Source organism: Agrobacterium sp. 33MFTa1.1, from assembly GCF_004328495.1.
GTDB classification, from domain to species: Bacteria; Pseudomonadota; Alphaproteobacteria; order Rhizobiales; family Rhizobiaceae; genus Agrobacterium; species Agrobacterium pusense.
This window is the reverse complement of sequence record NZ_CP036358.1, coordinates 2,517,501-2,575,171: the sequence shown is the minus strand read 5'-3', so window position 1 is coordinate 2,575,171 and position 57,671 is coordinate 2,517,501. Positions and strand designations below refer to the sequence as shown.

Here is a 57,671-nt window from a genome sequence, read left to right as displayed (position 1 = left end):
TTGCGGCGTGCCGGTCATGAAAATGATGCCTTCGGGATCCGACACAAGAATACGGTTTTCGCCATCGCCGAACGAGGCCTCTATGCCTTCGATGTCGACCTTGAAGACGATGACGCCCTTTATTTCCGCATTGAAGAGAATAGGCGCGGAGAAATAATATCCGCGCTTGTGCGAGGTCGTGCCGAGCGCGAAGAACCGCGACTGCAGGCCCTTCGCCGCATCCTGAAAATAGGGACGGTAGCTGAAATTCTCACCGACGAAGCTTGTCGGACCATCATAGTTGCTGGCCGCGATTGTCTCGCCATCCAGCGTAATGATGTAGATATCGGAGGATTCCAGCAGGGTGTTGATGGATTTGAGGTAGACATTGGCGCGCTGTCGCAGGGCTTCATCCTTGGGATGTGCGACCAGCTCCTCAATGTCATCATGATCTGCAATCAAGGCAGGCAGCGGCTCGTAACGGTTCAACAGCCCGCCAAGGGCGGAGACGGCAAGCCGGAGCGTCGTGCGCCCCTGCTCGGACATTTCACCGAAATAGCTTTCTGCAATGACGCCGCTTCCTTTTGTCACGGCGCCGTAACCGAGGCCAAGACCGAGCATCATCAACAAAATCCAGCGATATTTCACCGAAACTCCCCTCACGCGGCAGGCATCTAACCCGCTCTCCCGAAGCGAGTGTAGGAGGAGTGACGAGATTTTCCAAGTGAGCGCTGGACACCGTGAGAGATCGCTAAAAACAAAAAACCGGCCACGAGGGCCGGTTTTTGCAAAGTCACGTCGGAAAATCTTATGCGCTTTCCTTCGGCGTCAGAACCTGACGGCCGCGATACATACCGGTCTTCAGATCGATATGGTGCGGACGGCGCAGTTCGCCGGAGTTCTTGTCTTCAACATAGGTCGCAGACTTGAGACCGTCAGCCGAGCGGCGCATGCCACGCTTGGACGGGCTTGTTTTTCTTTTTGGTACAGCCATTTTTGTTACTCCACTTAAGCGGCGAAACAACGGAACCGGCCAGAACCAAAGGCCGAATGTCGGATGTCTCGATATCGGAAATTTGGCGCGCTTATACATGCCCAAACGGGCTTTGACCAGCCCTGACGCGCATTTTTTCCGATTCGGCAAAAACCATGCGGCAAACTGCCCTTAGGCAATGCCAATCATGCTTCACCTTCTATCGAAAACAACCAGCTCCTTGAAGTGGTTCATATCCCTGAATTCACAGAAAGCCGGCGGACGCATCTCCATAACTGGCGCCGCGGCACGCAGCTTTTCCAGTTCCTCGTCAAGCATCGCCTGCCAGCGCGGCAGGCACTCAGGCTTGAACCAGCTGATGATGTAGGACAGGGTGATGTGAAACTCGTAGCTGTCATGGTCAGGACGGCGATATCCGAAGAAATCGGCGAATGCATCCCGCCACAGGGCCACAATGCGATCATCCTCGGGCGTGGCTCCCGTCAGGACCAGACCTACCGGCCGCAAACCGGTGACTTGCATGTTGAATCCCGGCAGCGCCGGAAAAGCAGAAAGGCGGTCGCGATAATAGTCCGTCATCGTGTCGATCGGTGTATCAAGCGGCATTGTCTGCGGCCAATAGGGCAGAGCACGCCGAAACTCGATGATGCCCTGAAACACCGTCATGTGCAGGCTGGAAGCCGGTGTGAAAGCAAGCTGGGATGCCTCCGGCATATCCAGGAAGCGCTGACGCGTCGCAATGATCGCGTTTTCGGTCTGCGAGCCCCCAACAAGATGGCAGACGACCGTATTGCCCGGCTCAGGCAGAAACTCACCATTCTCATTAAAGCGGCTGCCGAGATGGCGCGGCGGCTGATCATGACAGGCAGCAGAAATATAGCCGAGATCTTTCGAGACGAGCGGGGCGTGCATGGGAAACTCCTCGTGAAGCGTTTCCTCTAATCCGTGCACGCGACACAGCAATGACATGGACCGGCCAAAAGCCGGTCAATGCGCCTCGTCCCAGTTGTCAGCCGCGCGGGCATCCACCTGCAATGGCACCTTCATGGAGATTGCCGGCATGGCCGCATTTTCCATGACAGAGACGACGACGGGCAGAGTTTTCTCGATTTCCGCTTCATCGACCTCGAAGATGAGTTCGTCATGCACCTGCAACAGCATGCGGGCGGACAGGTTTTCAGCCTCCAGCGCCGGTTCGATACGGACCATGGCGCGCCGTATGATATCCGCCGCGGAGCCCTGGATCGGCGCGTTAATGGCGGCGCGCTCGTTGAAGGCTTTCACGGAAGGGTTGGACGAGCGGATTTCCGGATAATGGGCGCGGCGGCCGAAAATCGTCTCGACATAACCGTTCTCACGGGCGAAAGCCTTTGTCGCCTCCATGTAGTCGCGGATGCCGGGAAAACGCTCGAAATATTTCTTGATATATTCGCCGGCTTCAGACCGGGCGATACCGAGCTGGTTGGCGAGACCGAAAGCCGAAATACCGTAGATAATGCCGAAATTGATGGCCTTGGCGCGGCGGCGCACTTCCGAGGGCATGCCTTCGACAGGCACACCAAACATTTCCGAAGCCGTCATGGCATGAATGTCGATGCCGTTTTCGAAGGCGTTGCGAAGCTGCGGAATATCGGCGACATGGGCCAGCACGCGCAGTTCGATCTGGCTGTAGTCGGCGGAAAGAAGCTTGTGGCCGGGCGTCGAGATGAAAGCCGTGCGGATTTTTCGCCCTTCCGCCGTGCGGACGGGGATGTTCTGAAGGTTCGGTTCCGAGGACGACAGACGGCCTGTTGTGGTGGAGGCCAGCGCATAGGATGTATGCACACGTTTCGTCTCCGGGTGGATATATCCCGGCAGTGCATCCGTATAGGTGGATTTCAGCTTCGTCAGCTGCCGCCAGTCGACGATCTTGCGGGGCAGTTCAATACCTTCAGCCGCCAAATCCTCCAGCACCTGTGCCGAAGTCGACCATTGGCCGGTCTTGGTCTTGGAGCCGCCCGGCAGGCCCATCTTGCCGAACAGGATGTCGCCGAGCTGCTTTGGCGAGCCGATGTTGAAACGCTCGCCGGCCAGCTCGTAGATTTCCTCTTCAAACGCTGCCGCCTTCTGGGCGAGTTCGCCGGAAAGACGTGAGAGGATTTGCCGGTCGACGGTGATGCCACGCTCCTCCATATGCGCCAGAACAGGCACAAGCGGACGTTCCAGCCGCTCGTAAACCTTGGTCAGCCGTTCTGAAACAAGCCGCGGCTTCAGCGCCATCCACAGCCGCAAGGTGACGTCAGCGTCCTCCGCTGCATATGCCGTCGCCTTGTCGATGTCGACAAAATCGAAGGTAACGCTCGACTTGCCCGATCCCGCCACGTCCTTATAGGGGATCGGCGTATGGCCGAGCCAACGTTCGGACAGCGAATCCATGCCGTGCGTCGCTTTGCCAGCCTCAAGCACATAGGAGATCAGCATCGTATCGTCGAAACTCTGCATGACGACGCCATGGCGTTTCATGAGCAGATAGTCATATTTGAGATTTTGCGCGACCTTCAGCACGGCCTCGTCTTCAAGCAAGTCCTTGAGACGGACCAGTGCTTCGTCAAAGGGCACCTGGCCTTCGGCGAGCCTGATACCATCGCTGAATAGATCGCCGCCGGAGCCAGTCTTGTGCGTCAAGGGAATGTAGGCGGCGCGTATATCGCTGCCCGAGGCATCCTTGCCATTATCGGCGATTGCCAGCGAAAACCCGACGAGTTCCGCCTGCATCGGATCAAGCGATGTCGTTTCCGTATCGAAGGCGACGACCCCCGTTTCCCGCGCCGCCGCAACCCAGAGGTCCAGCGTCGCAAGATCCCTGATCGTCGTGTAGGCGCTCGTGTCGATCTTGGCGGCGGCAAAAAGCGTCTGGCGGGCGGTGGCAAGATCAGCCGGCGCGCTGCCCTCCCCGGCACCTTTCCGCGCCGGAATAGCGGGCGAAACCGCAGTGCCCGTTACGCCAGCAGCCGCTTCGCCCACAGCCGGAGCGGCCGTCGCATCGAGATCGGGACCATGGGCGTCAGCGCCCCACTGAACCGGCACATTGGCGGACTCAATGGCGGAAGCATCGGTCTCTGTCGCTTCGGCAACCCGCCGCGTCAGCGTGGTGAATTCCATCGCCTTCAGGAAGGCAATGAGTTTCGGGCCGTTCTGAGGTTCCAGCACCAGTGCTTCAAGCGGCTGATCCAGCGGCACGTCGGTCCTCAGTGCCACGAGCTGTCTGGAAATACGAGCAAGTTCCGCATTGGCGATGATATTTTCCCGACGCTTCTGCTGCTTGATCTCACCTGCACGGGCGAGCAGCGTATCGAGATCGCCGTATTCTTCCAGCAATTGCGCGGCCGTCTTTGGACCGATGCCGGGGATGCCCGGAACATTGTCGGTCGAATCGCCGGTCATCGCCTGCAGGTCGATCATCTTTTCGGGACCCACGCCCCATTTCTCTATGACATCAGGGATGCCGATCTGCTTGTCCTTCATCGCATCGTACATGTGGACATTGGCAGTGACGAGCTGCATCAGATCCTTGTCGGAGGAGATGATGGTGACATCGGCCCCAATGGCCTCCGCCTGCCGGGCATAGGTGGCGATGATATCGTCCGCCTCGAAGCCTTCCGTCTCGATGCAGGGAAGGTTGAAGGCGCGCGTCGCCTCCCGTATCAGCCCGAATTGCGGCACCAGATCTTCCGGCGGCGCCGTGCGATTGGCTTTATAGAGATCATAAAGCTCATTGCGGAATGTCTTTGATGAATAATCGAAAATTACCGCAAAATGCGTGGGCGTCACGCCGACATCGGTGTTGCGCGCATCCTTCAGGAGCTTCCACAACATGTTGCAGAAGCCGGAAACGGCGTTGACCGGCAGCCCGTCCGACTTGCGGTTCAGCGGCGGGATGGCATGGAAGGCCCGGAAAATGAAACCGGACCCGTCAACGAGGAAGAGATGATCGCCTTTTTTCATGGGTAGCATGGATAGCGCGGGGGCGTTTTAACGTCTACCGAAACTTCGCAGAACACACGGTAAAGAGCCGGAACCGAGGTGGTGAAAAAAGCGCGTCGCATTTCACCCGAACGTTACCGATTTGTAATCCATCTTTCCCTTGAAAAGCCGCATTTGCAGACACATTTCTTAGAGGACGGCGCCTGATCACGCCGTAGTCTGATAGCTGGCTCGTCCCCCGCCGCGTCAGACCGGACAAAGGCCTTTCCCCCTCTCCGGGCCTTTGTCCTCCAATATGACCGCCATGGCCGTCCCCTCCAGGCCATGGCGGTTTTATTTTGCGCCTGTTACCGGCTGGCAAAAACATATCGTGCGATATATATCGCACTATTGAATTGCCGGCGCCGTCTGGCCAAACTGTCTGAGGGACGGAGGAATGGGATTTTCCCGGGATGAATCGGCCATCTATCTCGCCGCCAAAATGGCGCGGGAGTTCACTATGGCGCTGCAGAAAAGAGCCGCCGCATTGGGCTTCTCTCCCGGCCAATTCCCCATTCTCATCGAGCTCTGGCATGAAGAAGGGCTGACGCAAAGGCAGTTGCTCGACAGAATCGATGTCGAACAGGCAACGCTTGCTAACACGCTCTCACGCATGGAGCGCGACGGGCTGATCGTGCGAAAGACGCATCCCGGTGACCGCCGCGCTCAGATCATCAAATTGACGCAGCGCGGCAGGGACCTGGAAGCGAATGCCATTGCCGCTTCTGAGGCCACCGAAGACATGTTGCTTGCGGATTTCCGGCGTTTTGAACGCCAGCTTCTGCTGGAATATATGCGTCGCGCCATCGAGAGCGCAAAAAAAGCAAAATAGCGCTTCCAACTCGAAACCGCTTCGCAGTTTTCCTGAACTGCTCTATCGTTCCCACGGCCGCGCGTTTGCCGATTCACGACACGCCGGCCCTTGTTTCCCGCGATGCGCGATGCCCGGATGTTTCGTCTTATCGCCGGGTCACGACAGACATGACAGGATCAGCGATGACAGACGTTTCCCCCATTCTTTCCACTGCCGATGACAATCTCACCTCCAGCCTCGAGCGACTGTTCGAACTCGTTCGCATTCCGTCGATTTCCACGGACCCCGCTTACAAGGCCGAGTGCCGCAAGGCGGCGGAATGGCTCGTGAGAACGCTTTCAGCGCTCGGCTTTACCGCCTCCGTTCGCGATACAGCCGGTCACCCCATGGTGGTGGCGCATCACGATGCGGCCAATGAAGACGCCCCACATGTGCTTTTCTACGGCCATTATGATGTACAGCCGGTCGATCCGCTCGATCTCTGGGAAAACGATCCTTTCGAACCCGCCGTCAAGGATATCGGCGCAGGCCGTCAGGTGATTACAGGACGCGGTACGGCGGATGACAAGGGCCAGCTGATGACCTTCGTGGAGGCCTGCCGCGCCTACAAGGCCGTGAATGGCGGCCTGCCGGTGCGCGTCACCATTCTTTTTGAAGGTGAAGAAGAATCCGGTTCGCCCTCGCTGAAGCCGTTCCTCGAAGCGAATGCGGAAGAGCTGAAGGCGGATTATGCGCTGGTCTGCGATACCGGCATGTGGGACCGGGATACGCCCGCCATTGCCGCGGCGCTGCGTGGTCTGGTCGGCGAAGAAATCGTCATCACCGCCGCCGATCGCGATCTGCATTCGGGTCTTTTCGGTGGCGCCGCCGCAAATCCCATCCACATCCTGACCGACATTCTCTCTGGCCTGCATGACGAGACCGGCCGCGTGACGCTCGACGGCTTCTATGACGGCGTGGAAGAAACGCCCGCCAATATCAAGGCTGCCTGGGAAACGCTGGGCCGCACCGCAGAAACCTTCCTCGGTGAAGTGGGCCTTTCGGTTCCCTCGGGTGAAAAGGGCCGCTCCGTGCTGGAACAGACCTGGGCGCGGCCGACAGCGGAGGTCAACGGCATCATAGGCGGGTACACCGGTGATGGCTTCAAGACCGTTATTGCAGCAAAAGCTTCCGCCAAGGTGTCGTTCCGCCTTGTCGGCGAACAGAACCCCGCCGCCATTCGCGAAAACTTCCGGGCCTATGTACGCTCGAAAATTCCGGCTGATTGCTCCGTGGAATTCCACGAGCATGGCGCATCGCCGGCGATCCAGCTTTCATACGATTCACCCGTCCTGACCAAGGCGAAGAACGCCCTTTCGGAAGAGTGGCCCAAACCGGCCGTCGTGATCGGCATGGGCGGCTCTATCCCGATCGTGGGCGATTTCCAGAAGATGCTCGGCATGGATTCGCTGCTCGTCGGTTTCGGCTTGACGGACGATCGCATTCATTCGCCGAATGAAAAATACGACCTGCAGTCCTTCCACAAGGGCATTCGCTCCTGGATCCGCATTCTCGACGCACTGGCCGCGAAATAAAAAAGAGGAGGCGCCACTGGTCGGGCGCCTCCGCTCACTCCAAAAACAAAAAGGCCGGGCAAGCCCGACCTTTCCATCCGTTTTCCGTCAATGCCAGTACATCCGTGGTCAAAGCGGTTCAACGGTCTGATGTTTCAGAGCGCGTCGATTTCCGACGCTGCTTTCACAATCAGGATCATCTGTTTTGGTTAATCTTTGGTTAACGCAACAACAGCGGCATCTTAAGACGCCCCTGACAGTTTTCATCTGAAACACTGTTGAACCCTATATCGGTATACGTACCGCCGTTTTCAAGACCCCGCCCGCCGGACTTCCTTCCAAAGAAAAAGGCCGGAAAAATCCGGCCTTTCAGTTCATGCAAGAAACCCTTTCGGGCCTGTTGCGTATCAGGCAGCGACGAGGTTGCCTGCGGACATCTTGCCAGAGCGGCGGTCCTGCATCAGCTCGTAAGAAAGCTTCTGGCCGTCGTTGAGGGCGGTCAGACCTGCGCGCTCAACAGCCGAGATGTGAACGAAAACGTCCTGCGAACCGTCGTCCGGCTGAATGAAGCCGTAGCCCTTGGTTGCGTTGAACCACTTTACTGTACCAGTCGCCATAACGATTTCCTTCCGTTGGCAATTGTATTTGCGCTGCGAGCAGCGCGGTCTTGGGGTCGAATTTGAAGGAAAAGATCGTCGTGAGCGTCTGGAAAGACGCCGAAGCTCTGGTCGTCAAACAAATATCGATGGCGAAGTACCTAGGTTGGAAGGGGCTGAAAGTCAAGTTTCTTTGAACGAAACTATCGCATCAGGGGTCCGCCAGGGCTCGAAAAAGGAAGCGCCAAATAGCAAAAACCCGGCGCGGGAGGAGGTGCGCCGGGTTCTTGAAACTGACTGACAATTGGGAGGAGGAGTATTGCCAGTCCAATCGGGCGACGCTGGGAGGAGGAGTGCGTCGCTTCGATGTTTTGAACATACAACATCGCCGCTCAAAAAACAGACATTCTATCGCAGCGCAGCATTGCGATTATTGCATAGCTTAAGCGTGACATCTTGAACAACCATTTCTAACCGCCTAACAAATACGCATGTCTATTCAATCCGTCAGAGCATTTTTTGCCGAAAAATCACCCGAGGTGACGATCATTGAAACGGAAGCCAGTTCGGCAACCGTTGCGCTCGCCGCTGAAGCACATGGCGTCGAGCCAGACCAGATCGCCAAAACGATCTGCCTCAAGGCGGGCGATGCCATTCTGCTCGTTGTCACCGCGGGTACGAAACGCCTCGACAACAGGAAATTCCGTGATCATTTCGGAACGAAACCGCGCATGCTGGGGGCGGACGAGGTGGTTGCGGTGACCAGCCATCCTGTCGGCGGCGTATGCCCCTTCGGCTTGCCGTCGCCTTTGCCGGTGTTTTGCGACATATCGCTGAGAGATTATCTTGAAGTGGTTCCGGCAGCCGGCGCTACCAATGCAGCGGTGCGGATTTCTCCCCATGTGATGGCCGAACTGACTAAAGCTGAATGGGTCGACGTCTGCCAATGACGCCGATTTGATCCGGCCTGGGCTTAACCCCGCCTTAAATTGCCGCATTTAAACTCTTCATCCTGGATTAAGGATCGCGCAGGCATAGACGCCTGAGGCCGACAAGGCACAGGCGGTCCCGCAAAAGGAGCGATTTCGGCTGGATGGCAGGCAAGGGTAAATCACGCGAACGGGTAGAACCCTCCTTCGGGGATTTCCACGAGTCCGGTGACGATCTGCGTCTTGACGCCAGCGAGCGCATCAGCGGCACTGCAAAACAGTCGCCGAAGAAACCGAAACAGGCTTCACGCCGACCCAAGACGAAAAACGAAAAGCGCGCCCGCGGCACAGGTCGGGGGGCGACGGGTTTCATCCGGTCCCTCGTCTATTGGTGCATCGTGCTGGGCATTTGGGGCGGTATCGGGATTGCCGGACTTGTGCTTTATTATGGCGCGCGCATGCCGAGTGCCAGCAGCTGGTCCATTCCAGAACGTCCGCCGAATGTGAAGATCGTTTCCGTGAATGGCAGCGTGCTTGCAAACCGCGGCACGACCGGCGGCGAGGCGCTCGCGCTGGAAGACATGTCGCCCTATATTCCACAGGCTGTGATGGCGATTGAGGACCGGCGGTTTTATTCCCATTTCGGGGTCGATCCGCTTGGTCTCGGACGTGCCATCGTCACGAATGTGCTGACGGGGCGAACCGTGCAGGGCGGCTCGACACTGACGCAACAGCTGGCGAAAAACCTTTTCCTCTCGCCGGACAGGACCCTGGAACGCAAGGTTCAGGAAGTGCTGCTGTCCTTCTGGCTGGAGCACAAGTTCACCAAGGATCAGATCCTGGCGATGTACCTCAATCGCGTCTATTTCGGATCCAACGCCTATGGCGTCGAGGCGGCCTCGCGGCGCTACTTCAACAAATCCGCCCGCGACGTCAATCTGGGCGAAGCGGCAATGCTCGCCGGGCTTCTCAAAGCGCCCTCGCGCCTTTCGCCGGCACGGGACCCACAGGCAGCGGAAGAACGGGCGCAGGTCGTGCTGCAATCCATGCGCGACGTCGGTTTCATTACCGATGATGAGATCAAGACCGCCATGTCGCAGCCGCCGACCAAAGCGAAACGCTTCTGGTCCGGTGCCGAACATTACGCCGCCGACATGGTGCTGGAAGAGGTGCGCGGCCTGGTTGGCGAGGTCAAGCAGGATATCGTCGTCGATACGACAATCGATCCCGATCTCGAGCGCGATGCCGAAAAGGCGCTGACCCACGTGCTGCAGGGCGACGGCAAAAAACAGGGCGCCTCCCAGGCGGCACTGGTTTCCATCGACGGTACGGGGGCGATCAGGGCCGTGGTGGGCGGTGCGGATTATGCCGAAAGCCAGTTTAACCGCGCTGCCAAGGCAAAACGGCAACCCGGCTCGGCATTTAAGCCCTTCGTCTACGTCGCCGCTCTCGAATCCGGGCTTACGCCCTATACCATTCGTAATGATGGGCCTGTTCGTATCGGCAACTGGACTCCGGAAAATTATGAGAAGAAATTTCGCGGCGAAGTGACACTGGCCACGGCGCTGGCCAACTCCCTGAACACCATCGCCGCCCAGCTGGTGATGGAGGTCGGTCCCGAGCGGGTGACACAGGTGGCGCATCGCATGGGCATCGAATCGGAGCTGCAGAATAATGCCTCCATCGCGCTCGGCACTTCGGAAGTGTCGCTGATGGAACTGACAGCTTCTTATGCTCCCTTCATGAATGGCGGCTATAAAGCCACGCCGCACATCGTGAAGCGTATCACCGATGCCGATGGCAAGGTGCTTTATGAAAACAAATATGACAATCCGCCACGGGTGCTGAGCGAAGAAATTGCCGCCACGATGAACGGCATGCTGTCGCGCGTCATCACCGAAGGTACCGGCAAGGCCGCGCGCCTGCAGGGCTGGCAGGCAGCGGGGAAATCCGGCACCACTCAGTCTTTTCGTGATGCGCTCTTTGTTGGCTATACGAGCAATCTGACGACCGGCGTCTGGTTTGGAAACGACGACGGCACCTCCATGAAAAAGGTCACGGGCGGCGGCCTTCCTGCAAGGGCGTGGAAAGAGTTCATGACCGCGGCTCATTCCGGTCTTTCGCCTTCGCCCCTCTTCGGTCTTGGTGCAGGCGGCGTGCCGCCGCTCATGGATATGCAGCAACCGGCGCCGGAAAATGCGCCCTCCTCCATTGGCGACATCATTTCCAACGCGCTGGGCGGCGGAACGACTGATAATCGCGCCTATCCCGCGGCGCCGGCATCACCCACACCGAATCAGCCAGATGGGCAGTCGGGAGGGCTGACGCCGCCGGCTAATATTCCTTCGCGGGATATCGAACCCCGTTATTCCGCCGGCAACGGCCCTGTGCCGCCGGCCGATATTGGCGGTGAAGCGCCTGACGCGTCGGGACCGAAACAAACCACCCTGCTCGACATTCTGATGGGTCGCTGACAGGTTTTTAAATCGTCGCCAAGTCCCGGGAACGAAGGACGAAGCGACCGAGGTCCACGTCCTCACCCCTTTCGTTTCACGCTTTTCGGTGGCCGAACCGGCCGCCGCCCCATCCACGGCGGCGAATCAGCGCCTGAAGCGCAACACCTGCGTGCATACGTTAACTTTAGATTGATATTTGCCCAGACACGGCTACATTTCGGATGACTTTTTAGGGTAAATGAATTATTAATCGTTCATATAAATTAAATTTCTTCTATCAAAATAAGTTTTTCAGGATCCTATATTATGTTGGGTACTAAAGGCTCATCCCATGCCGTTTTTTTCGGCGATCCCTATTCCTCGGCCATCACTTTCGAGACACCGGAAACGCAGCCCTGCATTTTTGAGAAACGGGTATCTCCACTACAACGCGGCCAGTTCGCGCTCAAAAGAACGATGGACATTGCGGGGGCGTCCATCGCCCTCGTCGCACTGGCTCCCGTCCTGCTGGCGGTGGCAGCGCTCGTCAAACTCGACAGCCGCGGGCCGGTCCTGTTCTCGCAGGTCCGCTGGGGCATGAATGGACGGAAGATTCGCGTCTATAAATTTCGCTCAATGAGAACAGACATGTGCGACGCCACCGGCGTGGCGCAAACAGTGAAGAATGACCCGAGAATAACCCGCATCGGCGCCATTCTCCGGCGCACGAATATTGATGAGCTGCCACAGCTCATCAATGTGCTCAAGGGTGACATGTCGCTGGTCGGACCGCGCTGCCATGCCATCGGCATGCTGGCGGCCGGCCGTCTCTACGAGGAGCTGGTTCCGCACTATCACCTGCGGCACCGGATGCGGCCAGGCATCACGGGACTTGCCCAGATGCGGGGCCTGCGCGGGCCGACGGATCGCAGCGACAAGGCAAGGGCACGCATCGTATCCGATCTTTATTATGTCGAAAATTTTTCGGTCTGGCTGGATGTCAGGATCATGGTCGGAACGGTGATTTCCGAGTTGCGGGGCGGCAAGGGCTTCTGATCTTCAAGAGGCAAGGCAAGATTGCGAAAAGAAAAGCCCGGCATCTCTGCCGGGCTTTTCTCATGAACTGTCGTCACCTTTAATTTGTCGGCGCGGGAGCTGCAGCCGGATCCGGCAGCGGCGCCGGGTTCGCAGACAGCGTGCGGAGATAGGCAATAAGATCTGCTCTTTCCGTTTCTTTCTTCACACCCGCAAAGCCCATGGCCGTGCCTGGAACGTGCTTTTTCGGGGCTTCGAGAAAATAGTTGAGATGATCGTAATCCCAGTGCTCGGCTCCACCCTTGGAGAAATCCTTCATCGCTGCGGAGTAGCTGAAACCTTCGTGGCTGGCGATCGGCCGGTTGACGACATCGAAGAGATTGGGGCCGACCTTGTTTGCACCACCACTCTCTCCGGTATGACAGCTCGTACATTTCTTGAAGACCGCTTCGCCCTTGGCGGCGTCCGCGCTGGCGAGCAACTGTGCGATCGGGGTGGCCGCAGCCGCCGCTTCTCCGCCGCCCGTTCCGCCGCTGCTTTCTTCCGCGACGATGGCGTAACCTTCCTTTTCGGGCGCGGGCGCATGGAAAATGCCCTCGGACGCAATCGACACCGACATCAGGACGAATACTGTACCCAGAAACGCCCCAACGCCCATATTAACATAAGAATTCATCTAAACGCGCTCCCTCGCATCCGCTCGATATAACGGGCATCTTGAAATTGCTCGAAAGCTATGGCTTTTGCACAGCCTGCGCAACTTGAATAATGCTCCCCACACCGTGACGTTTTGACACTTTTCGGGCGGGATTTGAAGGGTGTCGGATGAATAATCGGGATTTCGAGAAAGCTGTCGTCCTCATACCGGCGCGAATGGCCTCCACGCGCCTGCCCGGCAAGCCGCTTGCCGACATTGGTGGCAAGCCGATGATCGTGCAGGTTGCGCAGCGGGCACGTGAGGCCGGCGCGGAGCGAATCGTCGTCGCGGTCGATGACGAACAGGTATTTTCGGCGGTTCAAAATGCCGGTTTCGACGTGATGATGACGCGTGACGACCATCAATCCGGTTCGGATCGCATTTTCGAAGCGCTGCAGAAGGCCGACCCCTATGGCAAGGCGGAATATGTCATCAATGTTCAGGGCGACCTTCCAACCATCGAGGCGGAAACTATACGTGCCTCGTTGCGCCCGCTGGAGAACGCCGCCGTCGACATTGCGACACTGACGGTCGAAATCACCGACGAGGAAGAAAAAACCAATCCGAACGTAGTGAAAGTTGTGGGCAGCCCACTTTCCGAAACACGTCTGCGCGCGCTTTATTTCACCCGCACCACCGCGCCTTACGGCGAGGGGCCGCTTTATCATCATATCGGGCTCTACACCTATCGCCGTGCTGCGCTCGAGACATTCGTGAGTCTACCGCCCTCACCGCTGGAAAAGCGCGAGCGGCTGGAGCAGCTGCGTGCTCTCGAAGCGGGCATGCGCATTGATGCCGAGATCGTCCGCTCCGTGCCGCTCGGTGTCGATACGCCGCACGATCTCGAAAAAGCCCGCAAAATTCTTGCAAGCAGAACCCTTTAACGGACAGTCCCATGAGCTTGATCACCAATCGCATTGCCTTTCAGGGCGAATTCGGCGCGAACTCCGACATGGCCTGCCGCGACATGTTTCCGAACATGGAACCATTGCCGTGTCCGACATTCGAGGATGCGTTCAACGCCATTGAAAACGGCGAAGCCGATCTCGGCATGATCCCGATCGAAAACACTCTGGCCGGCCGCGTGGCGGATATTCATCACCTGCTGCCGGAATCGCGCCTGCATATCATCGGCGAATATTTCATGCCGATCCGCTTTCAGCTGATGGTGATGCCGGGCGTGAAAAAGGACGAAATCCGCACCGTCCACAGCCACATCCACGCACTTGGCCAGTGCCGCAAGATCATTCGTTCCAACGGCTGGAAACCCGTCATCGCCGGCGATACGGCAGGATCGGCAAGGCTCGTTTCCGAAACGGGCGACCGCAGCATGGCGGCGCTTGCGCCGCGTCTTGCCGCCAGCCTTTACGGTCTCGATATTCTCGCCGAGAATGTCGAGGATTCGGAAAACAACGTCACGCGCTTCGTAGTGCTTTCCCGCGATGAAAACTGGGCCAAGCGCCAGTCGAGCGAAGAAATCGTCGTCACGACTTTCGTTTTCAACGTCCGCAACATTCCCGCGGCACTCTACAAGGCCATGGGTGGCTTTGCGACGAACGGCATCAATATGACGAAGCTCGAAAGCTACCAGCTCGGCGGCAAATTCGTGGCGACGCAATTTTATGCCGACATTGAAGGCCATCCCGATGACGAACCCGTGCGGCATGCTCTGGACGAGCTGCGCTTCTTCTCTGAAAAAGTCCGCATTCTCGGCGTCTACAAGGGCCATGCGATGCGCGGCAAGCTCAACCAGAGCTGAGCCTGCCGCAATCTCCTACCTTGGCCATTCCACCCAGTCGCGCATCAGGCGATGCGCGATGGCTCCCATGGGCGGCGCAGAAAGACCTTCGCCCGCCGGGGCCTCCAGCATCTTTGCCACCTCTTCCCGCGTGAACCAGCGGCAATCCTCAAGCTCGACCTCATCGCGTGCGATCTCAAAAGACAACGCCTCGGCATAACAGCCGATCATCAGCGTATGCGGCATCGGCCAAGGCTGGGAGGCGTGATAACGGACGCGGCCGATTTCGACGCCGGATTCCTCGTGCGTTTCACGGCGAACAGCCTGTTCGATGGTCTCACCCGGTTCCACAAAACCGGCGAGGCACGAATACATGCCCGGCGCAAAATGCGCTCCGCGGCCAAGCAGGCACAGATCGCGCTCGATATCGATCGTCATCATGATGACGACGGGATCAGTGCGTGGAAAAATAGTGTGGCTGCAGGCGGCGCAGATGCGCTTGTAGCCGCCGATTCGCAGCTCCATGGCCCCACCGCATTTCCCGCAAAAGCGGTTGTCGGCGTTCCAATGTGTGAGGCTGACGGCCTGGGCGACCTCACTCAGCAATTCCTCTTCCAGCAGGTGATCGCGATACAGCGTGCGGGCATCGGCAAGCTTGTAGTGGCTCGCCAGCTGGTCTTCGGCCACGGCAACCGGAACGGCGATTCGCGGTTCGCCGGTCTCCCGATATCCAAGCAGGACGGCATTGTCGAAATCCGGCTGCAACTCGGCCAGCTCATAGGCGGAAAACAGGGGGTCGATGACCTGTTCGTCATGCTTCAGGACAAGCCGGCTGCCCGAAAAGGCAAAAATATGGGTGCCGTCGACTTTCAGGGCATCGGCAACGCATTCCTCCGTCCGCTTTTCCGCGAAACGGTCGAGGGCATTTTTGGAAAAAGCCGTCAGCAGACTTGCTTCGGGATGGGGGGCAGTGGTTTCAAAAATTTTCATGGAAATCATCAGAGTGCGCCGGAGATTTTTTTCATCAAAGTTTCCTTTTCGCCCGCGGCATAAGGCACGGGCGTCCCGTGACCCCAGATGGGGCCGGGCCAGCAGGTGTCGCCTTCATTGCGGGCGATAATATGGACATGCAGTTGCCGGACGATGTTGCCCAGAGCGCCCACATTGATCTTGGTGGCCGCGGTAATTTCTTTCAAGGCGGACGCGACAAGATTGGTCTCGAATGTCAGCACGGCCTGATCAAGCGGAGTAAGATCGAACAGCTCGCTGACGCCCTCTCGCTGCGGCACCAGCACCAGCCATGGCCAGCGGCTGTCATTTTGCAAACGCAGTTCACATAGCCCCAAACGCGTCACGAGCACGCTATCGCGCGCCAGTCTTTCGTCCAGCTGGAATGTCTCCAAGGTGTCCTCCATGTTTGTTTTCATTGTGATAGCAGTTTTTTGAATGCTTGGCTTGCATTTGCTGTCGATATTGCCGATATGTGGCCCCGGGAGGTTGGTGGTGGACGAGCCACTCGCCAACCGGGTCAGGTCCGGAAGGAAGCAGCCCTAACGAGCCCGGCACGGGTCGCCGTGCCAGCCTCCCACCTTTTAAAAGACGTGCTCAGCTTTCGCCGGGCCAGTTCAGCGCCCCAAGACAAACTGGCAAAACAAACTGGCGAGGCGATGAACGACAGCGTACCCACCACATCAAGCGAATCCCAGGTCGGGACCGGCTATCGGGTACTGGCGCGCAAATATCGCCCGAAGGATTTTTCCGATCTGATGGTCGGACAGGAGCCGATGGTCCGCACGCTGACAAACGCGTTCGAGACCGGACGTATTGCGCAGGCCTATATGCTGACCGGCGTCCGCGGCGTGGGCAAAACGACCACGGCCCGCATTCTCGCCCGAGCGCTGAATTACAAAACCGACACCATCGACAAGCCGACCATCGATCTGCGCATTCCCGGTGAACATTGTCAGGCGATCATGGAAGGTCGCCATGTCGACGTGATCGAGATGGATGCCGCCTCCCATACCGGCATCGACGATATTCGCGAAATCATCGAACAGGTGCGTTATCGCCCTGTCTCGGCGCGTTATAAGGTCTATATCATCGACGAAGTGCACATGCTGTCGACGCAGGCTTTCAACGGCCTGCTCAAGACGCTGGAAGAGCCGCCGGAGCATGTGAAGTTCATCTTCGCCACAACGGAAATCCGCAAGGTTCCCATCACGGTTCTGTCACGATGCCAGCGTTTCGACCTGCGCCGCATCAGCGCCGCCGATCTCGTCGGCCTTTTTACCGCCATCGCCGGCAAGGAAGGTTTCGAAGCCGAACCGCAGGCGCTTTCGATGATCGCCCGCGCGGCGGAAGGGTCTGCCCGTGACGGCCTGTCGCTGCTCGATCAGGCAATCGCCCATGGTGGTGGCCGGGTGGAAGCTGAAGCGGTACGCGGCATGCTCGGTCTTGCCGACCGGGCCCGCATCGTCGATCTCTTCCAGCATGTCGTCAAAGGCGATGTCGCGGCCGCTCTGTCGGAATTCAACGGTCAATATGAGGCGGGCGCGAACCCGGTTGTGGTCCTTAACGATCTCGCCGATTTCACCCATCTCGTGACCCGCATGAAATATGTGCCGGATGCAGCGGAAGATCCCTCGCTTTCTGAAATAGAACGCGTGCGCGGTGCGGAATTTGCCGACACGATTGCGGTCACCGCGCTTTCGCGCATCTGGCAGATGTTGCTGAAGGGCATACCGGAAACGGAAAACGCCTCGCGCCCGGCCGGTGCTGCCGAAATGGTTCTCATCCGGCTGGCGCACGCTGCCAATCTTCCCGCACCCGAAGATGCTGCCCGGCGCTTGCTGGAGCTTTCGAACGGTGACGGGGGTTACGCCAATGGCGGACCTTCCGGCGGCGGCAATGGCGGCGGTGCGCGCGCCTATTCGTCAGCACAGACCGTGGCCGCGGGACGACCTGTCGATCTTCCCACCCAGCGCCAGGCAACACCACAGACCTCCGCCATACTGCGCGCCATTCCAGATAGCCGCCCGCAGGAGATGCAGGTCGCAGCACCGAAAACGGAGGAGCGGCCGGAGCCGAAAGTTCCCGTCAATTCCGTGCAGGATATTGCCGATCTGTGTCAGAAGAACCGCGATCCCGTCATGCGGGCGAAAGTGCGCAACTTCGTACGGCTCGTACGGCTGGAGCCCGGCCGGCTCGATATGCGCCTCGGGGAAGGTGCCCCCGGCTCCCTGCCCGGCGAACTTGGCGTCAAGCTCAAGGAATGGACTGGCATCCACTGGATCATCAGCCTCAGCAAGGAGCAGGGGGAACCGACCCTTGTCGAGGCTGAGGGCAACGCACGGGACGCGCGTCTTGTCGATGCACGCCAGGACCCTGATGTGGCTGCCATCCTGGCGCAGTTTCCCGGCGCAAAAATTACCGACGTGCGCATCCGCGCCGCCGTACAGGATGAGGCTGAAGACATCGCGTCGCCATCGGTTGCCGAATCGAGTGAAGGCGACATCCTTCCCGGCGACGACATCGAGTTTTAAACAAAAAGAACAGGAGATTGGCACATGCGTGACATCATGGGCATGATGGGCAAGGTCAAGGAAATGCAGGCCAAGATGGAGAAGGTGCAGGAAGAAATCGCTGCGCTCGAAATCGAGGGGCGTGCTGGCGGCGGTCTGGTAACCGTCATTCTGAACGGCAAGGGCGAAATGCGCGGCCTGAAAATCGATCCCTCGCTGTTGAAGGAAGACGAGGTGGAAATCCTTGAGGACCTGATCGTCGCAGCGCATAAGGACGCCAAGCAGAAAGGCGAAGCGCAGGCGCAGGAAAAGATGGCTGGGCTGACCGCCGGCCTGCCGCTGCCGCCCGGCATGAAGCTGCCGTTCTGATATAACCGATCTAAAGAGAGGGCGAAGCGCATGGAGCGGGCGCCCTCCTTGTCCCATGGCCGGCTTCAAGCTTCCAGCATCGCGCGAAACCGGCTCGCCAGCGGCGTTTCCAGAAAGGCCCGGCGTTCGGCTGCGTTGAGCTGCATGGGGCGAAAGCGCTGCAGAATGGTCGGTATTGGCAGCTTCAATCCTCGATAGGGTTTGAACACGATATCCTCCCCGGCAGCCAACATGCCGCCTTTCAGCACCCGGCAGTAGAACCCCGGTTGGCCCGCCCGACGGAAACGCAGTGCGAAATCGGGATCGCCGATGCGAACCGACAGTGTGGCGCAGGGAATGCGGGCGGCGGTCACTTCCAGCTCAACGTCATTTGCCGAGAACCTGTCGCCAACGTGGAGTTTTGCGCTGTCGACACCATCAAGAACGAGGTTCTCACCAAAAAACCCGGGTTCGACCGCAAAGCCCAGAGAGCGGGACCAGAAGTCGAGATCGGCGGAGCCCATGACGTAAATCGCCTGATCCGGCCCGCCGTGATGTTTGCGATTGCAGACGGCGTCACTGACGATGCCTTCCGCATCGACCATGACGGGACCCTGCACGGCGTGTTTGAAGATGCCCGTCTTCGAGGTCTTTCCCGGCAGCCTTTTCGCCTCGCCCCGGCACACCGCCCTGATTTTCATGGACAACCCTTTGCGCTTCATGATTCCCGTTTCCCGATTTATGCAGTAGAAAGCGCTCATGGCAAAACGAGTCACCGGCCCCGAAATCGAAAAACTGATCCAGCTCCTGGCAAAAGTGCCGGGGCTTGGGCCCCGCTCGGCGCGGCGGGCAGCACTGCATCTCATCAAGAAGAAGGAACAGCTTCTCGGGCCGCTGGGCCATGCCATGGGCGAGGCCTATGACAAGGTGAAGATCTGCTCCTGCTGCGGCAACGTCGATACGATAGACCCCTGCACCGTCTGCGCCGACGACCGGCGCGACCAGTCGGTCATCATCGTGGTGGAAGATGTGTCTGATCTCTGGGCGCTGGAGCGGACGGGTGCGATGAACACCGCCTATCACGTGCTGGGGGGCACGCTGTCGCCGCTCGACGGGGTCGGGCCCGAGGACCTGAACATCAAGGGCCTGATCGACCGTGTGAGCGCCGGCGGCATTCGCGAGCTCATCATCGCCGTCAATGCGACGGTGGAAGGGCAGGCAACCGCCCATTACATCACCGACCGCCTCTCCGGTCTCGACATCAAGATCACCCGGCTTGCGCATGGCGTGCCGGTGGGCGGTGAACTCGATTATCTCGACGAGGGCACTTTGACGGCCGCGCTTCGGGCGCGAACGACAATCTGAAGTCCCCCCTCCCTCCCCGTCATTCAAAGAGGAGACCGAATGCGAAACCGTTTTGCCCCGAAGGCACTGGCTGCCCTTCTTTCCTTTTTTTCAGCAACGACGGCGTTGGCGCAATCGGCACCGACAGGAGCAGCGGCAGCCCGATATGATGCCGAATTTAATGCCTGGCTGAAAAAGGAAATCTGGCCGGAAGCCCGCAAGGCCGGCATTTCACAAAGGACGCTTGAGGCCACGCTCAGCGGTCTCTCCATCAGCTGGAACCTGCCCGATCTCGTCATTCCCGGCCAGAAGCCGCCAAAGGAGCAGAGCCAGAGCCAGGCGGAATTTTCCTCGCCCGGCGCCTATTTCTCGGAAAAGCGGCTGCAGGGTCTTGCCGCCACCGGGCGTTCGCTTGCTTCCACCCACGCGGCGACGCTGCGCCGGATAGAGGCGAAATACGGTGTGCCGGGTGATATCGTCGTTGCGATCTGGGGCCGCGAATCCGGTTTCGGCCGAGCCAAGCTGCCGCATTCCGTCGTCGATGTGCTGGCCACAAAAGCCTATATGTCTACCCGCAAGGAGATGTTTCGCGTCGAGTTGATCGATGCGCTGAAGATCGTCGAGAGTGGCGATATCGCGGCCTCTCGCATGATGGGCTCCTGGGCCGGTGCGCTCGGCCAGCCGCAATTCATGCCGTCGAGCTATCTGAAATATGCCGTGGACTTTGATGGCGACGGCCACCGTGACATCTGGAACTCCGTGCCGGACGCGTTGGCATCCATAGCTAACTATCTTTCTCAGCGCGGCTGGCAACGTAATCGCGACTGGGGTTTCGAAGTCTCGATCCCCGCCAATGTTTCCTGCGCGCAGGAAGGGCCTGATCTCGCACGACCTGTGGCGGACTGGGCGAAAATGGGCATCACACGTATTTCCGGAAAAGCCTTCCCGGCCAATGACCTCTCTGCCGATGGCATGATGCTGGTCCCGGCTGGGCGACACGGGCCGGAATTTGTGGTGACGCCGAATTTCTACGTCATCAAGGAATATAATAATTCCGATCTCTATGCGCTTTTCATCGGCAATCTCGCTGACCGCATCGCCCACGGGGCGGGGCCGTTCAAGGGGGAATGGGGCAATGTCGGATCGATGCTGCGCTCGGATGTTTTAGCGATGCAGAAGGCGTTGGTCGCCAAGGGCTACGATGTCGGCAAGGCAGATGGCCTCGCCGGTTTCAAGACGCGCCGCTCGCTTGGGGACTGGCAGTCGAAAAACGGGCTCGCTCCAACCTGCTTTCCCGATGCGACGTTGAAGGCGAAGCTGAAGTAGCGTTGCTGGCAACGTGTGAAAACCTCTCCTCCGTCATGCTCGGGCCTGTCCCGAGCATCTGCAACCGATTGATTTAATGATAGGTGTTTGGATCCTCGGGACAGGCCCGAGGATGACGGGGAGAGTGTGGGAAGGGCATCGCCACTCACTTACCCATCGTCTCTCAATGCTGATCGGTATGAGGCTTGTGAAAGATATCGTCGGTTGGCGGGATGGTCTGACGTTCGATCATCCGGTGCACCCGTGGCCGCGTCTTGCCGCGGTGAAGCTCCAGCAGCCGGTCCCAGGCCTCTGCATCTGCCTGGGTGCGGCGGTGATTATGGCGGACATATTCCACCCAGGTCGGCACGTGGTAGCTTTCCGTCCAGATGTCGGGGTTTTCGAGATCCCGCATCAGGTTCCAGTTGCGCGCGCCGTCACGAATGCGAATGCGGCGGCGCTCGGCCATCAGCGGCAGGAATTCGCCGAGATCCTCGTCATGGATTTCATAATCGATGAGGATGGCGATGGGGCCGCTGCGCGGCTTGATGTCCAGTCTCAGCGGCGGCTCCACGAAACGGTTGAGCGGATCGAGATTGAGCGAGGCGAAGGCTGGCATGGCGAGTTTGAGGCCGACGACGACACCGAGCAGCATCAGTGCGCAGGAACAGAGCAGCGAATAGGAAATGCCGTAATCTTCCGCCAGCTCACCCCACAGCCAGCTGCCGACCGCAATGCCGCCGAAGGTGAGCGTCTGGTAAAGCGAGAGCGCCCTGCCAACCACCCATCGCGGGGTGGAGAGCTGGACAATGGTATTGAAGAGCGACAGTGCCAGCACCCAGCAGGCGCCGGCAACGGTCAGCACCAGTGACGTGATGATCGCGCTCGTGCTCACCGCCGTTACGCCGGCGCTGAAGGCGAAGCCTAGAAATGCGACGCGCACGATCCATTCGCTGGACAGCACCTCGCGCAATCTCGCGCTGATCAGCGCGCCGCCGATGGCGCCGACGCCGAAGGCACCCAGCATGACGCCATAGGTCAGCGGGCCGCCCTCCACCAGGTCGCGGGCGACGATGGGCATCAAGGCGAGGATGGCGCTGGCGGAAAGGCCGAAAAGGAAGCCGCGCACCAGCACCTTGCCGATATTGGGCGACATCGCCACATAACGCATGCCGGCCGAAATGGCGGCCAGAAGCTGCTCCCGCGGCAGGGTCGAGGCATATTTGGGCGGCTGCCAGCGAAACAGGGCGTAGATCAGCGTGAAATAGCTCAGCGCATTCACGAAAAATGCGGCGGCCGCACCGGCGGCGGCGACGATGATACCGCCGATGGCCGGGCCGACACTGCGGGTAATATTGAAGCCGACACTGTTCAGCGTGACGGCGGCAGGCAAATCCTCGCGCGGCACCATTTCACCGACGGAGGCCTGCCAGGACGGATTGTTGAGGGCCGTGCCACAGCCGATCATAAAGGTAAAGAAAAGCAGCAGCCAGGGCGTGAGCCAGCCGGACCAGGCAAAAACGGTAAGCAGCACGGACGCCGTCAGCATCAGCAGCTGCGCCGAAATCATGATGCGGCGGCGGTCGAAACTATCGGCCAGCGCGCCTGAAATCAGCGAGAACAGCATGATAGGCAAAGAGGTGGAGGCCTGCACCAGCGCGATCATGTTTTCCGAACTGGAGAGCGACGTCATCATCCATGCGGCGCCCACCGCCTGGATCAGTCCGCCGAAATTTGAGGCAAGGCTCGCGATCCAGATTCGTCTGTAAGTCAAATGCCTTAAAGGCGCGAGTGGCGATTTACGGTCAGGCACGCTCTGTCCACTTGATGCAACTGCGATTTATCAAACGGCAACTATAGACAGTGCCGAAAATCATGCCAGCCTTTCCCGCACGGGAAGGGTGAAAATATGGCCGAGGGCGCAGCGGAAGCGAGTCTCCCCGCGAAAACCTTGCAATCCTGCACCGATGGGTCTATATGACCACTGAAATTCTTGATCGCTTGATGAAGAGTGGGGCCGCAAGGCTCCGCTCTTTTTCGTTAGGCGAACCGGAAACAGAGGGCTGAAAGCCCGGCGACAATCCAAAACCGGAAGGCCAGATGGCAGACACCGCACACGAACCGCGACTTATAACCGAAACCGGCATCGACCAGCGTATTGCCGAGATCATCGAACCCGTTCTGACGGGTATGGGCTATGTTCTGGTGCGCGTGCGGCTTTCCAATCAGAACGGCATGACGCTGCAGGTGATGGCGGAACGGGAAGACGGCACGATGACCGTTGAGGACTGTGAAGCCATTTCCATGGCCATTTCACCGGTTCTTGATGTGGAAGATCCGGTCGATAAAGCGTATCATCTTGAAGTTTCCTCGCCCGGCATCGACCGGCCGATGGTTCGCAAATCGGATTTCACCCGTTGGCAGGGCCATCTGGTGAAGGTCGAAACCTCCATTCTGGTCGAGAACCGCAAGCGGTTTCGCGGCAAGATCGTTGAGGTTGATGCTGACGGTTTCAAGCTGGAACGCGACCAGATCGCTTATGGCGAAGAGCCGACAGTCGTTATTCCGTTCACTGCGCTTTCCGATGCGAAGCTCATTCTGACGGACGACCTTATTCGTGATGCGCTGCGGGCAGACAAGGCGGCCAAGGCCGCTGCCGCAAACCAGAACGACGAAAACGAAGCAGACGAAGACTAATTCCAACGTAAAGCCCGGAAAACGGGCGATCCCCGCAATTATGCGACTTACGGAGATAAAAAAATGGCAGTGAGTGCTAACCGGCTTGAGCTTCTGCAGATCGCCGATGCTGTGGCGCGCGAAAAGGTCATCGACCGCGAAATCGTGCTTGCCGCAATGGCCGACGCTATCCAGAAAGCCGCCCGCTCGCGCTATGGTTCGGAAACCAATATCCGCGCCGACATCAACTCCAAGACCGGCGAAATCCGCCTGCAGCGTCTTCTGGAAGTTGTCGAAGCGGCTGAGGACTATTCGACCCAGATCCCGCTGGAGCTTGCCCGCGACCGCAACCCGGACGCCAAGCTCGGCGACTTCATTGCCGATCCGCTGCCACCGATGGATTTCGGCCGTATCGCTGCCCAGTCCGCCAAGCAGGTCATCGTGCAGAAGGTGCGCGAGGCCGAGCGTGACCGCCAGTATGACGAGTTCAAGGACCGTATCGGCGAAATCGTCAACGGCACCGTCAAGCGCGTCGAATACGGCAACGTCATCGTCGATCTCGGCCGTGGCGAAGGCATTATCCGTCGTGACGAGATGATCCCGCGCGAAAACATGCGCTACGGCGATCGCGTACGCGCCTACGTCTACGACGTTCGCCGCGAACAGCGTGGCCCGCAGATTTTCCTGTCGCGTACCCATCCGCAGTTCATGGTGAAGCTCTTCACCATGGAAGTGCCTGAGATCTACGACGGCATCATCCAGATCAAGTCGGTTGCCCGTGATCCTGGCTCACGCGCCAAGATTGCCGTCATCTCGAACGATAGCTCGATCGACCCGGTCGGCGCCTGCGTCGGTATGCGCGGTTCGCGCGTTCAGGCCGTCGTCGGCGAACTCCAGGGTGAAAAGATCGACATCATTCCGTGGAGCCAGGAGCCGGCGTCGTTCATCGTCAACGCCCTGCAGCCGGCGGAAGTCGCCAAGGTCGTTCTGGATGAAGAGTCCGAGCGTATCGAAGTGGTCGTTCCCGACGAGCAGCTGTCGCTCGCCATCGGCCGCCGCGGTCAGAACGTGCGTCTGGCATCGCAGCTGACCGGCTGGGACATCGACATCATGACCGAGCAGGAAGAATCCGAGCGCCGTCAGAAGGAATTCAACGAGCGTACGGCCCTGTTCATGGAAGCGCTCGACGTCGACGAAATGGTCGGCCAGGTTCTGGCTTCGGAAGGCTTCGCGCAGGTTGAAGAACTGGCTTATGTGGATCTCGACGAAATCTCCTCGATCGATGGCTTCGACGAAGACACCGCCGATGAAATCCAGACCCGCGCCCGCGAATATCTGGAACGCCTGGAAGCCGAAATGGACGCCAAGCGCAAGGAACTCGGCGTTTCCGACGAATTGCGCCAGATCGACGGCCTGACCTCGCAGATGATGGTTGCGCTCGGCGAAGACGGCATCAAGACCATCGAAGACTTTGCCGGCTGCGCAGCGGACGATCTCGTTGGCTGGAGCGAGCGCAAGGACGGCGAGACGAAGAAGTTCGAAGGCATCTTCTCCAAGCTCGATGTTTCGCGCGTCGAGGCCGAGAACATGGTGGTGCAGGCTCGCCTTCTGGCAGGCTGGATCACCGCCGAAGAGCTCGCTTCCGAACAGGAAGCCGATGCGGAAGCTGCCGAGGAGGCGGATACCGCCGAGCAGGAATGACATCGCAGGCGCATGAGCCGGACGAGCTGCCCGAGACTGACGATGACGGGCGGATCAAAGGCGACGTCAATGGACGTATGTGCATTGTGACACGGCAGAGCGGATCGCCAGATGAGCTGATCCGCTTCGTCGCAGGCCCGGACGGCGACGTCGTTCCGGACCTGAAACGCCAATTGCCGGGACGCGGCTGCTGGGTGACACCCGAGCGCGCCCTGATCGAGAAAGCCATCGCGAAGAAGCTCTTCGCGCGGGCTCTGAAACGTGACGTCAAGGCCGGGCCTGAGCTTCTCGCTCTTCTCGACCGTCTGATGGCGCAGCATGTGGCTGGCATGATGAACATGGCGCGCAAGGCGGGCCAGTTCATCAGCGGCGCGACGAAGGTCGATGCTGCCGTCCGGTCCGGGAACGCGATCGCCGTGTTTCACGCGACCGACGCTGCGGCCGATGGCGTCAGAAAACTGGACCAGGCCCGCAAGGCCTGGGCACTCGGCAGCGATGCCGGCAATGAAATTCCGTCCTTCCGGCTCTTTAGCGAAGCCGAAATGGACGAGTTGATGGGCCAGAATGCTTTTATCCATGCCTGCGCGCTTGCAGGGCAGGCGGGTGAGGGTGTAGTGAAGCGCGCAACGATGCTTGAGCAGTACCGCAATGGCGGTCGGGCTCATGCGGAACGCGACGCTGCCCGGACAGAACAATGACGCGGTTGCCCGATATGAACGGTCGCCGCGTTCCGATGCAGCAATTGAACGACGAGACCTGATGAACGTCATCCGGTTCTCGTCCGAAGGAACGGGAACGGAATGACCGACAACAACGACGACAAGACACTCAACGCGCCTGCCAAGAAGACTCTTACCCTGAAGCCGGGCGGGATGAATCAGGGCACCGTGCGGCAGGATATGGGTCGAGGTCGCACCAACGCGGTTGTCGTGGAAACACGCAAGCGCCGCCCCATGCGTCCCGAAGACGAGAAGCAGGTACATTCGGCTGCGGCCCCCGCTCCGAAGCCGGCGGCTCCCGCCGCAGCAGCGCCGCGTCCACAGGCTCCGCAGCCACGCATCCACCAGCCCAGCAACCAGCAGCAGCGTCCGGGTTCTTCCCCTTCGCAGCAGCAGCGTCCCGGCTCGTCTGCGCCCCAGCAGCGCCAGCCGGAGCGTCCGCGCGGCAATGTTCTGCATGACCTTTCCGCCGGTGAAATGGAAGCCCGTCGCCGCGCACTGATGGAAGCGCAGGCCCGTGACGTCATTGAAGCCAAGCAGCGCGCCGAAGAAGAGGCTCGCCGCAAGGTGGAAGAAGAACGCCGCATTGCCGCGGAAAAGGAAGAGGCCGCCCGCCGCGCCGCCGAGGAGGCTGAAGCAGCAAAGCTCGCGGCAAGCCAGCCGGCCGCGGAAGCGAAATCCGAACCGGCCGCTGAGAAGCCGGTTTCTGCCGCTCAGCCGGCGCCCCGCGCCGAGGCTCGTCCTCAGCCCGCCGCTGCCCCTGCCCGCCCGGCCACCGAAACCGCCGCTCCGCGCGGTCGCCGCACTGACGGCGACGAGGAGGACGATCGCGGTGCACGCCGTGGTAACCTGCCAGTCCGTGGCAAGGTTGCAGCGCCGGCGCCGGCCAAGCCGGCTGCACGCCTGAAGACAGAAGAAGAACGCCGCCGTGGCAAGCTGACCGTTACCTCGTCCAACCTGGATGAAGACGGTACGCCGCGTGGCCGCTCCATGGCATCCATGCGCCGCCGGCAGGAAAAGTTCCGCCGCAGCCAGATGCAGGAGACCCGTGAAAAGGTAATGCGCGAAGTGATCCTGCCGGAAACCATCACCATTCAGGAACTGTCGCAGCGCATGTCGGAACGTGCCGTCGACGTCATCAAGTTCCTGATGAAGGAAGGCCAGATGATGAAGCCGGGCGACGTGATCGACGCCGATCTGGCGGAACTGATTGCGGTCGAATTCGGCCACACCGTCAAGCGCGTTTCCGAATCCGACGTGGAAGAAGGCATCTTCAACCAGGCGGACGACGAAGGCGAAATGCTGCCGCGTCCGCCCGTCGTGACGATCATGGGTCACGTCGACCACGGCAAGACCTCGCTTCTCGACGCCATCCGTCAGGCGAACGTTGTTGCCGGCGAAGCCGGTGGCATCACCCAGCATATCGGCGCCTATCAGGTCGAGAAGAACGGTCAGAAGATCACCTTCATCGACACCCCCGGCCACGCCGCCTTCACCGCCATGCGTGCCCGTGGTGCGCAGGCGACGGATATCGCCGTTCTGGTGGTTGCCGCAGACGACAGCGTGATGCCGCAGACGATCGAGTCCATCAACCACGCCAAGGCGGCGGGTGTTCCGATCGTCGTTGCGATCAACAAGATCGACAAGCACGAGGCCAACCCTGAAAAGGTTCGCCAGCAGCTTTTGCAGCACGAAGTCTTCGTGGAATCGATGGGCGGTGAAGTTCTTGACGTCGAAGTTTCGGCCAAGAACAAGCTCAACCTCGACAAGCTGCTTGAAGCGATCCTGCTGCAGGCCGAAATCCTTGACCTCAAGGCGGACCCGAACCGCACGGCGGAAGGTACGGTCATCGAAGCCGAGCTCGACCGCGGCCGCGGCGCCGTTGCCACGGTTCTGGTTCAGAAGGGCACGCTGAAGCCCGGCCAGATCATCGTTGCCGGTGATCAGTGGGGCCGTGTGCGCGCGCTCGTCAACGACAAGGGCGAACATGTCAAGGAAGCCGGTCCGGCCATGCCGGTCGAGATTCTCGGTCTTTCCGGGACGCCGTCGGCCGGTGACCGTTTCGCGGTTGTCGAAAATGAAAGCCGTGCTCGCGAGATTTCCGAGTACCGCCAGCGTCTGGCACGCGACAAGGCTGTCGCACGTCAGACCGGCCAGCGCGGTTCGCTGGAACAGATGATGAGCCAGTTGCAGACGTCGGGAATGAAGGAATTCCCGCTGGTCATCAAGGCAGACGTGCAGGGTTCGGTCGAAGCCATTATCGCTTCGCTCGACAAGCTCGGCACCGACGAAGTCCGCGCTCGTATCGTTCATTCGGGTGCTGGTGCCATCACGGAATCGGATATCTCGCTTGCCGAGGCCTCCAACGCCGCAATCATCGGCTTCAACGTTCGCGCCAATGCACAGGCACGTACGGCTTCCGAACGCGCCGGTATCGAGATCCGCTACTACAACATCATCTACGATCTGGTGGATGACGTGAAGGCGGCGATGTCGGGTCTGCTTTCGCCGGAACGTCGCGAGACCTTCCTCGGCAATGCCGAAATCCTCGAGGTGTTCAACATCACCAAGGTCGGCAAGGTCGCGGGTTGCCGTGTCGTCGAAGGCAAGGTGGAACGTGGCGCGGGTGTTCGTCTGGTTCGCGACAACGTCGTCATCCACGAAGGCAAGCTCAAGACTCTCAAGCGCTTCAAGGACGAAGTCAACGAAGTGCCTGTTGGTCAGGAATGCGGTATGGCCTTCGAAAACTACGAAGACATCCGCGCCGGCGACACCATCGAGTGCTTCCGCGTCGAACACATCACGAGAACGCTCTAAAGCATTTCCAGGAAAAGTGGACCCCCGGTTTTCCGTCCGGAAATGCGATAGAACAAAGAGCGTTCTCGCCGCAAAACAGGACTTTACTGTCGGGCGCCGGCTTACCGGCGCTCGCTCCGTTTGAGGCATAACCCATGGCAAAAGCTACATCATCGGCCCCTTCCCAACGCATGCTGCGCGTCGGCGAACAGGTGCGCGCCGCCCTGACCCAGATTCTCCAGCGCGGTGAAGTCCGCGACGATCTGATCGAAAGCACCGTCATTTCCATTTCGGAAGTGCGCATGTCTCCCGATCTCAAGATCGCGACAGCTTACGTGACGCCGCTCGGCGTTGCCGACCACACCGATATCATCACGGCACTCAACCGCCATGCCAAGTTCATGCGCGGCCGCCTCGGCCCGCAGCTCCGGCAGATGAAATACATGCCGGAACTGCGTTTCCGCGACGATACGAGTTTCGACAATTATCAGAAGATCGACGCGCTTCTACGCTCGCCCGAAGTGCAGCGCGATCTTGGACCTTCAAACGAAAAAGACGACGAACAGAACTGAAGCATGTCCAAACCACGCAAACAGCAGAACCGCAAACCCAAGGGCCGTCCGATTTCCGGTTGGCTGATCCTCGACAAGCCGCTCGATTTCGGCTCTACCGAGGCCGTCTCCAAGATCAAGTGGCTGTTCAATGCCCAGAAGGCAGGCCATGCCGGCACGCTTGATCCGCTGGCCTCCGGCATGTTGCCGATCGCGCTTGGTGACGCCACCAAGACCGTGCCTTACGTCATGGACGGCCGGAAAATCTACGAATTCACAGTGACCTGGGGCGAGCAGCGCACGACCGACGATCTGGAAGGCGAAGTGGTCGAATCTTCCGATCAGCGCCCGGACGAGCAGGCGATCCGCGATCTTCTGCCCAATTATACCGGCGTGATCATGCAGACCCCGCCGCAATTCTCCGCTATCAAGATCGCCGGTGAACGCGCTTATGATCTGGCACGTGACGGCGAGACCGTGGAAATTCCCGCACGCGAGGTGGAAATCCATCGCTTGACGTTGCTGGCCTGCCCGGATGCCGATACGGCCCATTTCGAAGTGGAATGTGGCAAAGGCACTTATGTGCGGGCGCTTGCGCGTGACATGGGCCGCGATCTCGGCTGTTTCGGCCATATCTCGGAACTGCGCCGCACCATGGTCGCTCCATTCGGTGAAGACATGATGGTGCCGCTCGAAACGCTCACCGCGCTGGAAGCCGTTGAAGACCGCGACGAGCGGCTGGAAGCGCTGGACGCCTATCTGATCGACACGGCCGAAGCGCTTTCCGCCCTTCCCCGCCTTATTATCAACGACGACCAGGCGCACCGGCTGAAGATGGGCAACCCTATCCTGCTGCGCGGGCGCGATGCGCCGGCCAGCCATCCGGAAGCCTACGCTACGGCGCATGGCAAGCTGGTCGCCATTGGCGAAATCGGCGAAGGCGAGTTTCGCCCGAAGAGGGTTTTCGGCTGAGTCGGACCGTCCCGCGTTTGCTGACGCGTGGCGGAGCGCTGTCAATCGCCTCTTTCCATTGCACCCGGAATAGTTTATAGGCAGCGCCAGCTTGGGCTTTGCCTTCGCTTTTCATGGCCAGAGCTGGACGACATCCCGGCTCTAGGCGTCCCGTTTTCCTTAAAACTGAAAGGATCGTCCGATGTCGATTACTGCAGAGCGTAAAGCCGCCCTCATCAAGGAATATGCAACGAAGGAAGGCGACACCGGTTCGCCGGAAGTTCAGGTCGCAATCCTTACCGAGCGGATCAACAACCTGACCGGTCACTTCAAGGATCACAAGAAGGACAACCACTCGCGTCGTGGCCTTCTGACCCTGGTTTCGAGCCGTCGTTCGCTTCTCGACTATCTGAAGAAGAAGGACGAAGCCCGTTACACCAAGCTGATCGGTGCTCTCGGCATTCGCCGCTAATAAGGTTTCCGGCGGGCTTCTCAACGATGCCCGCCGGTTTTTAATTCCGGCCCTACAGGCCGCATGATTTTCCGGGCGTTTGCCGCAGATGTGGCCCCCGGGGCGATAAGGGTGAACCGGATGGGCCGGTGCCGCCTTTTTCAACCGCAGACCTGTCATGGGGCAGGATTGCCGGATGCTTGCCTGCCCAAGCCTCCCGCTGTCTTGCCCGTGATTGAGTCACAGCGCTGCCACGGCCGGTCACGATGACCGAGCGGGCAGCCACAACCAAGGACAAGATATGTTCAATCAACACTCCGTGGAAATCGAATGGGCAGGCCGCCCGCTGAAGCTCGAGACCGGCAAGGTTGCCCGTCAGGCTGATGGCGCCGTCATCGCAACCTACGGCGAGACCATGGTTCTCGCGACTGTGGTTTCCGCTAAGTCTCCGAAGCCGGGTCAGGATTTCTTCCCGCTCACCGTCAACTATCAGGAAAAGACCTACGCAGCCGGCAAGATCCCCGGTGGTTACTTCAAGCGTGAAGGCCGTCCGAGCGAAAACGAAACGCTGGTCTCGCGCCTGATCGACCGCCCGATCCGTCCGCTCTTCCCTGAAGGTTACAAGAACGACACCCAGGTTGTCGTCACCGTTATCCAGCACGACCTGGAAAACAATCCTGACATCCTCTCCATGATCGCCACATCCGCGGCGCTCACGCTTTCCGGTGTTCCCTTCATGGGCCCGGTTGGCGGCGCGCGCGTTGGCTACATCAACGGCGAATATGTTCTGAACCCGCATCTCGACGAGATGGATGAGTCGGTTCTGGACCTGGTTGTTGCCGGCACGCAGGACGCCGTCCTGATGGTGGAATCGGAAGCCAAGGAACTCAACGAAGACGTCATGCTCGGCGCGGTCATGTTCGGTCACCGCGGTTTCCAGCCCGTTATCGATGCGATCATCAAGCTCGCCGAAGTTGCCGCCAAGGAACCGCGCGAATTCGAACCGGAAGATTTTTCCGCTCTCGAAAACGAGATGCTGGCACTCGCCGAAGCTGAACTGCGCGACGCTTACAAGATTACCGAAAAGGCCGCCCGTTACGCCGCCGTCGACGCCGTCAAGGCTAAGGTGAAGGCGCACTTCCTGCCGGAAGAAGGCGAAGCCAAGTACACGCCGGAAGAAATCGGCGCTGTCTTCAAGCACCTTCAGGCCAAGATTGTTCGCTGGAACGTTCTCGACACCAAGAGCCGCATCGACGGCCGCGACCTGTCGACCGTTCGCCCGATCGTTTCCGAAGTCGGCATTCTGCCGCGCACGCACGGTTCGGCGCTCTTCACCCGCGGTGAAACCCAGGCGATCGTTGTTGCGACCCTCGGCACCGGCGAAGACGAGCAGTATGTCGACAGCCTCACCGGCATGTACAAGGAACGCTTCCTGCTGCATTACAACTTCCCGCCCTACTCGGTCGGTGAAACAGGCCGCATGGGCTCTCCGGGCCGTCGTGAAATCGGCCACGGCAAGCTCGCATGGCGCGCTATCCGTCCGATGCTGCCGACTGCCGAACAGTTCCCCTACACGCTGCGCGTCGTTTCCGAAATCACCGAATCCAACGGCTCCTCGTCGATGGCAACGGTCTGCGGCACCTCGCTTGCACTGATGGACGCAGGCGTTCCGCTTGCCAAGCCGGTTGCCGGTATCGCCATGGGCCTCATCCTCGAAGGCGACCGTTTCGCGGTTCTGTCCGACATCCTCGGTGACGAAGACCACCTCGGCGACATGGACTTCAAGGTCGCAGGTACGGCTGACGGCATCACCTCGCTGCAGATGGACATCAAGATCGCCGGTATCACCGAAGAGATCATGAAGATCGCTCTGGAGCAGGCACAGGGTGGCCGCAAACACATTCTCGGCGAAATGGCCAACGCCATCACCGAGAGCCGCGGTCAGCTCGGCGAATTTGCGCCGCGCATCGAAGTGATGAACATCCCGGTCGACAAGATCCGTGAAGTCATCGGCTCCGGCGGCAAGGTCATTCGCGAAATCGTCGAAAAGACCGGCGCGAAGATCAACATCGAAGACGACGGCACCGTCAAGATCGCTTCTTCTTCCGGCAAGGAAATCGAAGCGGCCCGCAAGTGGATCCACTCCATCGTTGCGGAACCGGAAGTCGGCGCCATCTATGAAGGCACGGTTGTCAAGACCGCCGACTTCGGCGCTTTCGTCAACTTCTTCGGCGCCCGTGACGGCCTCGTCCACATCTCGCAGCTCGCTTCCGAGCGTGTTGCCAAGACCTCGGACGTCGTCAAGGAAGGCGACAAGGTCTGGGTCAAGCTGATGGGCTTTGACGAGCGTGGCAAGGTTCGCCTGTCCATGAAGGTTGTCGACCAGGAGACCGGCAAGGAAATCGTTGCCGACAAGAAGAAGGAAGACGGTGAAGCCGCTGCCGAATAAGGCCGCGCCACCAGATCCTGTCGAGGCGCGGGTTTTGCCCGCGCCTTTTTTCTATTCTACCGTGAGGATGCTCCCATGAGCCGTGACGCCGTAAAAACCCTTTTCCATCCCTTTGCCTCTGACATGCTTGCCATGCCGAAAGACGGCGAACGCGTTCTTTTTCTGGGAGCAGAGGCGGGTCCGCGGCTCGACGGTTTCGACGCGGAGATCGCCGCGGTTCAGCATCTTCGGCCGCTCTATCGCGCTCTTGAAGCTCAGGGTGCAAAGGTCACTCCGGATATTTCGGGCGAAGATTACGATGCGGCGCTGCTGCTTTGCGGCAAACACCGCGGCGAAAATGAAAACCGTGTCGCTGAAGCGCTTTCCCGGGTGAAGGCCGGCGGCCTGATCGTCGCAGCCGGATCGAAGGAGGACGGTATTCTGACGCTGCGTAAGACGCTGACAAAGCTCGGTATCGAGGCGGACTCGACGCCGAAATATCACGGCGTTGCCCTGTGGTTCAAACGGCCGGACGATATCTCTGCCGTCGTGTCGAAACTTGCTCAGAAGCCCGTGACGGTGGAAGGCCGCTTCACCGCCCTGCCCGGCATGTTCTCACATGACCGCGTGGACGATGGTTCGGAACTGCTCGCATCGCGCCTGCCGACCGATTTCGACGGCAATGCTGCCGATTTCGGCGCCGGCTGGGGTTACCTCTCCATCATGCTGGCGGAAAAATCGCCGCGCACGGCCCGTATCGATCTGTTCGAAGCGGATTGGAATGCGCTCGAATTCGCCAAGACCAATCTTCTCGAAAACAACCCTCGCCTGACGGCGCGTTTCTTCTGGCAGGATCTGGCAAACGAGCCGCCGAAGGAGAAATACGACCTCATCATCATGAACCCGCCTTTCCATTCAAGTGGACAGGCGGCGGAGCCGGCGCTGGGTCAGGCCTTCATCAAGGCCGCGGCCGGGGCGCTGCGCAGCGGTGGCAAGTTGCTGATGGTCGCCAATCGCGGCCTGCCCTATGAGCCGGTGTTGGCAGCAGAATTCCGCACCAGCACGGAAGTATGCCGAAATGCCCGCTTCAAGATTCTGAGCGCTCAGAAGTAAGAAAATCAGCTCAATAGCCAGGCCCATAGCGACACGGAAAGGACACCGGTCGCCGTGGATATGCTGATGGTTGAGGCCGCAACGCTGTGGCCGATGCCGAAACGGTTGGCGATGAGCCAGGCATTCACGCCCGTTGGCACCGACGAGGTGAGGACAAGCGCCGCCGTCCATTCACGGCTTAGCCCGAGTACGTGGCCCATGGCCCAGACACAGGCTGGCAGGAGCAGCAGTTTAAAAAAAGTCATGGTGACGGCAATGCCCATATTGCCGCGGATGGTGTATTTCGTCAGGGCCATGCCCAGCGAGATCAGGGCTGCGGGTCCTGCCATGGAGGCGATCTGATCCACCACTGTTTTCAGGACTGGCGTCAGCGCCAGACCGGAAACATTGGTCGAAAGCCCTATGACGAGGCCAATCACAAGAGGATTGGTGACGAGATTTCTGCCGACCTGCTTGAAGACCGCGGCCGTGCTGCGCTTTTCTCCACCGATTGCCTTGTGCGTTGCATTTTCCATCAGGATCGTGCCGGCGATCATCATGACCGGCAGGTGGATGGCGAGCAGGATGGAAAGGGCAACCAGCCCTTCGTCGCCCACGGAGCGACCGACAAGAGGCAGGCCAATGAAGATATTATTCGCAAAGGCCGAGGAGATGCCGGCAATGACGGCGATGCGGACATCCTGCTTGAACACATGGCGGGTGACGATATGCCCGACTGTCCAGGTGACGGCCACGCCAGCAAAATAAGTGAGCCAGAGCCGGAACGGCGAGGCACCGTGGAAATTCGCTTCCGCAAGGGTGCGGAAAATCAAGGTCGGCACGGCGATCTTGAAGACGAAGTCGCTCAAGATCTCTCCTGCGTCTGCCCGGAAGAGGCCAGCTCTCACGGTCAGCCAGCCGATCAGGATGAGAATGAAAATCGGGGCGACATTCGCGGCAACGGCAGACATGGAGGGAAAGCTTTCGCGGCTTTTGCGGGAGGATACTCCGCTTTAGAGCCTTTTCGGCCGGAATGGAATCCGAAAACGCTTCATGTTCCGGTTTTAATCGCGGCATGGAAGGCTGGGCAGCCTTCGCACCACATCTACCGGGCGGGCGTGCGGCCCATGCGATGGTGACGTCTGCCTAAAAGAAAAAGCGGGGTCTCCCCCGCCTTTTATGTCCGTTATATGCCGCCAGTACATCCGTGGCGGAGATAACGGTTGAGCCAGAAGACCTCATGTCTTCCACTTCGGTACGCATTCACACACCTCTGCTCTGGTCGCAGAGATAGCTTAACCATATTACAGGCAAATGACGCGTTTTCTTCTTTCGCGCAGAACCGCATATTTCCGCTTTAGGCTTTTCTTGCCGCCAGAAATGTTTAAGACCTTTGAAAAAAAGACGCACACCCCGTGCGAACCGGATAGGGCCAATGACGAAATTTGACGTACTGACTGTCGGCAATGCCATCGTCGACATCATTTCCCGCTGCGATGACCGCTTTCTCAACGACAATGCCATTACCAAAGGGGCGATGAACCTCATAGACGCAGAACGGGCAGAGCTGCTTTATTCGCTGATGGGGCCGGCTCTCGAAGCCTCCGGCGGCAGCGCTGGCAATACGGCGGCGGGTGTGGCGAATTTCGGCGGCAAGGCTGCCTATTTCGGCAAGGTGGCGGAAGACCAGCTCGGCGAAATCTTCCAGCACGACATCCGCGCTCAGGGCGTTTATTTCGAAACCAAGCCGCAAGGCACCTTTCCGCCAACGGCCCGTTCGATGATCTTCGTGACCGAAGATGGCGAGCGTTCGATGAACACCTATCTCGGCGCCTGCGTCGATCTGGGCCCTGAGGATGTGGAAGATGACGTGGTGGCGCAGACCAAGGTCACCTATTTCGAGGGTTATCTGTGGGATCCGCCGCGCGCCAAGGATGCGATCCGCGAATGCGCCCGCATTGCTCATGAAAACGGCCGCGAAGTTTCCATGACGCTTTCCGACAGTTTCTGCGTCGGCCGTTACCGTGAGGAGTTTCTCGATCTGATGCGCTCCGGCACAGTGGATATCGTTTTCGCCAACAAGCAGGAAGCGCTTTCCCTTTATGAAACCGACGACTTCGAGCTTGCGCTGACCAGGATCGCCGCCGACTGCAAGATCGCGGCGGTGACGATGAGCGAAGAAGGCGCGGTTATCCTGCGCAGCACGGAACGCGTGAAGGTGGATGCCTATCCGGTGCATGACGTGGTCGACACGACGGGTGCGGGCGATCTTTTCGCCGCCGGCTTCCTGTTCGGTTATACGCAGGACCGGTCGCTCGAAGATTGCGGCAAGCTTGGCTGCCTTGCGGCTGCCGCTGTCATTCAGCAGGTCGGGCCTCGTCCCATGTCATCGCTGAAGGCGCTTGGCGAGAAGCACGGCCTTATTTAAAGGCTTCACCCGGGTAAGCACCCCAGATTTCGCCCTGCGAAACCCAGCCCGAGGCCTGACCGGCCTCGGCGCGACACCAGTCCCCATTGCATTCGCCGATCCTGAAGACCACGCCCGGCTCAAGTCGTGCCACAACGGCAGCGCCCGACTGCGCTTCACGGCGCATGTTCACATAAACTTCCTTGCCCTTGCCCCGCATCCAGGGGGCTGCTACGGCCGTGCGCTCACCGGAGAGAAGGGCCTGGTTGACCCAGCCTTCCGTCCCATCGGCATCACGGATGCGCCGCCAGTTTTCATATTCCTGGATGATCTCCACCGGCATCCCCGATTTCAGATACATCCATGACACGGCGTAATCCGTGCTCGGACCGATGCGCATGTTCACGCGTTTGGATTTCAGGCTGACGAAACGCGGCAGCGGCAGGCCGCTGGCGCCTTTCGCGGCGCCCTGCGCCATGGCGTCGGTTGCCGCACCGAGGAGGCCCAAAGACAATGCAATGCAAACAATAGAAACCACACTGCGCATGCCCATTTCCGTTTCCCGCCTTCTGCAAACCGGATGATATTTAAGGAGGCTCGTTTCCACATGCCTCAAGCTTCAGCGAGTTTTGTTTGTCTTCGCCGGTGGGTCTGGTAGAAACGCCCTAATTGAAAGAAATTATCGCTCTTTCTGGTTAATGACTTCTGAACAAGGCAGCGGCAAACGATGACCCCCAAGAAGAGACCGACAGTCTATATCACCCGCAAATTGCCTGATGTCGTCGAAACCCGAATGCGCGAACTTTTCGACGCAGAACTCAATATCGATGACACCCCGCGCAGCGAGGAAGAACTGGTCGCCGCCATGCAGCGGGTGGACGTGCTGGTGCCAACGGTCACCGATCGCATTACCGCCCCGATGATCGAGCAGGCTGGACCGCAGCTGAAGCTGATCGCGAGTTTCTCCAACGGCATCGACCATGTGGATGTGGACGCCGCGGCCCGCAAGGGCATCACCGTGACGAACACGCCCAACGTACTGACCGAGGACAGCGCCGATATCACCATGGCGCTGGTGCTGGCCGTACCGCGCCGCATGATCGAGGGCACACGCGTCCTTGCCAATGGCGCGGATGAGTGGCTCGGCTGGTCACCAACCTGGATGCTGGGACGGCGCATTTCCGGCAAGCGTATCGGTATTGTCGGGATGGGCCGCATCGGCACCGCGGTGGCACGGCGCGCCAAGGCTTTCGGGCTTTCCATTCACTATCACAACCGCAAACGCGTCAATCCGGCGACGGAGGCGGAGCTCGAAGCGACCTATTGGGACAGTCTCGACCAGATGCTCGCGCGGGTGGACATCGTTTCGGTCAACTGCCCCTCGACGCCCGCGACCTATCACCTTATTTCCGCCCGGCGGCTCGCGCTGATGCAGCCGACGAGCTACATCGTCAATACCGCGCGGGGCGACATCATCGATGAGGCAGCGATGATCCAGTGCCTGCGCGAGGGCAAGATCGCCGGCGCTGGACTGGATGTCTACGAGAACGAGCCTGCGGTGAACCCCAAGCTCATCAAGCTTGCCAAGGAAGGCAAGGTGGTGCTGCTTCCACATATGGGTTCAGCGACAATCGAAGGCCGCATCGAGATGGGTGACAAGGTCATCATCAATATACGCACGCTGTTCGATGGTCACCGCCCGCCGAACCGGGTGTTGCCCGGGCGAAACTGAAACAGAGGCCCGAAGATCGGACCTCCCGGTTCTTGTCAATCGCGCCGGAGGGGAGTCGCTTCAGCCGAGGATCTTGGTCATCTCGATCGAGGTCGTGCGATCATATCCCGCATGGGCATTTTCTGCCGTCTTGACGAAACCCCAAGCCCCGAACTTTGCATGATTGGCGACAAGCTCAATCCGGGTTTCCAGCCGTAGCGCCGGCAGCGCCAGTTCACGGGCCAAGGCCTCGGCTTGCGCCAGTAACATTTTACCGATGCCCTTTCCCTGCGCTTTCGGGGAAACGCACAATTTGCCGACGTAAAGACAGGATGGCGGCTCCGGCCTGCAGAAAAGGCAGCCCAGCAGGTCATTCCCGTCCAAAACCACGAAAGCAATCTCCGCCCTTGCCTTTTCGGCGAGATTTTCAGGCGTCAGGCGATGGGCTGAAGATGGTGGGTCGATGACGCCATCCATGTAAGCGAAGGACGTCATGATAAGCGCCAGCAATTCATGCCAGCGGTCGAAGTCGTCGCCAATTCTTTTGATTTCCATCATGTTTTCTTTGTCCCTTGACGCCGCTTGTATCGCACCGTTTCGAAACGCGCCGACAGGGCGTCATAGAGGAGCAGACGGCCAATCAGCGGTTCGCCGGCACCGGTGATCAGCTTGATCGCCTCCATGGCCATCAGCGTGCCGATAACGCCGGTCAGCGCGCCGACAATCCCTGTTTCCGCACAATTCGGGATGAGCCCCTGCGGCGGCGGCTCGGGAAACAGGTCACGATAGCCGGGCAGCAACGTGCCGTCGGCATTTGTTTCATAGGGCTTCAGCACCGTCACAGAACCATCAAAACGGCCAACGGCGCCCGTCACCAGCGGCCTTTTTGCCGTTTCCGCCGCGTCCGCTGCGGAATATCGAGTGTCGAAATTGTCCGATCCGTCAATCAGGAGATCGAAAGATTGCAAATGATCATGCGCCCAGACCTGCGAAAAGCGGTCTTCGTACACGATTGTACGCACATGAGGGTTAAGGCGAACGATGGCCTTTCGGGCACTTTCCGTCTTCTGCTCGCCAATCGTCCCGCTATCGTGGATCACCTGGCGCTGAAGGTTGGAGAGAGACACGACGTCATCGTCGATCATGCCGAGTGTGCCGACGCCGGCGGCGGCTAGATAATGAAGCACCGGCGCACCGAGACCACCCGCCCCGATGACCAGCACGCGCGCGGCCTTCAGCCGTTGCTGGCCTGCACCGCCGATTTCCGGCAGCAGGATATGGCGTTTGTAGCGTTCTATTTCTTCCGGGCTCAGCGGGTCCATGTCGCACTCCCTCTCTTTGCCTTCATACGGTGATGCTCCCGTGGGATACATTGAAGAATTGTGCCCGCTCCCCAAGGGCGGAGAACATGGCCGCATCCGTTCCAGTCATGAAACTCTGTCCCCCCAGCGCGTGGATGAGATCGAACAATGCCGCCCGCCTGCCCTCGTCCAGATGAGCGGCAATCTCGTCCAGCAGCAGAACCGGTGCGTAACCCGTCATGTTGGCGGTCAGCTGCGCATGCGCGAGCACCAGCCCCACCAGCAGCGCCTTCTGCTCCCCCGTCGAACAGCGTTCGGCTTCCATGTCCTTTTCCGCATGCCGCACGAAGAGATCGACACGGTGCGGCCCATCAAGCGTGCGCCCGGCGGCGGCGTCCCGGTAGCGACCTTCACGCAGCATCAAGCCATATTCGTCTTCCAGATCGACGGCGGGACGGTTCAGGCCATCATCCATAAAGCCGGAAAGCGACAGCGTCGCAGAGGGGAAGGCCGCATCGCCCGTCCGCCCTTCGATCAAACTCCGGAGCAGGCCGAGCATCTCATAACGGGCAACCGCCATGGAGATGCCGAGTTCAGCCATCTGCTTTTCGATACCATCCAGCCAGACCGGATCAAAACGGCCCTCGGAAAGCAGTCTGTTACGCCCACGCATAGCTTTGTCAAAATCGCTGGCGCGTCGACCATGGGCGGGATCAAGCGATAGCACAAGTCGGTCAAGGAAACGCCGGCGGTCAGACGATGAGCCTGTAAAAAGGCCGTCCATGGCGGGGGTGAGCCACAGGACGCGCAGATGGTCGGTCAATTCATCGACGGATTTGACTGCCGTGCCGTTCAGCCGCAGCCGGCGCGACACCACCTCGCCATCGCCTTCAATCCCCGTGCCGATCGCGACCTCGCCATCCATGCCATCGACATCTGCGAAAATCGAAAAGCCGGTAGCTTGCGCACCCACGCGCGTGACGTCGGACAGAACCGCGCGGCGAAGTCCGCGTCCGGGCGACAGAAACGACACCGCCTCCAGAAGGTTGGTCTTGCCGGACCCATTGTCGCCGGTCAGCACCACATGGCGGTCATCCAGGGAAAGCGATGCCGCCGCGTAGTTGCGGAAGTCCGTGAGTTTCAGTCGGGAAAGCGAGACCTTGTTCGTCATGGTTACGGCCTAAAACGAAGCTGCCCCAATGGCAAGGCGGCTCTTGTCCATGTTTATTGCCTAGCGCCGAAACCATGCGAATTATTCAGTAGTGGCAACTTTTTTAGCGGGCGGCTATTTATAGCCGGTTCGTTATCACCGGTAACTCTTCCATGCGTCTCCTCCTGCCTCTTTTTATCATGCTCGGTCTTCTTTCCTCCTGCGCCGGACGGCCGGGAGCGGACGTGCTGCAAGCGGTCGACACCAGGGCGAAGGATGCCAAAATCGTGACCGCCTATGTGGCAAGCACGCGCGAAAAAAGCGAGGAGGCCAAAAAGGGCTTCAGTGCGCTCAGAGCGGCCGAACCGAATTATGCCCGCTTCGACATTTCGATACCGCCCACCCACAAGAGTGGAAACATTGAGTGGTCGACCGGCAAACCCGACGCGAAGAAGGATTTTGTCGTCACACAGGCGCAGATGTTGAGCAAGGCTCGTTTCAACGATGACCTCGGAGATATCACCCGCTCCGGCAAGCAGATCGCGCTTTTCGTGCATGGCTATAATTACAGCTATCAGGAAGCGCTTTTCCGGGCAGCGCAGATGGCAGCCGATGCCAATCTGGATGGTGTGCCGCTGGTATTTGCCTGGCCCTCGCAGGCGAATGTCGCCGGCTACGTTGCCGACAAGGAATCGGCGACCTACTCCCGTGACGCACTCGCCAATCTGCTGACAGACCTCACACGCCGTTCTCCACGCAAGAACATTGTCGTTTTCGGCCATAGCATGGGCGGCTGGCTGGTCATGGAAGCGCTACGCCAATTGCGTTTCGAGGGGCGAAGCGACGTTATTGCCAAGCTGCAGGTGGTTCTTGCCGCGCCCGACATCGATGCCGATGTCTTCCGCAAACAGATCGAGGTGGTTGGCCGGCTCAACCCGCCGCTCACCGTTCTGGTTTCCAAGGACGACCGCGCCCTGAAAGCCTCCTCCATACTGGGCGCAGACGTCACGCGGATCGGCGCACTTGACGTCACGGATTCGAAGGTGCAGGACGCCGCCCTCAAGGAGGGCGTTCAGTTCGTGGATATTTCCAAGCTGAAGGCGTCGGACCCGCTCAACCACGACCGCTATGCTGCTTTGGCGTCACTCGTGCCGCAGCTGGAGGCAAGCCGCAACGGCAATGGACAAAACGGCATCGGCCGTGCGGGCGCTTTCGTGTTCGATGCTATCGGCGCGACCGTATCGAGCCCCTTCCGGCTTGCCAGCCAGGTGGTGAACCCGCAGTAAAAATACTGCGGGTTACCCGAAGGTTTCAGAAGTCCCAGTCTTCGTCCTCGGTCGCGACCGCCTTGCCGATGACGTAGGACGAGCCGGAGCCGGAGAAGAAGTCGTGGTTCTCATCTGCATTGGGCGAGAGCGCTGAAAGGATCGCCGGATTGACCCGGCAAGCCTCGGCGGGAAACAGTGCCTCGTAACCCAGGTTCATCAGAGCCTTGTTTGCATTGTAATGCAGGAACTGCTTGACGTCCTCGGTCAGGCCGACTCCGTCATAGAGGTCCTCGGTATATTTCGCCTCGTTGTCGTAAAGCTCAAGAAGCAGGTCGAAGGCGAAATCCTTGATCTCCTGCCTTTCGTTTTCATTAAGGCGGTCTACCGCCCTTTGGAACTTGTAGCCGATATAATAGCCGTGCACGGCCTCGTCGCGGATGATCAGGCGGATCAGGTCCGCCGTGTTGGTAAGCTTGGCGCGGCTTGACCAGAACATCGGCAGATAGAAGCCGGAATAGAACAGGAAGCTCTCCAGAAACACGCTGGCGATCTTTTTCTTCAGCGGATCGCCGCTGTCATATTCCCGCATGATCAGCGCGGATTTGCGCTGCAGGAACTCGTTTTCCTCCGACCAGCGATAGGCATCATCGACGTCAGGCGTGAGGCACAGCGTCGAGAAGATCGATGAATAGGAACGGGCGTGCACCGCCTCCATGAATGAGATATTCGAGAGTACCGCCTCCTCATGCGGTGTTGCCGAATCCGCCATCAGGCGCACCGCGCCGACGCCGTTCTGGATTGTGTCCAGCAATGTCAGGCCGGTGAAGACACGGATCGTCAGTTTCTGCTCCTCGGGCCTCAGTGTTCCCCAGGAGGGGATGTCGTTGGAAAGCGGCACCTTTTCCGGCAGCCAGAAATTCGAGGTCAGGCGGTTCCAGACTTCCAGGTCCTTGTCGTCCTCGATGCGGTTCCAGTTGACCGCGCGGATGCGGGACACAGGTTTTACGGCGATGTTCATTGTCTTGTCCCTCAAATCAGAGCGTGCAGGAAACGCAGCCCTGAACCTGCGTGCCTTCCAGCGCCATCTGGCGCAAACGGATGTAGTAGATGGTCTTGATGCCCTTCTTCCAGGCATAAATCTGTGCCCGGTTGATGTCGCGGGTCGTGGCCGTATCACGGAAGAACAGCGTCAGAGACAGGCCCTGATCGACATGCTGGGTAGCCGCCGCATAGGTGTCGATGATCTTTTCAGGGCCAATCTCATAGGCATCCTGGTAATACTCGAGATTGTCGTTCGAGAGATAAGAAGCCGGGTAATAAACTCGGCCGATCTTGCCCTCTTTACGGATTTCAATCTTCGAAACGATCGGATGAATGGAGGATGTGGAGTGGTTGATATAGGAGATCGAGCCTGTCGGCGGCACGGCCTGAAGGTTCTGGTTATAGAGGCCTGATGCCATGACCTCCTGCTTCAAGACCTTCCAGTCTTCCTGGGTCGGAATGGCGATACCGGCCTTTTCGAACAAGTCGCGGACCTTCTCCGTCGCGGGCAACCATTCCCGGTCGGTATATTTGTCGAAATATTCGCCCGAGGCATATTTGGAGTTTTCAAAGCCCTTGAAGCTCTGGCCTCTTTCCACCGCCAGCCGGTTGCTGGCGCGGATAGCGTGATACGTCACGGTGTAGAAATAGATATTGGTGAAATCTATGCCTTCCTCCGAGCCATAAAAGATGCGCTCGCGCGCCAGATAACCGTGCAGGTTCATCTGACCGAGCCCGATGGCATGGCTTTCGTCATTTCCCTTTTCAACAGACGGAACGGAGGAGATGTGGCTCATGTCCGCCACCGCCGTCAGTGCCCTGATGGAGGTTTCAATGGTCTTGCCGAAATCGGCCGAATCCATTGCCGCGGCGATATTCAATGAACCGAGATTGCAGGAAATATCCTTGCCCATGTGACTATAGGAGAGATCGGCGTTGAACGCGCTCGCTTCGCTGACCTGCAGGATTTCCGAGCAGAGATTGCTCATGCTGATGCGACCGGCAATCGGATTGGCGCGGTTCACCGTATCCTCAAACATGATGTAGGGATAACCGCTCTCGAACTGGATTTCGGCGATCACCTGGAAGAATTCGCGCGCCTTGATCTTCTTCTTGCGGATGCGGCTGTCGGCGACCATCTCGTGGTATTTTTCCGTCACCGAGATTTCGGTGAAGGGCACGCCGTAGACCCGCTCCACATCATAGGGAGAGAACAGATACATATCCTCGTTGTTGCGGGCGAGCTCGAAGGTGATGTCGGGGATGACGACGCCGAGCGACAGGGTCTTGATGCGGATTTTTTCGTCGGCGTTTTCACGCTTGGTATCGAGGAAACGCATGATGTCGGGGTGGTGGGCATGCAGATAGACAGCACCCGCACCCTGGCGGGCGCCGAGCTGGTTGGCATAGGAAAACGAATCTTCCAGCAGCTTCATCACGGGTATGACACCGGAGGACTGGTTTTCGATCTGTTTGATCGGCGCGCCAGCCTCGCGAATATTGGTCAGTGAAAGGGCAACGCCGCCACCGCGCTTGGAGAGCTGCAGCGCCGAATTGATGGAGCGGCCGATGCTTTCCATATTGTCTTCCACGCGCAGCAGGAAACAGGAGACCAGCTCGCCGCGGCTCTTCTTGCCCGCGTTCAGGAACGTCGGGGTCGCCGGCTGGAAGCGGCCGGAAATGATCTCGTCGACCAGATTGCGTGCCAGCTGCTCATCACCGCGCGCAAGGGAAAGCGCCACCATGCAGACGCGATCCTCGTAACGCTCCAGATAACGTTTTCCGTCGAAGGTCTTCAGCGTGTAGGAGGTGTAATATTTGAACGCACCGAGGAAGGTCGGAAAGCGAAACTTCCGGGCATAGGCCTCGTCATAGAGGTCACGAACGAAATTGAAGGAATACTGGTCCAGCACCTCCTGTTCGTAGTAACCCTCCGCTACCAGATAATCGAGCTTTTCCCTGAGGTTATGGAAAAACACCGTGTTCTGGTTGACGTGCTGGAGGAAATATTGACGGGCAGCAAGACGATCCTTGTCGAGCTGGATTTTTCCGTTCTCGTCATAAAGGTTCAACATCGCGTTCAGCGCGTGGTAGTCCAGGCCTGCATCGAGCGGCGTCTGGCTTGCGGCTGTTGGCTGTTTGGTGTCCTTGCGCAGCGTGCTAGCGGTCAGCGTGTCCAAAATCGTTCCAATCCATGTTTGACGTTGGCGACATCCTCCTCAGTGCCGAGAAGCTCGAAGCGATAGAGAAACGGCACTGCGCATTTGCGCGAGACGATGTCTCCGGCGGATGCGAAAGCTGCGCCAAAATTGGTGTTTCCCGCCGCGATGACGCCGCGAATGAGATTGCGGTTGGAGGGTTCGTTTAAAAACCGGATGACCGGCTTCGGCACGGCACCCTTGGTGCCGCCGCCGCCATAGGTGGGTGTGACGAGCACATAGGGTTCCGACACCTGAGGCACGTCATCCTCAGCGCCGAGCGGCAGGCGAAGCAACCGCCGCCCCAGTTTCAGAAGGAAACGATGGGTGTTTTCGGAACGACTGGAATAATAGACGATCAGACCCATCGCCTGCCGCCTCAGCCGATCGAGCCGATCATGTCCGGCCGGAACCCCGCCCAATGGCGTTCACCGGCAACCACCACCGGAACCTGCATGTAACCGAGACCACGGACATGATCGAGAGCGTCAGCATCTTCGGAAATATCGACGATCTCATAGGGAACGCCTATGCGGTCGAGTGCGCGATAGGTGGCGGTGCACTGGACGCAGGCGGGTTTGCTGTAAACGGTGATGGTCATAATTTCCCTTTCGAAGCTATTTTGGACGCGGCAAAGCGTTGCCGATTGCAATCGCAATCGGGCGGCGGTGGTTTTGTCATTCAGGTAGGGCGTGCTCTCTCGGAGTTTTCTCGGAAACTCCGACTGGTTCTCCTGGAACTGCTGAAAGCCGCAGAAAATCACTCCCTACGCAGATGAGCGTAGCAACTCAAAAATATGCACTGGCATGACTTCACCCCGAAGCTTGTTCTGGAGGGGGCAGAAAAGGGCGCACGCAAATCATCTGCGTCTACACCTTCCTCCGGACACCCCGCCCGTGGACGTTTGCGCTCAAGGCAGGTCTCCTGACTTGCGGGTCACAACATCTATTCCGGCCTTCCCGGAGCGCTCAGCTCCAGTGACTCAAATCGGAACGATGCTCGCCGCTTACAGTTGCGGGGGCAGTTTCGGCCTTGCTTCACCACGATGGCGTCACGCACCGAATTCCCGTCTTAGCTCCCAATCCTTGCGAATCGGAAGAACCTCGAACACCACATATAGTATATGAGGAAATTTTCTCGTCAATAAATAGACACACAAAAGCCCCGCCCTGTGGATCAAAAAGATTCAACACATGGTCAACAATGACTTAACGGCGGGCCGGACACACCGCGCGGGAGATGAAGATCTTAATCTATTCCCAGATATCGATGTGGATATCGGCGGGACGGGCGTTTTCGATCACCCTTTTCCCGTTGGGAAGATCGTTTGCGAAAAGCTTGGCGTGGATCTGAGCTGCATCGAGACCATAACCCAGCCATCTGTTTCGCAGCCTCTCTTCCAGCACCGCGACGGACGGACCCACGAAGATAGTGAGATCAAAGCTTCCGGAAAGGTTTGTCCAGGGCGCTTCGTTCAGCAGCAGATAATTGCCCTCGGCGAGGATGAAGCGTGTTTCCGGAGCAATCGCACGGGCAGACGCAATGGCGATTTCACGGGAGCGATCAAACACCGGGACAAGCACCTCCTGCCCGCCCTTGCGAACGGCGGAGACGATATCGAGGAAGCCACGCACATCGAATGTTTCCGGCGCACCCTTCCTTGGCAGCAGTCCTCGCTCTTCGAGGATGCCATTGTCCATATGGAAGCCGTCCATGGGCAGAATGGCGGCCGTTTCGCCCCGTGCGCGCAAGGCGTCGCAAAGAGCATCCGCCAACGTGGATTTGCCGGCCCCAGGGGGACCGGCAATCGCGACGATGAAACGGGAGTGGCCTTCTGCCCGCTGAAAAACCTCTTCGACGATCGTCTCAAGCTTCAGCGTCATGCGGCGAGCGTTTCCTTCGGTGCTTCCTTGGCACCGGTCATGAAGGCGACGGCATCCGACATGGAATAGTCCTTCGGATTGATGACGCACAGGCGCTTGCCAAGCCGATGGATATGGATGCGGTCGGCAACCTCGAAAACATGCGGCATGTTATGCGAAATCAGAACGATCGGCAGGCCGCGGGAACGCACGTCGAGAATAAGTTCCAGGACACGGCGGCTTTCCTTTACCCCAAGCGCGGCAGTCGGTTCGTCAAGGATCACGACCTTGGAACCGAAGGCGGCTGCACGTGCCACCGCGACGCCCTGGCGCTGACCGCCAGAGAGGGTTTCCACCGCCTGATTGATGTTCTGGATCGTCATCAGGCCGAGTTCCGACAGTTTTTCGCGGGCGAATTTTTCCATGGCCGGACGATCCAGCGCGCGGAAGAGGCTGCCCTGTATGCCAGGCTTACGGATTTCCCGGCCAAGAAACATATTGTCGGCTATGGAAAGTGCTGGAGACAAGGCCAGGTTTTGATAGACGGTCTCAATACCCGCCTTGCGCGCCTCAATCGGCGAACGGAACTGCACAGGCTGGCCCTCCAGCCGGATTTCCCCCTCATCGGGCGTAACCGCGCCGGAAATCGCCTTGATGAGAGAGGATTTTCCCGCGCCGTTGTCGCCGATCACGGCCAGGATTTCGCCCGGGTAGAGATCGAAATCGGCGTGATCGAGGGCCGTCACACGGCCATAGCGCTTGACGAGATTGCGTGCTGTGAGAATGGGTTCTTTTGTCATCAGCCTGCTACCTTTCTGATCCACTGGTCGATTGCGACAGCCAAGATGATGAGGACGCCGATCAACAAATAGGTCCATTGCGGGTCTGTCCCAATAAGCCTGAGGCCGAGCGAAAAGACGCCGACGATCAGGGCGCCGAAGATCATGCCCATGATGGAGCCGCGTCCACCGAACAGTGACAGACCGCCGATAACCACCGCCGTGATGGATTCGATATTGGCGAATTGGCCAGCAGTCGGCGAAACCGACCCGATGCGGCCGATGAGAGCCCAACCGGCAAAGGCGCAGATGAGGCCTGACAGGGTGTAAACAGTGGTCAGCATACGTTTGACGTTGACACCGGCGAGCTCTGCGGCATCCGGATCGTCACCCACGGCATAAAGATGGCGGCCCCAGGCGGTGCGGTTCAGGACATACCAGAGCAGAGCAACAAGCAGAACCATGGCGATGACGCCGTAGGTGAAGACCGCATTGCCTATACGAAGATTGGCGCCGAAAAATTGCAGGATCGGTGCCTGCTGGGCAATGTCCTGAGCCCGGATCGTCTCATTTGCGGAATAGAGGAAGTTGGTCGCGAGCACGATCTGCCACATGCCAAGCGTGACGATAAAAGGCGGCAGGCGCATGCGCGAAACCAGAACGCCGTTTATGAAGCCGCAAAATGCGCCAACGGCGAGACCACAGAGAATGGAGAGCTCCGCTGGCAGACCGTAACGGAAAGTGAACTGCCCCATGACGACCGAGGACAGAACCATGATCGCGCCGACCGAAAGGTCGATGCCCGCCGTCAGGATGACCAGCGACTGTGCCGCGCCGACGATGCCGACGATCGCGACCTGCTGCAGGATGAGGGTCAGCGAAAAGGCCGAGAAAAACTTGCCGCCGAGGAGCAGGCCGAAAATAATCAGCGACAGCACCAGAACGATAAGCGGCACTGCCGCCGGGCTGGAATGGAGAAAGTGCTGGAATTTTTCCAGCGCGCTCTTGTCGTGCGTATCGAAAGCGGCGACCTGCGTCGAACTTCCGGAGAGCACTTTTTCAAATTCATTATGCGGCTGAGCCCGCACCGGCTGATCGCTCATGGATTTTCCTCCCGATCGCTCCATCGCATCCGCCCTGACACCGAGGTCTATCTCCAAAGAGAGTGATGCGTAGATTTCAAAGTGTTGAAGCGGCCTTTGTCATCCCCGAAGGGCGCGCAACGCGCTCGTTTGTTCCTTTGTCCGATCCCCCGGATCGTGCCTGATATTCATTCTGGCCCAAGGGCGGGGGCACGAATGCCCCCGCGGGTTTCAACGGTGAGGCATCAGCCCCAGCATTTGTTGAGACCTTCCTTCGTATCGATCGAGTCGAGGCCCTTGACCGGCTTGTCGGTTACCAGCGTCACGCCGGTGTCGACAAAGTTCTTGCCTGCTGTCGGCTTCGGCTTTTCACCCGTGTCCGCAAACTTCTTGACGGCTTCGACGCCAAGCGCCGCCATCAACAGCGGATATTGCTGCGAGGTCGCGCCGATAACGCCCTCCGCGACGTTCTTGACGCCCGGGCAACCGCCATCGACGGAAACGATCAGCACGTCCTTTTCGCGGCCGACGGCCTTCAGCGCCTCATAAGCGCCGGCAGCCGCAGGTTCGTTGATGGTGTGGACAACATTGATGGTCGGGTCCTTCTGCAGCAGATTCTCCATCGCCGCACGGCCGCCTTCCTCGTTACCATTGGTGACATCGTGGCCCACGATACGCGGGTCGTTCTCGTCACCGATCTTGTTGATGTCCTTCACATCAATGCCAAAGCCCTTCATGAAGCCCTGGTTGCGCAGCACATCCACAGTCGGCTGGGAAGGGGTGAGGTTGAGGAAGGCGATTTTTGCGTCCTTGGCCTTGTCGCCCAGCGTGCCGGCGGCCCACTTACCGATCAGTTCGCCAGCCAGAAGATTGTCGGTTGCGAAGGTGGAATCAGCGGCATCGACAGGCTCCAGAGGCGTGTCGAGGGCAATGACCAGAAGCCCCGCATCACGTGCCTTTTGCACGGCCGGAACGATGCCTTTGGTATCCGATGCTGTGATCAGAATACCTTTGGCGCCATCGGCGATGCAGGTCTCGATCGCTGCGACCTGGCTTTCGGAATCGCCGTCGATCTTGCCTGCGTAGGATTTCAGCGTCACACCAAGCTCCTTGGCCTTGGCAGTCGCGCCTTCCTTCATCTTGACGAAGAATGGATTGGTGTCGGTCTTGGTGATGAGGCAAACAGATGTGTCGGCGGCGGAAGCGGCGGAAGCGAAAGAAACGCCAAGCGCAAGCGCGCCCAGAAGAGCGGAAACAGTGGTCTTCATGAGATCCTCCCAATGGATATTTGAGCACCTATTCGGCTACCCGACGATCTCGTCTCCTCCGAGAACAATGATCGTTAGCTCCGATGGAACCACCAAAGGAAACGGCTGTCAATAAATAAATCCGATTGAATTATTAATTCTGTGTGGCATTCTGAGGCCCGGCATGGAGGAATATCGCCAATGACGTTTACGTTGCGATAGCAAGATTGCCATAAAGCCAGCTGTATCGGCCGCGGCAGATATGGAAGGCGGGAGGATGACATTATGAGACAATCTGTCGAGACGGCGCAGCAAGCGCCGCCCACTACCATGGATATGAGCGGTGGCGCCAACCAGATCGGTGTGCGCGCTTATAACGAGCGGCTTGTGCTCTCCCTCGTTCGCCGCCATGGCGGGTTGTCAAAAGCCGAAATTGCCAGACTTTGCGGTCTCTCCGCGCAGACCGTTTCGGTTATCATGCGCTCACTCGAAAAGGACGGACTTCTCATCCGCGGCGAAAGGCTGCGCGGCAGGGTCGGCCAACCATCGACCCCAATGCGCCTCAATCCCGACGCCGTGTTCTCCTTCGGTGTCAAGATCGGCCGGCGCAGCGTCGATCTGGTGTTGATGGATTTTGTCGGCCACATCAGGCTCAAGCTTCGCAGGACCTACCCCTATCCGCTGCCGGAATGGATATTGCCCTTCGTGATCGAGGGTATGGCCGAACTGGAATCGAAGCTTTCCCCCGCAGAACGGCAGAAAATAGCCGGTGTGGGTATCGCCGCCCCGTTCGAACTCTGGAACTGGGCGCAGGAGGTCGGGGCGCCGCAGATTGAGATGGAACGGTGGCGGGATGTCGATATTCGGGCGGGCATCGCCGAAAACGTCAGCTACCCGGTGTTTCTGCAGAATGACGCAACCAGCGCCTGCGGTGCTGAACTGGTATTTGGTGCGGGCCAGAATTATACCGATTTTCTCTACGTCTTTATCGGCTCCTTCATAGGCGGCGGCGTTGTCCTGAATTCAGCGCTATTTTCTGGAAAGACCGGTACCGCAGGCGCAATCGGCCCACTGCCCGTCCAGGGGGAGGATGGTAATACCGTTCAGCTCCTCAAAATCGCATCCATCTTCGTTCTTGAGAACATGCTGCGCGAAAGAGGCATCGATCCGCGCCCCCTCTGGTTCTCGCCCGACGAATGGATCGATTTTGGCGAACCGCTGGAAAGCTGGATCGGAAAAACTGCGGCAGCCCTAGCCCAGGCTGTCATCGCCGCAGCATCCATCATCGATTTTTCCAGCGTCATCATTGATGGCGGCTTTCCGGACTGGGTCAGGACAAGGATCGTTGCCGCCACCCGGGAGGCGCTCAAACGCCACGATCTTCAGGGCGTCACGCTGCCGGAGATCGTCGAAGGCGCCGTCGGCAGCCAGGCGCGTGCAATCGGTGGCGCCAGCCTGCCCTTGTTTTCCCGTTACCTCATCGATCAGAACGTTCTGTTTAAAGACACGACCGGCTGACCCGGCTCATGTGACTTTTTTCTGACGGGATTTCCTCTGGGTGTCGGCCGGTCAGTCGCTGGCGGCATGCTGCATGATCGCCTCAAGAAAGGCCGGACCGTAACGTTCCAGTTTGGTATCCCCCACGCCTGGAATCTGCGCCATCTCCTTCACGGAGACCGGTTTTGCGGCGGCAAGCTCGATGAGCGTCTTATCGTGAAAAATCACATAAGGCGGAACGTTCTGTGCGCGGGCGATTTCCATGCGTTTTGCGCGCAGAACCTCGAAGAGGCCGCGGTCAGCGTCTGGCAGGGCGGCAGATGCGGCGTTTCGCGGCGCCTGCTGCCGGGGCGCAGATGGTATTCTCAGCATCAGCGACGGTTTTTCACGCAGGAACTGCCTCCCGTCGGCGGAAATGGACAATCCGCCGTGTCCGGACAAATCGACATCAATTAGTCGCAACGCGACCAGCTGGCGAAGAATGGCGCGCCAGGTGCGATTGTCGTGCTCCTTACCGATGCCATAAGTGGTTATGCGATCATGCCCGAATCGGGAAATCCTTTCGTCTTCGAGGCCCAGCAGGACGCGGATGACATAGGCTTGTCCGAATCTTTCTCCGGTGCGGTAAATACAGGAAAGCAGTTTTTGGGCGGCTATGGCGCCGTCGAACAGATCCGGCGGCTCCGCGCATGTATCGCAATTGCCGCATGGCTCGCATCTGTCGCCGAAATAGGAAAGCAATATCTGCCTGCGGCAGCTTGCCGTCTCCGCAAGACCGAGCAGCGCGTCGAGCTTCTGCCGCTCCATATGTTTGCGCTGATCCGCGGCGTCCGATTCCTCGATGAAACGATTACGCAACGCAATGTCTTCATAACCGTAGAGCATGAGCACGTCGGACGGGAGACCATCACGGCCTGCGCGGCCGGTCTCCTGATAATAGGCTTCAATGCTGCCGGGCAGATCAATATGGACGACAAAACGTACGTCCGGTTTGTCGATGCCCATGCCGAAGGCAACCGTCGCGACGATGATGACGGCTTCGCCGTGCTGGAAACGGGTCTGGTTCTCCTCCCGCGCGGCTTTGTCCATGCCGGCATGATAAGGCAGTGCGTCACGTCCTTCTTCGCGCAGCCAGGCGGCCGTTTCCTCGACCTTGCGTTTCGACAGGCAGTAAACGATGCCGCTTTGGTCTTCCCGGTCTTTCAGAAAACGTCTGAGCTGAGCGCGGGGATTATCCTTTTCCATGATCGCGTAGCGGATATTGGGACGATCGAAACCCGCGATGAAGGCATCGTCCTCTTTGATATCCAGATGGCCGAGGATTTCGGCGCGGGTAGGTTCGTCGGCTGTTGCCGTCAGCGCCATGCGCGGCGTATTCGGAAAACGCTCGATAAGCAGATCGAGTTGGCGATAGGGCGGACGGAAGTCGTGCCCCCATTGCGAAAGGCAGTGAGCCTCATCGACAGCGATCAGCGACAGATCAATGGATTGAAGTGCCTCGAGAACTTCCGGTTTGAGAAGGGTTTCCGGCGCAGCATAGAGAATATCGACATTTCCGGAGCGCATGGCCTGCCAGAGCGCCCGCCGCTCTTCTGGCGAAAGGTCGGAGTTGAGTGCCTCGGCCCGCACGCCGGCCTGCCGAAGCGCCGCCACCTGATCGACCATCAACGCGATCAGCGGCGAGACGATCAGCCCCATGCCTTTGCGGGCGAGCACCGGAATCTGGTAACACAGTGACTTTCCGCCACCCGTCGGCATCAGCACGAAGGCGTTGTTTCCGGACGTGACATGCCGAATGATTTCCGCCTGTCGCCCACGGAAGCTGTCATAGCCGTAAACGGTCTTGAGGATTTGCAACGGATCGTCGTTCACGGCTTCTTCTTCTGTGTCTCGAGGATGGCGTATCATCGCCAGTTTCGGTTCCATGGCAATCCCGAATGTGGAATTGGCCGCTAAGACAGAAGCTGCGTCAGGCGTTGGCGTACAGAAACCGCTTGAGGCACGCCAACATCACAAGCCATCCGGTCGGGTCCTCCCCGGAGGGACGCCTGGAACGAGCGGCTTCCTGTATGGCTTCAGATTGCACGGCTTCGGGCCAGGGTGCATCCGGGACTTTGTGAAGCCGGGTTGTTTTCGGAGTGTTCGACTGTGTTTGGGTGCACCCACTTGCCCCGGGTGCTCGGGGGCGGATTTGTGCTATCGTTGAGCTATGCCCGAAACGCAATAAAGCCCTCTTTTGGGAGAGGGCTTTCGTGTTTGCTTTCTTCGTAATTTTGGTTGCGGGGGCAGGATTTGAACCTGCGGCCTTCAGGTTATGAGCCTGACGAGCTACCGGGCTGCTCCACCCCGCGTCCAGCGCATTCGGCAAGGCCGAATGTCGCGGTTACGTCGTTGCTTTAGCGACGACGGATCTTTGCCGGAGTAAATTGCGGAGCAATTTATCTCCTGTAAGGGACGCACTTGGCGTTTTCCTTAAGTTTTGTCTTAAACTGCAAAAGGCCGCTTTTGGCGGCCCTTTTTTTTCGGCTGGGCCGAGGGATGTGATGAGAAGATTTTGATGCGTTTTGCAGACCTGGCAGCGACCTACTCTCCCGCGTCTTGAGACGAAGTACCATTGGCGCTGGGGCGTTTCACGGCCGTGTTCGGAATGGGAACGGGTGCAGCCGCCCCGCGATAACCACCAGGTCGGCAAAACGCAACATTGTTCATGTTTTCACATGAACGTTGTTTTCGAGAAGCTGGAGAGCTCAAGGCTCTATTTAATTTACACGTCGTTTCTGTGACTTATCCGTATGTTGCCTTGCTCGAGGTCGAGCGTGGCGCCCATACAGGGCGCTAGTCCGTCGCCAATCGTTTGGCGCGCCGTCTGCAGCGTAGTGGCCGAAGGCCACGTCAGCGTGAAGACAGAACAGATCATCAAGCTTCGCTTGATGAGCATGAACAATGGGAACGAAGAAGTCGATCGAGCTATTAGTAACGGTAAGCTTCACACATTGCTGTGCTTCCACACCCGTCCTATCAACGTGGTCGTCTTCCACGGCTCTGATAGGGAACACTCGTTTTCAGGTTGGTTTCCCGCTTAGATGCCTTCAGCGGTTATCCATTCCGTATATAGCTACTCTGCTATGCCCTTGGCAGGACAACAGATCCACCAGAGATACGTCCATCCCGGTCCTCTCGTACTAGGGACAGATCCTGTCAATATTCCTACACCCACGGCAGATAGGGACCGAACTGTCTCACGACGTTCTGAACCCAACTCACGTACCGCTTTAAATGGCGAACAGCCATACCCTTGGGACCTGCTCCAGCCCCAGGATGCGATGAGTCGACATCGAGGTGCCAAACAACCCCGTCGATATGGACTCTTGGGGGTCATCAGCCTGTTATCCCCGGCGTACCTTTTATCCGTTGAGCGATGGCCCTTCCACACGGGACCACCGGATCACTATGACCGACTTTCGTCTCTGCTCGACTTGTCAGTCTCGCAGTCAGGCTAGCTTATGCCATTGCACTCGACGACCGATTTCCGACCGGTCTGAGCTAACCATCGCGCGCCTCCGTTACTCTTTCGGAGGCGACCGCCCCAGTCAAACTACCCACCATACACTGTCCCGGATCCGGATAACGGACCGCGGTTAGACATCCACGAAGATAAGGGTGGTATTTCAAGGATGGCTCCACAGAAACTGGCGTCCCTGCTTCAAAGCCTACCACCTATCCTACACATGCCTTGGCGAATGCCAGTGTAAAGCTATAGTAAAGGTGCACGGGGTCTTTCCGTCTGACCGCAGGAACCCCGCATCTTCACGGGGAATTCAATTTCACTGAGTCTATGTTGGAGACAGCGGGGAAGTCGTTACGCCATTCGTGCAGGTCGGAACTTACCCGACAAGGAATTTCGCTACCTTAGGACCGTTATAGTTACGGCCGCCGTTTACTGGGGCTTCAGTTCAGAGCTTGCACCCCTCCCTTTAACCTTCCAGCACCGGGCAGGCGTCAGACCCTATACGTCGTATTGCTACTTCGCAGAGCCCTGTGTTTTTGATAAACAGTCGCTACCCCCTGGTCTGTGCCACCCCATCATACTTGCGTACAAAAGGGTCACGCTTCTTCCGAAGTTACGCGTGCAATTTGCCGAGTTCCTTCAACATAGTTCTCTCAAGCGCCTTGGTATACTCTACCTGACCACCTGTGTCGGTTTCGGGTACGGTCTATACGGTGGAGCTATTTCCTGGAACCTCTTCGCCGCCCAACCAATCCAATAAGGTTGAACAACACACGAGATCCGTCACTACCACCAGGCCCACGAATATTAACGTGGTTCCCATCGACTACGCGTGTCCGCCTCGTCTTAGGGGCCGGCTAACCCTGCTCAGATTAACTTTAAGCAGGAACCCTTGGTCTTTCGGCGAGGGAGTCTCTCACTCCCTTTATCGTTACTCATGTCAACATTCGCACTTCCGATATCTCCAGCAGCCCTCACGGGTCCGCCTTCACAGACTTACGGAACGCTCCGCTACCACTTGCATTGCTGCAAATCCTCAGCTTCGGTGCATGGCTTTAGCCCCGTTACATTTTCGGCGCAAAGACCCTTATTTAGACCAGTGAGCTGTTACGCTTTCTTTAAATGATGGCTGCTTCTAAGCCAACATCCTGGTTGTTTTGGGATCCTCACATCCTTTCCCACTTAGCCATGACTTGGGGACCTTAGCTGGAGGTCAGGGTTGTTGCCCTTTTCACGACGGACGTTAGCACCCGCCGTGTGTCTGCCGACTAGTACTCCTCGGTATTCGGAGTTTGGTTAGGATCAGTAAGACGGTGAGTCCCCATAGCCCATCCAGTGCTCTACCCCCGAGGGTATTCGGTCGACGCTCTACCTAAATAGATTTCGCGGAGAACCAGCTATTTCCGAGTTTGATTGGCCTTTCACCCCTAGCCACAAGTCATCCCGAACTATTGCAACAGTTATGGGTTCGGCCCTCCAGTTGGTGTTACCCAACCTTCAGCCTGCTCATGGCTAGATCACTCGGTTTCGGGTCTAATGCAACTAACTCAATCGCCCTATTCAGACTCGCTTTCGCTGCGCCTACACCTACCGGCTTAAGCTTGCTAGTTACACTAAGTCGTTGACCCATTATACAAAAGGTACGCCGTCACCCTTGCGGGCTCCGACTGTTTGTAGGCATCCGGTTTCAGGTTCTATTTCACTCCCCTCGTCGGGGTGCTTTTCACCTTTCCCTCACGGTACTTGTTCGCTATCGGTCATGCACGAGTACTTAGGCTTGGAGAGTGGTCTCCCCATGTTCAGACAGGATTTCACGTGTCCCGCCCTACTCAAGGACAATGACTGTTCTACGCGTAAGGGGCTATCACCCTCTATGGCCGACCTTTCCAGATCGTTCCGCTTTATTCATCATTGCCACTGGCCTGGTCCGCGTTCGCTCGCCACTACTTGCGGAGTCTCGGTTGA

At 58.7% G+C, this 57,671-nt stretch carries 48 protein-coding genes, 1 tRNA gene, 2 rRNA genes, 1 other RNA gene and 1 riboswitch (2 of these 53 cut by a window edge); of the genes, 25 read left to right on the top strand and 27 right to left on the bottom strand.

All coding sequences use genetic code 11. The features are described from left to right. From EYD00_RS12815 to polA, 4 genes are all read right to left on the bottom strand, one after another. Window positions 1–627 carry the 5' end (the start) of a sensor histidine kinase gene (locus EYD00_RS12815; RefSeq protein ID WP_081093458.1) on the bottom strand. 1,200 nt of this gene lie to the left of the window's left edge, so the window shows 627 of its 1,827 coding nt (coding positions 1–627); its start codon is at window positions 625–627; the stop codon falls past the left edge of the window. 160 nt (window positions 628–787) lie between these two features. Further along, entirely contained in the window at window positions 788–973 is a 186-nt protein-coding gene (rpmF, locus tag EYD00_RS12810; protein WP_003507205.1) for a 50S ribosomal protein L32, read from the bottom strand. 192 nt (window positions 974–1,165) lie between these two features. Next, on the bottom strand, window positions 1,166–1,885 hold the full coding sequence (locus EYD00_RS12805; protein ID WP_004439129.1) for a DUF1868 domain-containing protein: 720 nt from the start codon (window positions 1,883–1,885) through the stop codon (window positions 1,166–1,168). A gap of 75 nt (window positions 1,886–1,960) precedes the next feature. Then, window positions 1,961–4,957: a DNA polymerase I gene (gene polA / locus EYD00_RS12800; RefSeq protein WP_034496177.1), complete on the bottom strand. Its 2,997-nt coding sequence runs from the start codon at window positions 4,955–4,957 to the stop codon at window positions 1,961–1,963. 415 nt (window positions 4,958–5,372) lie between these two features. Between polA and EYD00_RS12795 the strand changes: the two genes are divergently transcribed. Both EYD00_RS12795 and EYD00_RS12790 read left to right on the top strand, forming a co-directional pair. Then, complete coding sequence (locus EYD00_RS12795; protein WP_004439123.1) at window positions 5,373–5,807, top strand: MarR family winged helix-turn-helix transcriptional regulator; 435 nt, start codon at window positions 5,373–5,375, stop codon at window positions 5,805–5,807. A gap of 164 nt (window positions 5,808–5,971) precedes the next feature. Then, window positions 5,972–7,363 (top strand): dipeptidase, encoded by a 1,392-nt coding sequence (locus tag EYD00_RS12790; RefSeq protein WP_004439120.1) that lies wholly within the window; start codon window positions 5,972–5,974, stop codon window positions 7,361–7,363. Window positions 7,364–7,749: 386 nt separating this feature from the next. Here the strand turns inward: EYD00_RS12790 and EYD00_RS12785 are convergent, their stop codons facing one another. Further along, window positions 7,750–7,959 carry a cold-shock protein gene (locus EYD00_RS12785; RefSeq protein WP_003492998.1) on the bottom strand — a complete coding sequence of 70 codons (210 nt, stop codon included), beginning with the start codon at window positions 7,957–7,959 and terminating at the stop codon, window positions 7,750–7,752. 470 nt (window positions 7,960–8,429) lie between these two features. Here EYD00_RS12785 and EYD00_RS12775 point away from each other — a divergent pair, with 470 nt between their 5' ends. The 3 genes from EYD00_RS12775 to EYD00_RS12765 all read left to right on the top strand — a co-directional run bounded on the left by EYD00_RS12775 (window position 8,430) and on the right by EYD00_RS12765 (window position 12,358). Continuing rightward, complete coding sequence (locus EYD00_RS12775; protein ID WP_004439110.1) at window positions 8,430–8,888, top strand: YbaK/EbsC family protein; 459 nt, start codon at window positions 8,430–8,432, stop codon at window positions 8,886–8,888. A 143-nt stretch (window positions 8,889–9,031) separates the two neighbouring features. Next, a complete protein-coding gene (locus tag EYD00_RS12770) occupies window positions 9,032–11,341 on the top strand; it encodes a transglycosylase domain-containing protein (RefSeq protein WP_004439108.1) in 2,310 nt (769 codons plus the stop codon). A 288-nt stretch (window positions 11,342–11,629) separates the two neighbouring features. Then, window positions 11,630–12,358: a sugar transferase gene (locus tag EYD00_RS12765; RefSeq protein WP_004439104.1), complete on the top strand. Its 729-nt coding sequence runs from the start codon at window positions 11,630–11,632 to the stop codon at window positions 12,356–12,358. 79 nt (window positions 12,359–12,437) lie between these two features. Here EYD00_RS12765 and EYD00_RS12760 read toward each other — a convergent pair whose 3' ends face one another. Continuing rightward, window positions 12,438–13,013, bottom strand: a complete 576-nt coding sequence (locus EYD00_RS12760) for a c-type cytochrome (protein WP_004439101.1) — start codon at window positions 13,011–13,013, stop codon at window positions 12,438–12,440. Window positions 13,014–13,162: 149 nt separating this feature from the next. Here EYD00_RS12760 and EYD00_RS12755 point away from each other — a divergent pair, with 149 nt between their 5' ends. Both EYD00_RS12755 and EYD00_RS12750 read left to right on the top strand, forming a co-directional pair. After that, a complete protein-coding gene (locus EYD00_RS12755) occupies window positions 13,163–13,918 on the top strand; it encodes a 3-deoxy-manno-octulosonate cytidylyltransferase (RefSeq protein WP_004439098.1) in 756 nt (251 codons plus the stop codon). Between the two features lie 11 nt (window positions 13,919–13,929). Beyond that, entirely contained in the window at window positions 13,930–14,793 is an 864-nt protein-coding gene (locus tag EYD00_RS12750) for a prephenate dehydratase (protein ID WP_004439096.1), read from the top strand. Window positions 14,794–14,808: 15 nt separating this feature from the next. On the opposite strand, the gene nudC is transcribed toward EYD00_RS12750, so the two are convergent. Then, window positions 14,809–15,771, bottom strand: a complete 963-nt coding sequence (nudC, locus tag EYD00_RS12745) for an NAD(+) diphosphatase (RefSeq protein WP_081859372.1) — start codon at window positions 15,769–15,771, stop codon at window positions 14,809–14,811. After that, window positions 15,771–16,199, bottom strand: a complete 429-nt coding sequence (locus tag EYD00_RS12740) for an HIT domain-containing protein (RefSeq protein ID WP_006699828.1) — start codon at window positions 16,197–16,199, stop codon at window positions 15,771–15,773. Before EYD00_RS12740 ends, nudC begins: the two co-directional genes overlap by 1 nt. A 65-nt stretch (window positions 16,200–16,264) precedes the next feature. Here EYD00_RS12740 and ffs point away from each other — a divergent pair. From ffs to EYD00_RS12725, 3 genes are all read left to right on the top strand, one after another. Beyond that, an RNA gene (gene ffs, locus EYD00_RS12735) (signal recognition particle sRNA small type) lies at window positions 16,265–16,361 on the top strand. A 78-nt stretch (window positions 16,362–16,439) separates the two neighbouring features. Further along, window positions 16,440–18,314: a DNA polymerase III subunit gamma/tau gene (locus EYD00_RS12730; RefSeq protein ID WP_004439086.1), complete on the top strand. Its 1,875-nt coding sequence runs from the start codon at window positions 16,440–16,442 to the stop codon at window positions 18,312–18,314. 24 nt (window positions 18,315–18,338) lie between these two features. Then, window positions 18,339–18,662, top strand: coding sequence for a YbaB/EbfC family nucleoid-associated protein (locus EYD00_RS12725; RefSeq protein WP_004439084.1), 324 nt, complete (start codon window positions 18,339–18,341; stop codon window positions 18,660–18,662). A 65-nt stretch (window positions 18,663–18,727) separates the two neighbouring features. On the opposite strand, the gene EYD00_RS12720 is transcribed toward EYD00_RS12725, so the two are convergent. After that, complete coding sequence (locus EYD00_RS12720; protein WP_004439081.1) at window positions 18,728–19,363, bottom strand: MOSC domain-containing protein; 636 nt, start codon at window positions 19,361–19,363, stop codon at window positions 18,728–18,730. 37 nt (window positions 19,364–19,400) lie between these two features. Here EYD00_RS12720 and recR point away from each other — a divergent pair, with 37 nt between their 5' ends. Further along, a complete protein-coding gene (recR, locus tag EYD00_RS12715) occupies window positions 19,401–20,006 on the top strand; it encodes a recombination mediator RecR (protein ID WP_003507177.1) in 606 nt (201 codons plus the stop codon). A gap of 39 nt (window positions 20,007–20,045) precedes the next feature. Beyond that, window positions 20,046–21,311 carry a lytic murein transglycosylase gene (locus EYD00_RS12710; protein WP_034496181.1) on the top strand — a complete coding sequence of 422 codons (1,266 nt, stop codon included), beginning with the start codon at window positions 20,046–20,048 and terminating at the stop codon, window positions 21,309–21,311. Window positions 21,312–21,474: 163 nt separating this feature from the next. Here the strand turns inward: EYD00_RS12710 and EYD00_RS12705 are convergent, their stop codons facing one another. Next, window positions 21,475–23,103, bottom strand: a complete 1,629-nt coding sequence (locus EYD00_RS12705) for an MFS transporter (RefSeq protein ID WP_004439071.1) — start codon at window positions 23,101–23,103, stop codon at window positions 21,475–21,477. Between the two features lie 287 nt (window positions 23,104–23,390). Here EYD00_RS12705 and rimP point away from each other — a divergent pair, with 287 nt between their 5' ends. The 9 genes from rimP (at window position 23,391) to EYD00_RS12660 (ending at window position 34,676) form a co-directional block, all read left to right on the top strand. Then, the gene (rimP, locus tag EYD00_RS12700; protein WP_004439068.1) at window positions 23,391–23,987 is read left to right on the top strand and encodes a ribosome maturation factor RimP; all 597 of its coding nucleotides are present in this window, start codon (window positions 23,391–23,393) and stop codon (window positions 23,985–23,987) included. 63 nt (window positions 23,988–24,050) lie between these two features. Next, window positions 24,051–25,667: a transcription termination factor NusA gene (nusA, locus tag EYD00_RS12695; RefSeq protein ID WP_003524306.1), complete on the top strand. Its 1,617-nt coding sequence runs from the start codon at window positions 24,051–24,053 to the stop codon at window positions 25,665–25,667. Then, a complete protein-coding gene (locus tag EYD00_RS12690) occupies window positions 25,664–26,365 on the top strand; it encodes an RNA-binding protein (RefSeq protein ID WP_004439062.1) in 702 nt (233 codons plus the stop codon). The genes nusA and EYD00_RS12690 overlap by 4 nt, the downstream gene beginning before the upstream one ends. A 102-nt stretch (window positions 26,366–26,467) precedes the next feature. Beyond that, complete coding sequence (gene infB, locus EYD00_RS12685; RefSeq protein WP_004439058.1) at window positions 26,468–29,203, top strand: translation initiation factor IF-2; 2,736 nt, start codon at window positions 26,468–26,470, stop codon at window positions 29,201–29,203. A 134-nt stretch (window positions 29,204–29,337) separates the two neighbouring features. Next, window positions 29,338–29,754, top strand: coding sequence for a 30S ribosome-binding factor RbfA (rbfA, locus tag EYD00_RS12680; RefSeq protein WP_004439055.1), 417 nt, complete (start codon window positions 29,338–29,340; stop codon window positions 29,752–29,754). A 3-nt stretch (window positions 29,755–29,757) separates the two neighbouring features. After that, the gene (gene truB, locus EYD00_RS12675) at window positions 29,758–30,705 is read left to right on the top strand and encodes a tRNA pseudouridine(55) synthase TruB (RefSeq protein WP_004439053.1); all 948 of its coding nucleotides are present in this window, start codon (window positions 29,758–29,760) and stop codon (window positions 30,703–30,705) included. A gap of 181 nt (window positions 30,706–30,886) precedes the next feature. Continuing rightward, window positions 30,887–31,156, top strand: coding sequence for a 30S ribosomal protein S15 (gene rpsO, locus EYD00_RS12670; protein WP_004439050.1), 270 nt, complete (start codon window positions 30,887–30,889; stop codon window positions 31,154–31,156). A gap of 280 nt (window positions 31,157–31,436) precedes the next feature. Continuing rightward, on the top strand, window positions 31,437–33,584 hold the full coding sequence (gene pnp, locus EYD00_RS12665) for a polyribonucleotide nucleotidyltransferase (RefSeq protein ID WP_004439047.1): 2,148 nt from the start codon (window positions 31,437–31,439) through the stop codon (window positions 33,582–33,584). 75 nt (window positions 33,585–33,659) lie between these two features. Continuing rightward, a complete protein-coding gene (locus tag EYD00_RS12660) occupies window positions 33,660–34,676 on the top strand; it encodes a class I SAM-dependent methyltransferase (RefSeq protein ID WP_004439044.1) in 1,017 nt (338 codons plus the stop codon). Window positions 34,677–34,681: 5 nt separating this feature from the next. Here the strand turns inward: EYD00_RS12660 and EYD00_RS12655 are convergent, their stop codons facing one another. Continuing rightward, a complete protein-coding gene (locus EYD00_RS12655; protein ID WP_004439041.1) occupies window positions 34,682–35,626 on the bottom strand; it encodes an AEC family transporter in 945 nt (314 codons plus the stop codon). Window positions 35,627–36,090: 464 nt separating this feature from the next. On the opposite strand from EYD00_RS12655, the gene EYD00_RS12650 reads away from it, so the two are divergent. Then, entirely contained in the window at window positions 36,091–37,083 is a 993-nt protein-coding gene (locus EYD00_RS12650) for an adenosine kinase (protein WP_034496189.1), read from the top strand. Here EYD00_RS12650 and EYD00_RS12645 read toward each other — a convergent pair. Further along, window positions 37,076–37,609: an SH3 domain-containing protein gene (locus EYD00_RS12645; protein ID WP_034496360.1), complete on the bottom strand. Its 534-nt coding sequence runs from the start codon at window positions 37,607–37,609 to the stop codon at window positions 37,076–37,078. The two genes, EYD00_RS12650 and EYD00_RS12645, sit on opposite strands and share 8 nt — an antisense overlap. 180 nt (window positions 37,610–37,789) lie before the next feature. Here EYD00_RS12645 and EYD00_RS12640 point away from each other — a divergent pair, with 180 nt between their 5' ends. Beyond that, window positions 37,790–38,794: a 2-hydroxyacid dehydrogenase gene (locus tag EYD00_RS12640; protein ID WP_004439034.1), complete on the top strand. Its 1,005-nt coding sequence runs from the start codon at window positions 37,790–37,792 to the stop codon at window positions 38,792–38,794. 60 nt (window positions 38,795–38,854) lie between these two features. On the opposite strand, the gene EYD00_RS12635 is transcribed toward EYD00_RS12640, so the two are convergent. The 3 genes from EYD00_RS12635 to recF are packed head-to-tail and all read right to left on the bottom strand — an operon-like array spanning window position 38,855 to window position 41,245. Then, window positions 38,855–39,331 carry a GNAT family N-acetyltransferase gene (locus tag EYD00_RS12635; protein ID WP_004439033.1) on the bottom strand — a complete coding sequence of 159 codons (477 nt, stop codon included), beginning with the start codon at window positions 39,329–39,331 and terminating at the stop codon, window positions 38,855–38,857. Then, a complete protein-coding gene (locus EYD00_RS12630) occupies window positions 39,328–40,095 on the bottom strand; it encodes a molybdopterin-synthase adenylyltransferase MoeB (protein WP_004439030.1) in 768 nt (255 codons plus the stop codon). The genes EYD00_RS12635 and EYD00_RS12630 overlap by 4 nt, the downstream gene beginning before the upstream one ends. Before the next feature lie 22 nt (window positions 40,096–40,117). Then, entirely contained in the window at window positions 40,118–41,245 is a 1,128-nt protein-coding gene (gene recF / locus EYD00_RS12625) for a DNA replication/repair protein RecF (protein WP_004439028.1), read from the bottom strand. A 152-nt stretch (window positions 41,246–41,397) separates the two neighbouring features. Here recF and EYD00_RS12620 point away from each other — a divergent pair, with 152 nt between their 5' ends. Continuing rightward, window positions 41,398–42,510 carry an alpha/beta hydrolase gene (locus tag EYD00_RS12620; RefSeq protein ID WP_004439025.1) on the top strand — a complete coding sequence of 371 codons (1,113 nt, stop codon included), beginning with the start codon at window positions 41,398–41,400 and terminating at the stop codon, window positions 42,508–42,510. 25 nt (window positions 42,511–42,535) lie between these two features. Here the strand turns inward: EYD00_RS12620 and nrdF are convergent, their stop codons facing one another. The 8 genes from nrdF to EYD00_RS12580 form a co-directional block, all read right to left on the bottom strand. Beyond that, window positions 42,536–43,510, bottom strand: a complete 975-nt coding sequence (gene nrdF, locus EYD00_RS12615; RefSeq protein WP_004439022.1) for a class 1b ribonucleoside-diphosphate reductase subunit beta — start codon at window positions 43,508–43,510, stop codon at window positions 42,536–42,538. Between the two features lie 16 nt (window positions 43,511–43,526). Further along, window positions 43,527–45,713, bottom strand: a complete 2,187-nt coding sequence (nrdE, locus tag EYD00_RS12610) for a class 1b ribonucleoside-diphosphate reductase subunit alpha (RefSeq protein ID WP_004439020.1) — start codon at window positions 45,711–45,713, stop codon at window positions 43,527–43,529. Next, window positions 45,701–46,099, bottom strand: coding sequence for a class Ib ribonucleoside-diphosphate reductase assembly flavoprotein NrdI (gene nrdI, locus EYD00_RS12605; RefSeq protein WP_004439016.1), 399 nt, complete (start codon window positions 46,097–46,099; stop codon window positions 45,701–45,703). Before nrdI ends, nrdE begins: the two co-directional genes overlap by 13 nt. An 11-nt stretch (window positions 46,100–46,110) precedes the next feature. Further along, window positions 46,111–46,332, bottom strand: coding sequence for a glutaredoxin-like protein NrdH (gene nrdH / locus EYD00_RS12600; protein ID WP_004439013.1), 222 nt, complete (start codon window positions 46,330–46,332; stop codon window positions 46,111–46,113). Between the two features lie 296 nt (window positions 46,333–46,628). Continuing rightward, a riboswitch (cobalamin riboswitch) is annotated at window positions 46,629–46,852 on the bottom strand. 132 nt (window positions 46,853–46,984) lie between these two features. Further along, the gene (locus EYD00_RS12595; RefSeq protein WP_004439011.1) at window positions 46,985–47,614 is read right to left on the bottom strand and encodes a nucleoside triphosphate hydrolase; all 630 of its coding nucleotides are present in this window, start codon (window positions 47,612–47,614) and stop codon (window positions 46,985–46,987) included. Then, the gene (locus tag EYD00_RS12590; protein WP_004439010.1) at window positions 47,611–48,393 is read right to left on the bottom strand and encodes an ATP-binding cassette domain-containing protein; all 783 of its coding nucleotides are present in this window, start codon (window positions 48,391–48,393) and stop codon (window positions 47,611–47,613) included. Before EYD00_RS12590 ends, EYD00_RS12595 begins: the two co-directional genes overlap by 4 nt. Then, window positions 48,393–49,475, bottom strand: a complete 1,083-nt coding sequence (locus EYD00_RS12585) for an ABC transporter permease (protein WP_004439008.1) — start codon at window positions 49,473–49,475, stop codon at window positions 48,393–48,395. The genes EYD00_RS12590 and EYD00_RS12585 overlap by 1 nt, the downstream gene beginning before the upstream one ends. Window positions 49,476–49,699: 224 nt before the next feature. Then, a complete protein-coding gene (locus tag EYD00_RS12580; protein ID WP_004439006.1) occupies window positions 49,700–50,722 on the bottom strand; it encodes a sugar ABC transporter substrate-binding protein in 1,023 nt (340 codons plus the stop codon). A gap of 264 nt (window positions 50,723–50,986) precedes the next feature. On the opposite strand from EYD00_RS12580, the gene EYD00_RS12575 reads away from it, so the two are divergent. Continuing rightward, a complete protein-coding gene (locus EYD00_RS12575) occupies window positions 50,987–52,219 on the top strand; it encodes an ROK family transcriptional regulator (RefSeq protein WP_004439004.1) in 1,233 nt (410 codons plus the stop codon). Window positions 52,220–52,270: 51 nt separating this feature from the next. Here the strand turns inward: EYD00_RS12575 and recQ are convergent, their stop codons facing one another. From recQ to EYD00_RS12555, 4 genes are all read right to left on the bottom strand, one after another. After that, window positions 52,271–54,070, bottom strand: coding sequence for a DNA helicase RecQ (gene recQ, locus EYD00_RS12570; RefSeq protein ID WP_034496364.1), 1,800 nt, complete (start codon window positions 54,068–54,070; stop codon window positions 52,271–52,273). Between the two features lie 402 nt (window positions 54,071–54,472). Next, a tRNA-Met gene (locus EYD00_RS12565) sits at window positions 54,473–54,549 on the bottom strand. A 219-nt stretch (window positions 54,550–54,768) separates the two neighbouring features. Continuing rightward, window positions 54,769–54,883 (bottom strand): 5S ribosomal RNA (rrf, locus tag EYD00_RS12560). 264 nt (window positions 54,884–55,147) lie between these two features. Beyond that, window positions 55,148–57,671: ribosomal RNA gene (locus EYD00_RS12555) — 23S ribosomal RNA — on the bottom strand; it runs 275 nt beyond the window's last position.

Excerpts from the sequence above, each read along its gene's own strand:
- EYD00_RS12785 (WP_003492998.1), bottom strand. The coding sequence starts at position 7,959 with ATGGCGACTGGTACAGTAAAGTGGTTCAACGCAACCAAGGGCTACGGC.
- EYD00_RS12585 (WP_004439008.1), bottom strand. The coding sequence starts at position 49,475 with ATGAGCGATCAGCCGGTGCGGGCTCAGCCGCATAATGAATTTGAAAAA.
- pnp (WP_004439047.1), top strand. The coding sequence starts at position 31,437 with ATGTTCAATCAACACTCCGTGGAAATCGAATGGGCAGGCCGCCCGCTG.
- rimP (WP_004439068.1), top strand. The coding sequence starts at position 23,391 with ATGGCAGACACCGCACACGAACCGCGACTTATAACCGAAACCGGCATC.
- rbfA (WP_004439055.1), top strand. The coding sequence starts at position 29,338 with ATGGCAAAAGCTACATCATCGGCCCCTTCCCAACGCATGCTGCGCGTC.
- EYD00_RS12770 (WP_004439108.1), top strand. The coding sequence starts at position 9,032 with ATGGCAGGCAAGGGTAAATCACGCGAACGGGTAGAACCCTCCTTCGGG.
- EYD00_RS12690 (WP_004439062.1), top strand. The coding sequence starts at position 25,664 with ATGACATCGCAGGCGCATGAGCCGGACGAGCTGCCCGAGACTGACGAT.
- EYD00_RS12775 (WP_004439110.1), top strand. The coding sequence starts at position 8,430 with ATGTCTATTCAATCCGTCAGAGCATTTTTTGCCGAAAAATCACCCGAG.
- EYD00_RS12750 (WP_004439096.1), top strand. The coding sequence starts at position 13,930 with ATGAGCTTGATCACCAATCGCATTGCCTTTCAGGGCGAATTCGGCGCG.
- EYD00_RS12795 (WP_004439123.1), top strand. The coding sequence starts at position 5,373 with ATGGGATTTTCCCGGGATGAATCGGCCATCTATCTCGCCGCCAAAATG.
- EYD00_RS12630 (WP_004439030.1), bottom strand. The coding sequence starts at position 40,095 with ATGGACCCGCTGAGCCCGGAAGAAATAGAACGCTACAAACGCCATATC.
- truB (WP_004439053.1), top strand. The coding sequence starts at position 29,758 with ATGTCCAAACCACGCAAACAGCAGAACCGCAAACCCAAGGGCCGTCCG.
- EYD00_RS12720 (WP_004439081.1), bottom strand. The coding sequence starts at position 19,363 with ATGAAGCGCAAAGGGTTGTCCATGAAAATCAGGGCGGTGTGCCGGGGC.
- infB (WP_004439058.1), top strand. The coding sequence starts at position 26,468 with ATGACCGACAACAACGACGACAAGACACTCAACGCGCCTGCCAAGAAG.
- EYD00_RS12655 (WP_004439041.1), bottom strand. The coding sequence starts at position 35,626 with ATGTCTGCCGTTGCCGCGAATGTCGCCCCGATTTTCATTCTCATCCTG.
- EYD00_RS12660 (WP_004439044.1), top strand. The coding sequence starts at position 33,660 with ATGAGCCGTGACGCCGTAAAAACCCTTTTCCATCCCTTTGCCTCTGAC.
- EYD00_RS12805 (WP_004439129.1), bottom strand. The coding sequence starts at position 1,885 with ATGCACGCCCCGCTCGTCTCGAAAGATCTCGGCTATATTTCTGCTGCC.
- EYD00_RS12790 (WP_004439120.1), top strand. The coding sequence starts at position 5,972 with ATGACAGACGTTTCCCCCATTCTTTCCACTGCCGATGACAATCTCACC.
- EYD00_RS12595 (WP_004439011.1), bottom strand. The coding sequence starts at position 47,614 with ATGACGCTGAAGCTTGAGACGATCGTCGAAGAGGTTTTTCAGCGGGCA.
- recR (WP_003507177.1), top strand. The coding sequence starts at position 19,401 with ATGGCAAAACGAGTCACCGGCCCCGAAATCGAAAAACTGATCCAGCTC.
- recF (WP_004439028.1), bottom strand. The coding sequence starts at position 41,245 with ATGACGAACAAGGTCTCGCTTTCCCGACTGAAACTCACGGACTTCCGC.
- nrdH (WP_004439013.1), bottom strand. The coding sequence starts at position 46,332 with ATGACCATCACCGTTTACAGCAAACCCGCCTGCGTCCAGTGCACCGCC.
- nrdI (WP_004439016.1), bottom strand. The coding sequence starts at position 46,099 with ATGGGTCTGATCGTCTATTATTCCAGTCGTTCCGAAAACACCCATCGT.
- EYD00_RS12760 (WP_004439101.1), bottom strand. The coding sequence starts at position 13,013 with ATGAATTCTTATGTTAATATGGGCGTTGGGGCGTTTCTGGGTACAGTA.
- EYD00_RS12740 (WP_006699828.1), bottom strand. The coding sequence starts at position 16,199 with ATGAAAACAAACATGGAGGACACCTTGGAGACATTCCAGCTGGACGAA.
- EYD00_RS12755 (WP_004439098.1), top strand. The coding sequence starts at position 13,163 with ATGAATAATCGGGATTTCGAGAAAGCTGTCGTCCTCATACCGGCGCGA.
- EYD00_RS12620 (WP_004439025.1), top strand. The coding sequence starts at position 41,398 with ATGCGTCTCCTCCTGCCTCTTTTTATCATGCTCGGTCTTCTTTCCTCC.
- polA (WP_034496177.1), bottom strand. The coding sequence starts at position 4,957 with ATGAAAAAAGGCGATCATCTCTTCCTCGTTGACGGGTCCGGTTTCATT.
- rpmF (WP_003507205.1), bottom strand. The coding sequence starts at position 973 with ATGGCTGTACCAAAAAGAAAAACAAGCCCGTCCAAGCGTGGCATGCGC.
- EYD00_RS12580 (WP_004439006.1), bottom strand. The coding sequence starts at position 50,722 with ATGAAGACCACTGTTTCCGCTCTTCTGGGCGCGCTTGCGCTTGGCGTT.
- EYD00_RS12645 (WP_034496360.1), bottom strand. The coding sequence starts at position 37,609 with ATGCGCAGTGTGGTTTCTATTGTTTGCATTGCATTGTCTTTGGGCCTC.
- EYD00_RS12650 (WP_034496189.1), top strand. The coding sequence starts at position 36,091 with ATGACGAAATTTGACGTACTGACTGTCGGCAATGCCATCGTCGACATC.
- EYD00_RS12575 (WP_004439004.1), top strand. The coding sequence starts at position 50,987 with ATGAGACAATCTGTCGAGACGGCGCAGCAAGCGCCGCCCACTACCATG.
- nrdF (WP_004439022.1), bottom strand. The coding sequence starts at position 43,510 with ATGAACATCGCCGTAAAACCTGTGTCCCGCATCCGCGCGGTCAACTGG.
- EYD00_RS12710 (WP_034496181.1), top strand. The coding sequence starts at position 20,046 with ATGCGAAACCGTTTTGCCCCGAAGGCACTGGCTGCCCTTCTTTCCTTT.
- nusA (WP_003524306.1), top strand. The coding sequence starts at position 24,051 with ATGGCAGTGAGTGCTAACCGGCTTGAGCTTCTGCAGATCGCCGATGCT.
- EYD00_RS12640 (WP_004439034.1), top strand. The coding sequence starts at position 37,790 with ATGACCCCCAAGAAGAGACCGACAGTCTATATCACCCGCAAATTGCCT.
- EYD00_RS12725 (WP_004439084.1), top strand. The coding sequence starts at position 18,339 with ATGCGTGACATCATGGGCATGATGGGCAAGGTCAAGGAAATGCAGGCC.
- nudC (WP_081859372.1), bottom strand. The coding sequence starts at position 15,771 with ATGATTTCCATGAAAATTTTTGAAACCACTGCCCCCCATCCCGAAGCA.
- EYD00_RS12765 (WP_004439104.1), top strand. The coding sequence starts at position 11,630 with ATGTTGGGTACTAAAGGCTCATCCCATGCCGTTTTTTTCGGCGATCCC.
- EYD00_RS12635 (WP_004439033.1), bottom strand. The coding sequence starts at position 39,331 with ATGATGGAAATCAAAAGAATTGGCGACGACTTCGACCGCTGGCATGAA.
- EYD00_RS12730 (WP_004439086.1), top strand. The coding sequence starts at position 16,440 with ATGAACGACAGCGTACCCACCACATCAAGCGAATCCCAGGTCGGGACC.
- rpsO (WP_004439050.1), top strand. The coding sequence starts at position 30,887 with ATGTCGATTACTGCAGAGCGTAAAGCCGCCCTCATCAAGGAATATGCA.
- EYD00_RS12590 (WP_004439010.1), bottom strand. The coding sequence starts at position 48,393 with ATGACAAAAGAACCCATTCTCACAGCACGCAATCTCGTCAAGCGCTAT.